This window comes from Nonomuraea sp. NPDC049141, assembly GCF_040648415.1.
In the GTDB taxonomy this organism is placed as follows: Bacteria; Actinomycetota; Actinomycetes; order Streptosporangiales; family Streptosporangiaceae; genus Nonomuraea.
The window spans coordinates 511,572-566,765 of sequence record NZ_JBEZDR010000002.1 but is presented as its reverse complement, the minus strand read 5'-3'; the positions used below and the strand labels follow the sequence as shown (position 1 = coordinate 566,765).

47 protein-coding genes and 1 pseudogene (1 of these 48 cut by a window edge) are annotated in these 55,194 nt (G+C 69.4%); 21 read left to right on the top strand and 27 right to left on the bottom strand.

Going from position 1 to position 55,194, the window contains the following annotated elements:
* From AB0B91_RS07430 to rpmE, 5 genes and pseudogenes are all read right to left on the bottom strand, one after another.
* Positions 1–1,652 (bottom strand): annotated as a pseudogene (locus AB0B91_RS07430) (hypothetical protein); the annotation flags it as partial.
* Positions 1,653–1,979: 327 nt separating this feature from the next.
* Positions 1,980–2,627: an L-threonylcarbamoyladenylate synthase gene (locus AB0B91_RS07425; RefSeq protein WP_358317092.1), complete on the bottom strand. Its 648-nt coding sequence runs from the start codon at positions 2,625–2,627 to the stop codon at positions 1,980–1,982.
* 94 nt (positions 2,628–2,721) lie between these two features.
* Positions 2,722–3,576, bottom strand: coding sequence for a peptide chain release factor N(5)-glutamine methyltransferase (prmC, locus tag AB0B91_RS07420; RefSeq protein WP_214641709.1), 855 nt, complete (start codon positions 3,574–3,576; stop codon positions 2,722–2,724).
* Entirely contained in the window at positions 3,573–4,625 is a 1,053-nt protein-coding gene (gene prfA / locus AB0B91_RS07415) for a peptide chain release factor 1 (RefSeq protein WP_358317090.1), read from the bottom strand. The genes prmC and prfA overlap by 4 nt, the downstream gene beginning before the upstream one ends.
* A gap of 89 nt (positions 4,626–4,714) precedes the next feature.
* The gene (gene rpmE, locus AB0B91_RS07410; RefSeq protein WP_358033467.1) at positions 4,715–4,936 is read right to left on the bottom strand and encodes a 50S ribosomal protein L31; all 222 of its coding nucleotides are present in this window, start codon (positions 4,934–4,936) and stop codon (positions 4,715–4,717) included.
* 215 nt (positions 4,937–5,151) lie between these two features.
* Between rpmE and AB0B91_RS07405 the strand changes: the two genes are divergently transcribed.
* Positions 5,152–6,189 (top strand): hypothetical protein, encoded by a 1,038-nt coding sequence (locus tag AB0B91_RS07405; protein ID WP_358317088.1) that lies wholly within the window; start codon positions 5,152–5,154, stop codon positions 6,187–6,189.
* A gap of 17 nt (positions 6,190–6,206) precedes the next feature.
* On the opposite strand, the gene AB0B91_RS07400 is transcribed toward AB0B91_RS07405, so the two are convergent.
* From AB0B91_RS07400 to thrC, 5 genes are all read right to left on the bottom strand, one after another.
* Complete coding sequence (locus tag AB0B91_RS07400) at positions 6,207–6,842, bottom strand: response regulator transcription factor (protein WP_358317086.1); 636 nt, start codon at positions 6,840–6,842, stop codon at positions 6,207–6,209.
* A gap of 9 nt (positions 6,843–6,851) precedes the next feature.
* Positions 6,852–8,093 carry a sensor domain-containing protein gene (locus tag AB0B91_RS07395; protein WP_358317084.1) on the bottom strand — a complete coding sequence of 414 codons (1,242 nt, stop codon included), beginning with the start codon at positions 8,091–8,093 and terminating at the stop codon, positions 6,852–6,854.
* 274 nt (positions 8,094–8,367) lie between these two features.
* Positions 8,368–10,485 (bottom strand): transcription termination factor Rho, encoded by a 2,118-nt coding sequence (gene rho / locus AB0B91_RS07390; RefSeq protein WP_358317082.1) that lies wholly within the window; start codon positions 10,483–10,485, stop codon positions 8,368–8,370.
* Positions 10,486–10,942: 457 nt separating this feature from the next.
* Positions 10,943–11,989, bottom strand: a complete 1,047-nt coding sequence (locus AB0B91_RS07385) for a homoserine kinase (RefSeq protein ID WP_358317081.1) — start codon at positions 11,987–11,989, stop codon at positions 10,943–10,945.
* A 495-nt stretch (positions 11,990–12,484) separates the two neighbouring features.
* Complete coding sequence (thrC, locus tag AB0B91_RS07380; RefSeq protein WP_358317079.1) at positions 12,485–13,543, bottom strand: threonine synthase; 1,059 nt, start codon at positions 13,541–13,543, stop codon at positions 12,485–12,487.
* A 147-nt stretch (positions 13,544–13,690) separates the two neighbouring features.
* Between thrC and AB0B91_RS07375 the strand changes: the two genes are divergently transcribed.
* Positions 13,691–15,208, top strand: a complete 1,518-nt coding sequence (locus AB0B91_RS07375) for a glycosyltransferase (RefSeq protein WP_358317077.1) — start codon at positions 13,691–13,693, stop codon at positions 15,206–15,208.
* On the opposite strand, the gene AB0B91_RS07370 is transcribed toward AB0B91_RS07375, so the two are convergent.
* Positions 15,205–16,827 carry a glycosyltransferase gene (locus tag AB0B91_RS07370; protein WP_358317075.1) on the bottom strand — a complete coding sequence of 541 codons (1,623 nt, stop codon included), beginning with the start codon at positions 16,825–16,827 and terminating at the stop codon, positions 15,205–15,207. The genes AB0B91_RS07375 and AB0B91_RS07370 overlap by 4 nt on opposite strands.
* Positions 16,824–17,933 carry a glycosyltransferase gene (locus tag AB0B91_RS07365; protein ID WP_358317074.1) on the bottom strand — a complete coding sequence of 370 codons (1,110 nt, stop codon included), beginning with the start codon at positions 17,931–17,933 and terminating at the stop codon, positions 16,824–16,826. The genes AB0B91_RS07370 and AB0B91_RS07365 overlap by 4 nt, the downstream gene beginning before the upstream one ends.
* 237 nt (positions 17,934–18,170) lie before the next feature.
* Here AB0B91_RS07365 and AB0B91_RS07360 point away from each other — a divergent pair, with 237 nt between their 5' ends.
* From AB0B91_RS07360 to AB0B91_RS07340, 5 genes are read left to right on the top strand one after another with little or no spacing between them, the layout of a single operon-like run.
* Positions 18,171–18,608 (top strand): hypothetical protein, encoded by a 438-nt coding sequence (locus AB0B91_RS07360; protein WP_358317071.1) that lies wholly within the window; start codon positions 18,171–18,173, stop codon positions 18,606–18,608.
* On the top strand, positions 18,605–20,098 hold the full coding sequence (locus AB0B91_RS07355; protein WP_358317069.1) for a glycosyltransferase family 2 protein: 1,494 nt from the start codon (positions 18,605–18,607) through the stop codon (positions 20,096–20,098). The genes AB0B91_RS07360 and AB0B91_RS07355 overlap by 4 nt, the downstream gene beginning before the upstream one ends.
* On the top strand, positions 20,095–22,005 hold the full coding sequence (locus tag AB0B91_RS07350; RefSeq protein WP_358317066.1) for a glycosyltransferase: 1,911 nt from the start codon (positions 20,095–20,097) through the stop codon (positions 22,003–22,005). Before AB0B91_RS07355 ends, AB0B91_RS07350 begins: the two co-directional genes overlap by 4 nt.
* Positions 22,002–23,678: a glycosyltransferase gene (locus tag AB0B91_RS07345; RefSeq protein ID WP_358317063.1), complete on the top strand. Its 1,677-nt coding sequence runs from the start codon at positions 22,002–22,004 to the stop codon at positions 23,676–23,678. The genes AB0B91_RS07350 and AB0B91_RS07345 overlap by 4 nt, the downstream gene beginning before the upstream one ends.
* 57 nt (positions 23,679–23,735) lie before the next feature.
* Positions 23,736–24,479 (top strand): hypothetical protein, encoded by a 744-nt coding sequence (locus AB0B91_RS07340; RefSeq protein WP_358317060.1) that lies wholly within the window; start codon positions 23,736–23,738, stop codon positions 24,477–24,479.
* On the opposite strand, the gene AB0B91_RS07335 is transcribed toward AB0B91_RS07340, so the two are convergent.
* Positions 24,454–24,912: a nitroreductase family deazaflavin-dependent oxidoreductase gene (locus AB0B91_RS07335; RefSeq protein WP_358317057.1), complete on the bottom strand. Its 459-nt coding sequence runs from the start codon at positions 24,910–24,912 to the stop codon at positions 24,454–24,456. The genes AB0B91_RS07340 and AB0B91_RS07335 overlap by 26 nt on opposite strands.
* Before the next feature lie 116 nt (positions 24,913–25,028).
* On the opposite strand from AB0B91_RS07335, the gene AB0B91_RS07330 reads away from it, so the two are divergent.
* Positions 25,029–28,370 carry a serine/threonine-protein kinase gene (locus tag AB0B91_RS07330; RefSeq protein WP_358317054.1) on the top strand — a complete coding sequence of 1,114 codons (3,342 nt, stop codon included), beginning with the start codon at positions 25,029–25,031 and terminating at the stop codon, positions 28,368–28,370.
* A gap of 7 nt (positions 28,371–28,377) precedes the next feature.
* Here the strand turns inward: AB0B91_RS07330 and AB0B91_RS07325 are convergent, their stop codons facing one another.
* Entirely contained in the window at positions 28,378–29,013 is a 636-nt protein-coding gene (locus tag AB0B91_RS07325; RefSeq protein WP_358317052.1) for a TetR family transcriptional regulator, read from the bottom strand.
* Positions 29,014–29,098: 85 nt separating this feature from the next.
* Here AB0B91_RS07325 and AB0B91_RS07320 point away from each other — a divergent pair, with 85 nt between their 5' ends.
* Positions 29,099–30,034, top strand: coding sequence for a zinc-binding dehydrogenase (locus tag AB0B91_RS07320; RefSeq protein ID WP_358317049.1), 936 nt, complete (start codon positions 29,099–29,101; stop codon positions 30,032–30,034).
* Here AB0B91_RS07320 and AB0B91_RS07315 read toward each other — a convergent pair.
* Both AB0B91_RS07315 and AB0B91_RS07310 read right to left on the bottom strand, forming a co-directional pair.
* Positions 30,031–30,243, bottom strand: coding sequence for a DUF397 domain-containing protein (locus AB0B91_RS07315; protein ID WP_214639044.1), 213 nt, complete (start codon positions 30,241–30,243; stop codon positions 30,031–30,033). The two genes, AB0B91_RS07320 and AB0B91_RS07315, sit on opposite strands and share 4 nt — an antisense overlap.
* Complete coding sequence (locus AB0B91_RS07310; protein WP_358317046.1) at positions 30,234–31,055, bottom strand: helix-turn-helix transcriptional regulator; 822 nt, start codon at positions 31,053–31,055, stop codon at positions 30,234–30,236. Before AB0B91_RS07310 ends, AB0B91_RS07315 begins: the two co-directional genes overlap by 10 nt.
* 232 nt (positions 31,056–31,287) lie before the next feature.
* Here AB0B91_RS07310 and AB0B91_RS07305 point away from each other — a divergent pair, with 232 nt between their 5' ends.
* Entirely contained in the window at positions 31,288–31,713 is a 426-nt protein-coding gene (locus AB0B91_RS07305) for an ATP-binding protein (protein ID WP_358317043.1), read from the top strand.
* Between the two features lie 8 nt (positions 31,714–31,721).
* Here AB0B91_RS07305 and AB0B91_RS07300 read toward each other — a convergent pair whose 3' ends face one another.
* Together AB0B91_RS07300 and AB0B91_RS07295 are read right to left on the bottom strand one after the other, a co-directional pair.
* Positions 31,722–32,039: a VOC family protein gene (locus AB0B91_RS07300; RefSeq protein ID WP_358317040.1), complete on the bottom strand. Its 318-nt coding sequence runs from the start codon at positions 32,037–32,039 to the stop codon at positions 31,722–31,724.
* Positions 32,040–32,128: 89 nt separating this feature from the next.
* A complete protein-coding gene (locus AB0B91_RS07295; RefSeq protein WP_358317509.1) occupies positions 32,129–32,989 on the bottom strand; it encodes an oxidoreductase in 861 nt (286 codons plus the stop codon).
* Between the two features lie 170 nt (positions 32,990–33,159).
* Between AB0B91_RS07295 and AB0B91_RS07290 the strand changes: the two genes are divergently transcribed.
* A complete protein-coding gene (locus AB0B91_RS07290; RefSeq protein WP_358317038.1) occupies positions 33,160–33,567 on the top strand; it encodes a plastocyanin/azurin family copper-binding protein in 408 nt (135 codons plus the stop codon).
* A 114-nt stretch (positions 33,568–33,681) separates the two neighbouring features.
* Here the strand turns inward: AB0B91_RS07290 and AB0B91_RS07285 are convergent, their stop codons facing one another.
* From AB0B91_RS07285 to AB0B91_RS07260, 6 genes are all read right to left on the bottom strand, one after another.
* Positions 33,682–33,963: a hypothetical protein gene (locus AB0B91_RS07285; protein ID WP_358317036.1), complete on the bottom strand. Its 282-nt coding sequence runs from the start codon at positions 33,961–33,963 to the stop codon at positions 33,682–33,684.
* A 179-nt stretch (positions 33,964–34,142) separates the two neighbouring features.
* On the bottom strand, positions 34,143–34,376 hold the full coding sequence (gene atpE, locus AB0B91_RS07280; RefSeq protein WP_358317033.1) for an ATP synthase F0 subunit C: 234 nt from the start codon (positions 34,374–34,376) through the stop codon (positions 34,143–34,145).
* 645 nt (positions 34,377–35,021) lie between these two features.
* Positions 35,022–36,311, bottom strand: coding sequence for a homoserine dehydrogenase (locus AB0B91_RS07275; protein WP_358317030.1), 1,290 nt, complete (start codon positions 36,309–36,311; stop codon positions 35,022–35,024).
* Positions 36,308–37,690, bottom strand: coding sequence for a diaminopimelate decarboxylase (gene lysA, locus AB0B91_RS07270; protein ID WP_358317028.1), 1,383 nt, complete (start codon positions 37,688–37,690; stop codon positions 36,308–36,310). Before lysA ends, AB0B91_RS07275 begins: the two co-directional genes overlap by 4 nt.
* A 121-nt stretch (positions 37,691–37,811) precedes the next feature.
* The gene (locus tag AB0B91_RS07265; protein ID WP_358317026.1) at positions 37,812–38,417 is read right to left on the bottom strand and encodes an anticodon-binding protein; all 606 of its coding nucleotides are present in this window, start codon (positions 38,415–38,417) and stop codon (positions 37,812–37,814) included.
* Between the two features lie 12 nt (positions 38,418–38,429).
* Positions 38,430–40,277, bottom strand: a complete 1,848-nt coding sequence (locus tag AB0B91_RS07260) for a hypothetical protein (RefSeq protein ID WP_358317025.1) — start codon at positions 40,275–40,277, stop codon at positions 38,430–38,432.
* A 70-nt stretch (positions 40,278–40,347) separates the two neighbouring features.
* Between AB0B91_RS07260 and AB0B91_RS07255 the strand changes: the two genes are divergently transcribed.
* On the top strand, positions 40,348–41,982 hold the full coding sequence (locus AB0B91_RS07255) for an asparagine synthetase B family protein (RefSeq protein ID WP_358317024.1): 1,635 nt from the start codon (positions 40,348–40,350) through the stop codon (positions 41,980–41,982).
* A 260-nt stretch (positions 41,983–42,242) separates the two neighbouring features.
* A complete protein-coding gene (gene treS, locus AB0B91_RS07250) occupies positions 42,243–43,943 on the top strand; it encodes a maltose alpha-D-glucosyltransferase (protein WP_358317022.1) in 1,701 nt (566 codons plus the stop codon).
* Here treS and AB0B91_RS07245 read toward each other — a convergent pair.
* The 3 genes from AB0B91_RS07245 to AB0B91_RS07235 are packed head-to-tail and all read right to left on the bottom strand — an operon-like array spanning position 43,935 to position 47,427.
* The gene (locus AB0B91_RS07245) at positions 43,935–46,202 is read right to left on the bottom strand and encodes an FtsX-like permease family protein (RefSeq protein ID WP_358317020.1); all 2,268 of its coding nucleotides are present in this window, start codon (positions 46,200–46,202) and stop codon (positions 43,935–43,937) included. The two genes, treS and AB0B91_RS07245, sit on opposite strands and share 9 nt — an antisense overlap.
* Positions 46,199–46,924 carry an ABC transporter ATP-binding protein gene (locus AB0B91_RS07240; protein ID WP_358317018.1) on the bottom strand — a complete coding sequence of 242 codons (726 nt, stop codon included), beginning with the start codon at positions 46,922–46,924 and terminating at the stop codon, positions 46,199–46,201. Before AB0B91_RS07240 ends, AB0B91_RS07245 begins: the two co-directional genes overlap by 4 nt.
* A complete protein-coding gene (locus tag AB0B91_RS07235; protein ID WP_358317016.1) occupies positions 46,921–47,427 on the bottom strand; it encodes a PadR family transcriptional regulator in 507 nt (168 codons plus the stop codon). The genes AB0B91_RS07240 and AB0B91_RS07235 overlap by 4 nt, the downstream gene beginning before the upstream one ends.
* A gap of 128 nt (positions 47,428–47,555) precedes the next feature.
* Between AB0B91_RS07235 and AB0B91_RS07230 the strand changes: the two genes are divergently transcribed.
* From AB0B91_RS07230 to AB0B91_RS07195, 8 genes are all read left to right on the top strand, one after another.
* Complete coding sequence (locus tag AB0B91_RS07230; protein ID WP_358317014.1) at positions 47,556–48,803, top strand: ABC transporter substrate-binding protein; 1,248 nt, start codon at positions 47,556–47,558, stop codon at positions 48,801–48,803.
* Between the two features lie 7 nt (positions 48,804–48,810).
* The gene (locus AB0B91_RS07225) at positions 48,811–50,133 is read left to right on the top strand and encodes an ABC transporter substrate-binding protein (RefSeq protein ID WP_358317012.1); all 1,323 of its coding nucleotides are present in this window, start codon (positions 48,811–48,813) and stop codon (positions 50,131–50,133) included.
* Positions 50,134–50,145: 12 nt separating this feature from the next.
* Positions 50,146–51,525, top strand: a complete 1,380-nt coding sequence (locus tag AB0B91_RS07220; RefSeq protein ID WP_358317010.1) for an ABC transporter permease subunit — start codon at positions 50,146–50,148, stop codon at positions 51,523–51,525.
* Positions 51,522–52,421: a carbohydrate ABC transporter permease gene (locus tag AB0B91_RS07215; protein ID WP_358317008.1), complete on the top strand. Its 900-nt coding sequence runs from the start codon at positions 51,522–51,524 to the stop codon at positions 52,419–52,421. Before AB0B91_RS07220 ends, AB0B91_RS07215 begins: the two co-directional genes overlap by 4 nt.
* Before the next feature lie 87 nt (positions 52,422–52,508).
* Positions 52,509–53,870, top strand: a complete 1,362-nt coding sequence (locus AB0B91_RS07210) for a M1 family metallopeptidase (protein WP_358317006.1) — start codon at positions 52,509–52,511, stop codon at positions 53,868–53,870.
* Between the two features lie 69 nt (positions 53,871–53,939).
* Positions 53,940–54,617: a uracil-DNA glycosylase gene (locus tag AB0B91_RS07205; RefSeq protein ID WP_358317004.1), complete on the top strand. Its 678-nt coding sequence runs from the start codon at positions 53,940–53,942 to the stop codon at positions 54,615–54,617.
* Between the two features lie 10 nt (positions 54,618–54,627).
* Positions 54,628–54,951, top strand: a complete 324-nt coding sequence (locus AB0B91_RS07200) for a hypothetical protein (protein WP_214639065.1) — start codon at positions 54,628–54,630, stop codon at positions 54,949–54,951.
* Positions 54,952–55,040: 89 nt separating this feature from the next.
* Positions 55,041–55,194, top strand: the 5' portion of a protein-coding gene (locus AB0B91_RS07195) for an MTH1187 family thiamine-binding protein (RefSeq protein WP_358317002.1). Its footprint extends 137 nt past the window's final position; the window shows 154 of its 291 coding nt (coding positions 1–154); its start codon is at positions 55,041–55,043; the stop codon falls past the right edge of the window.

The window sequence follows — 55,194 nt, the reverse complement described above, 5'->3', positions numbered from 1 at the left end:
TCCGTCGGCGCTACACGCCCCGTCCCATTGTCGGGGACCTGCTGCCCAGGCGGGTCTGTCGGCGCCACACGACCCGTCCCATCATCCGGAACCTGCTGTACCGGCGGATCCGTCGGCGCTACACGCCCCGTCCCATTGTCGGGGACCTGCTGCCCAGGCGGGTCTGTCGGCGCCACACGACCCGTCCCATCATCCGGAACCTGCTGCCCAGGCGGATCCGTCGGCTTGACCGCCGCCGCGTCGCCGGTTGAGCGCGTCCCTGTGTCCGTCGCCTGGCAATCCCCGGTTTCGGTCGTGCCCGACGGCGTGTCGGTCACGGTCGACGGCGTGTCCGCCGTCGCGACCGTGTCGGCTGTCGAGCCTGAGATGTCGTGTACGGACGGGGTGCCGGTCGCGGAGTCCCCGGTGGACGGGGTGTGGGCGGAGGAGACGCTGCCAGAGTCGATCGTTCCCGGCTGGCCGTCGGGACTGATGTGCATGGCCGCCCACTCGCCTTTGTCGTACTCGCCCGCCGGTACCTCCACGGTCGGCATGTCGATCGGCTTGATGTCGCGCGCATGGTCCACCACCGTCGACAGCGCGTCCGGGTTCAGCGGCTTGGCATCGACGGACACCACGTCGCTGCCGTCATTGGCCCAGGCGTTGACGTCCGTACCGTTCGTGGACGGGGCATCCGCACCGTTCGTGGACGCGGCGTCAGTCGGCGAGGGCATGTCGGCGGGCTGGACCTTGTCGAGGTTGTCGAGCAGGTCCCGCAACGCCTCGGCCGTGGGCGGATCGATGGGCACCTGGAGCACCTTGACGCCGTCAACCACGACGACCTGCGGTTTGTGCGGGTCGGAGTCGTCGGGGTGGTCCTTGGCCGGAGTGTCGATGATCCCACCGTCGGAGTCGGCCCCGCGATCGCGCCTACTGGCGATGTCGTCGTCCTTGGGCTCGTCGCCGCTGTCGGTGCCAGGCGTGATGTTCTCGACGTCCGGCTTGTCATCACCCGTCTTCGCGTCGGGCTTGTCTTCCCCGGTCTTCGCGTCCGGTTTGTCGTCGTCGCAGCTCTTGGCGTCCGGCTTGTCGTCGCCAGTCTTGGCATCGGGCTTGTCGTCGGTCTTCGCGTCCGGCTTGTCGTCACCCGTCTTCACATCGGGCTTGTCGTCGGTCTTCGCGTCCGGCTTGTCGTCACCCGTCTTCACATCGGGCTTGTCGTCGCCAGTCTTCGCGTCCGGCTTGTCGTCGGTCTTCGCGTCCGGTTTATCATCGCCCGTCTTGGCGTCCGGCTTGGAGTCGTCGGAAGGGGTGCCGTCGTCGGCCCGCGGGTTCTCGTACTTGGACCGCTCGTCCCCGCGGTCCTCCTTGGGCTGGTCGTCCTCCTTCGCGTCACCGCCCACCGTAGGCGCGGCGTCCTTGCTCTGATCCCCCACCCGCGGATGGTCGGCCTTCTTCTCCAGAAGTCCGAGCCGGGCCGTCACGTCGCGAACCATGACCTCAGCCGCATCGGCCACCTGGACCGGCCGGTGGGTGGTCTGGGTGGCCAGACCGGCCCCGCTCATGACCTGCCCGACACGCCCCTCAACCGACCGCATCTGCGTGACCGCGTGCTTCACCTCGGCCAGCAGGTCACGGACCAGCTTGGGATCCATCCCGTCGAACTTGCCCATGGGTCACTCCCGGACGTCGCGCCGCTCCGGACTTCACCGTAAGGGCCTGCCGGCGTCGCCGCAGCCGGGATAAGCAGACGGTATTGGTCATCCGTTCCACCCAGGCCGAACACACCGGACGTACGACCGGATGCACGGACCGTACGGGCGGACCGGGCAGGGGGCAGTTGACAGGCCAGCCGGACTGACCGGGCAGACAAGGCGAACCGGGCGGGAAGGCCCGACCGGACAAACCCGGCGGATGGCCGGCGCGAGTCAGACCAGCCACGCGAGCCAGTCGGCAGACCGACCAAACAGACGAACCGGGCGGACAGACAGGCCAGGCGGTCAGTCGTCCGTGGCGACGTAACCGATGATGCCGCGTAGTTTCTGCACCGGGATCGCCCCCCGCCTCAGCATCCGCGGCACGGCCGTGGTCAGGTCGAGGATCGTGGAGGGTGTGTTGTCGGTGGTCTTGCCGCCGTCGAGGTAGACCGCGACCGAGTCGCCGAGCTGCTCCTCGGCCTCCGCCGCCGTCATGGCGGCCGGCGCGCCCGAGCGGTTGGCGCTCGAGACGGCCATCGGCCCCGTCTCCTTCAGCAGGTCGAGCGCGACCGGGTGGAGCGGCATGCGGAGCGCGACCGTGCCCTTGGTGTCGCCCAGGTCCCAGGACAGCGCCCGGTTGGCCTTGCAGACCAGCGTGAGCGGCCCGGGCCAGAACGCGTCGATGAGGTCCTGACCGTACGGGCCCAGGTCGTCGACCAGGGCGTTGGCCGCTCGGACGGTGCCGACCAGGACCGGCGGCGGCATGTCACGGCCGCGGCCCTTGGCCTCGAGCAGGGCGGTGATCGCCGCGGGTGTGAAGGCGTCGGCGCCTATCCCGTACACCGTGTCGGTCGGCAGCACCACCAGCTCGCCGCGGCGTACGGCGGAGGCGGCCTCCGTCAGACCCTCGGCCCGCTGCTCCAGGTCCGTGCAGTCAAAGCGTCGTCCCACGGTCTTATCGCCTCACTCCGCTCGGTGGCGAGCGCCGCTCTCGAGGCCTCCCCCATGCTTCGGTCAGGAGAAGGCCGCGCCGCTCGCGTGCATCCTAGTCCTGGCCGAGTCTGGCCGTGACAAAGCGGTCCCTGCGCGTCAGATCCTGCCGCAGGCGTACGTCGCGCCAACCGTTGTCTTCGGGGAACGTCAGGTAGACGGCCCTGCCCTGCTCGTCGGCGTGTTCGACGGACACCCAGCCACCAGGGCGCAACAGGCGGCGCGCGGTACGTTCGACCGCGCGTACCTCGCCGAGCCCATCGTCTCCGGTGCCGTAGAGGGCCCGCGTGGGGTCGTAGTCGCGCACCTCGGGGTCGCGCGGGATCGCGCCGGGAGGGATGTAGGGCGGGTTGGAGATGACCAGGTCTACCTTGCCGTTGAGCTCGGGTAGGGCTTCGGCCAGGTCGTCGGGGTGCAGGTGGGTGCGGCCCTGACCGTGTTCGGAGATGTTGCGCTTGGCCCAGCCGTACGCGTCGGGGTCGACCTCGACCGCGTGCACCTCGGAGAGCGCGACCTCCTGGGCGATCGACAGCGCGATCGCGCCGGAACCGGTGCCGAGATCGACGACCAGGGGCGCGGTGACATCCATCGCGCGCAGCGTCTCGATGGCCCAGCCCGCCATGACCTCGGTCTCGGGGCGTGGCACGAACACGCCGGGCCCGACCGCGAGCTCCAGGTAGCGGAAGTAGGCGTGGCCGGTGATGTGCTGCAGCGGCTCGCGGGCCTCGCGCCTGGCGACGCCCTCCCAGAAGAGGGCGTCGAAGTCGGCGTCCTTGACCGTGTGCAGCTCGCTCCTGCGCACGGCGTGGACGAATGCCGCGATCTCCTCCGCGTCCGTACGAGGTGAGGGCACACCTGCCTCGGCCAGCCGTGCGGTGGCGAGGGCGATTTCGTCCAGCAGAAATGTCATGAGTGTTGTGCGAGCTTCTCCGCCATCTCGGCGTCAATGAGGGCCTGGGTGACGGCGGTGAGCTCGCCGTCGAGAACTTGGTCGAGGTTATACGCCTTGAAGCCTACGCGGTGATCCGAGATGCGGTTTTCCGGGAAGTTGTAGGTGCGGATCCGCTCGGAACGGTCGACGGTGCGGACCTGCGACTTGCGTTCGGCCTGCGCGGCGGCCTCGGCCTGCTCCTGGGCGATGGCCAGCAGCCGGGCGCGCAGGATGCGCAGCGCCGACTCCTTGTTCTGGAGCTGGCTCTTCTCGTTCTGGCAGGAGACCACGGTGCCCGTGGGCAGGTGGGTGATGCGGACCGCGGAGTCGGTGGTGTTGACGCTCTGGCCGCCGGGGCCGCTGGAGCGGTAGACGTCGATGCGCAGGTCGTTGGGGTCGATCTGGACCTCGACGTCCTCCGCCTCGGGGTAGATGAGCACGCCCGCGGCGCTGGTGTGGATGCGGCCCTGCGACTCGGTGACGGGCACCCGCTGCACACGGTGTACGCCACCCTCGAACTTGAGCCTGGACCACACGCCCTCGTCACCCTTGGCCTTGATCGCGACCGTGACGTCCTTGTAGCCGCCCAGGTCGGAGTGCTGGGTGTCGATGATCTCGGTCTTCCAGCCGATCCGCTCGGCGTACCGCAGGTACATGCGGAGCAGGTCGCCGGCGAACAGCGCGGACTCCTCGCCGCCCTCGCCCGCCTTGATCTCCATGATGATGTCTTTGTCATCGTTGGGATCACGCGGGATCAGCAGGTGCTGCAGCCGCTCTTCGAGGCGCGGGATGCGCTCCTCGATCTCGGCCGCCTCCGCGGCGAACGCCTCGTCCTCGCTCGCCAGCTCCTTGGCGGCGGACAGGTCGTCGCGAGCCGACACGAGCTCCCGGTAGGTGCCCACGATCGGGGTCAGCTGCCGGTAGCGCCTGCCGAGCGTACGGGCCTTGTTCTGGTCTGCGTGCACGGCGGGGTCGGCGAGCTGCAGCTCCAGCTCGGAATACTCCTTGAGCAACTCGTCGAGATTCACCGTGCGTCCTTCTTGTGGGGTGTAACGGTCTCTTCACCAAGAACGCCGACCCGGCGCACGTGCGTGCGTCCGAGTCGGCGTCGGTGAAGCTAGTTGTTGCCCGAGGACTTCTTGCCGAAGCGCTTCTCGAAGCGCGCGACCCGGCCGCCGGTGTCGAGGATCTTCTGCTTGCCCGTGTAGAACGGGTGGCAGGCCGAGCACACATCAGCGTGGATGCTGCCGTTCTTGGCAGTGCTCCGGGTGGTGAACGTGTTGCCACAGGTGCAGGTCACCTGGGTCACGTTGTACGCGGGGTGGATGTCGGGCTTCATTGCTGTCCTTTCGAGGTGCGGTCGCCGGGTCGCCAGAAGTCGCGATCAAACGCGGGCGGGAGCCGGAACCGCTGCGGGTCAGCTACCAGTGTGCCAGATGCTGTAACCGTCCCAGGCCACCAGGCATTCCCGGATCCTTATAGCGCCATCACTCAGGTCACATTAGGCTCCGGCGCACAAACCATTACTTTCATCACCATAAGGACTGCGATCAGATGAAGAAGAGGCTGCGGTCGCTACTCGCGACCGCCACGGGGGCCGCGCTTCTCCTCGGATGCGTGAACCTCTCGGCCGCGCATGCGGCCAGTGCCGGCAGCGATTTCAACGGGGCTGCCACGTCGGACGCGTTCATCCCGGTCGACAGGGACATCGACGTCAGCGTCACCCTCAGGCTGAAGGACCCGGCGGCCGTCACGGCGACCATCACCGGCAGCATCACGCCGCCCGGCAGGGCGGGACGTGACGTGTCCTTCGACTTCAGGCCGTCTTCGGCGAGCAAGGACACGGAGACCGTGATCACCGGCAGCTTCAGCATCGGCAAGGACGATCCCGCCGGCGACTGGCGGCTGAACGTCAGGGTCCCGCGCGCCGGCGGCACCGGGAGCAACGACTTCGTGCTCCCGGTCTCCGGCAAACAGGGCATCACCAGCGGCGGCGTCACGCCGAACCCGGTGCACCTGCTCAAGGGCAAGGACGTCAAGGTCTCGGTGAAGGCCTCGGTGAGCGACGCGGACTCGGTTTCCGCCAAGCTCGTCAGCGAGGAGTCCAACGAGTCCTTCGATCTGGGCGACCTGGACCGCGGCTCCGACGGCTACTACCGCGGCAGCACCTTCTTCAGCGACGACACGCCTCCCGGCGACTGGACGCTGGAGGTCTACGCCAACCGCGGCGGCCAGACGGTCAAGGGCGTCAGCTCCTTCACGGTCGTCGCCCCGGTCGGCGGCGCCTCGAAGAAGGCCAAGGTCAGGGTCACGATCAAGGCCCCGGCCAAGGTGCGGAAGGGCGCGTCCGTCAAGGTCTCCGGCAAGGTGTACAGAGGCTCCAAGGCCTATCCGAAGAAGAAGGTAGAGGTCTACTTCAAGGTCAAGGGCACCAGTACGTACAAGCTCCTGCGCTTCGCCAAGACGGACTCGACCGGCAAGTACGCCAAGTCCTTCACCATCAAGAAGGACGGCTACTTCCGCGTCAAGGCGCCCGGCACGAGCAAGACCCGCAGCGCCCTGTCGCCGCAGGAGTTCGTGGACGTCAGGTAGTCGTCGGTGTCAGGTAATCAACGTCCTAAATAGGTGAGCACGGCGAGCACCCGCCGATGGTCCTCGGGCGCCGGCCCGAGGGCCAGCTTGGCGAAGATGCCGGAGATGTGCTTTTCCACGGCCCCTTCGGTGACGACCAGCCGGGCGGCGATGGCGGTGTTGGAGCGGCCCTCGGCCATCAGCGCGAGCACCTCGCGCTCGCGGCGGGAGAGCGTGTCCAGCGGCGCGCCACGCCGCTGCCTGCTGAGGAGCTGCATCACCACCTCAGGGTCGATGACAGTGCCGCCCGCCGCCACCTGGCGCACGGCCTCCAGGAAATCCGCCACGTCGGCCACCCGTTCCTTCAGCAGGTAGCCGACGGCCGGGCCGATGAGCTCGCCCGCGTAGCGTTCCTCGACGTACTGCGACAGCACCAGGATCGGGAAGTCCGGCCGGGCCTTCCGGACCTTCAGCGCGGCGCGCAGGCCCTCATCGGTGTGGCTCGGCGGCATCCGGACATCGACGATCGCCAGGTCGGGGACGTGCTCCGTGACCGCGTCCACCAGGGAGGGCCCGTCGGAGACCGTCGCGACGGTCTCGATGCCTCCGTCGGCGAGCAGCCGGGCCAGCCCCTCGCGGAGCAGTACGGAATCCTCGGCGATGACGACACGCATGTGCAATGACTACCACTCGCAAGGCAACTCCGCGCGCACGAGCGTGGGACCGCCGACCGGGCTGTGCAGGATGAGCACCCCGTCTATCGTGGCCGCCCGGTCGGCCAGCCCGGACAGGCCGCCTCCCGCGTTGACGAGGGCGCCGCCTATGCCGTTGTCCCACACGTCGACGAGCACCCGCCGGTCCTCCCTGGCCACGCGTACCGACGCCTCGGTGGCGGCCGAGTGCTTGGCCATGTTGGCCAGGGCCTCGGCCACGATGAAGTAGGCGATGCTCTCCACCGCGGCGGGCGGCCGGGTGGCGCCGAGCTCCACCGACACGTCCACGTGCACCGGCGCCCTCGCGGCCAGCCCGGACAGCGCCGCGTCGAGCCCACGGTCGCTCAGGATCGCTGGATGGATGCCCCTGGCCAGGTCGCGCAGCTCGGCGATCGCGGCCTTCGTGCCGGAATGTGCCTGGGCGATCAGCATCCTGGCCTCTTCCGGGGCATGGTCGAGCTTGGCCTGCGCCCGCCCGAGGTCCACCGCGACGGACAGCAGCCGCTGCTGGGCGCCGTCGTGCAGGTCGCGCTCGATCCTGCGCCGCTCCGCCTCGGCCGCGTCGATGCCCCTGGCCCTGCTGGCCCGCAGCCGCTCCTCCTCGCTCCCACTGAGCAGCACCACGGCCAGCGTGCCGTGCAGCCAGGCCATCCCGCGCACGGCGTACGCGGTCACGGCCAGCATGCCGAAGCCGAAGATCGTGCCGAGCACGGCCCCCGGCCAACTGTCGATGACCAGGACACCGTCGAACTGCAGCACCTCACCCTGCGCGTACCAGAAGGATGAGGTGATCAGAATGAGAGTCGTCGCCCATGACACGACGGACACGACGAACTCCACCAGGCTCAACGGGAACAGCAATAACAGATAGCCCAGGTCCTTCCAGGTGGCCGGGTCCTTGAACAACCAGCCCATATGGGCTGCGATGCCTCGCTGAGGCCGCTCACGGTAGGGATCGGCGATCCGCACGCCAAGCGCGGCTCGCAGCACCCGCCGCTCCAGCATCGCCGCTCCACGCCACACGACCATGGTCAGCAGCACCAGCGGGATGCCCACCCAGAAGATCACCAGCATCAGGGAGAACGGCACCGCCACGACCAGCACGACGAACCAGCCCACCCCGAAGGCCAAACTGACCAGCATGTAGGGCACGGCCCGCCAGGTGGCCGGATCGGTGACAACGCCGACAGGCCCCCGGGGTCCCAACGGCACGCGCTCTCTCAACGGCACAGCAACCATGCCACCAGAGTGCCCTGTCCACCGGCCACGGAGAATGCGGTGGACTTCCGTCCTGGGGTGGGGTTATCCCCCGTAGCCGGTCTCACCGTCACGTCACGGCGGCCGGCCCCGTGCGGGCTCAGCGGCCGTGTCCCTGGAGGCCCTCAGCCCCGGTCGGCGTCTGGCGCCGGCCAGGCTGTGCCGTACAAGAGCCGGAAAACGAAAAGGGGCGGCAGGGAGAAACCCCCACCACCCCTCATCAAGGCGCCTAGTCGCGGTCGTTGCTCACTGTGGTCTTCTGGACCTGCAGGAGGAACTCGGCGTTGGACTTGGTCTCCTTCATCTTCTCCAGGAGGAGCTCGAGCGCCTGCTGCATGTCGAGCGCGTGGAGCACGCGACGCAGCTTCCAGACGATCTGGAGCTCGTCCTTGGCCATGAGGATCTCTTCCTTACGGGTGCTGGACGCGTCGACGTCCACCGCGGGGAAGATGCGCTTGTCGGCCAGAGAACGGCTGAGCTTGAGCTCCATGTTGCCGGTGCCCTTGAACTCCTCGAAGATGACCTCGTCCATCTTGGACCCGGTCTCGACCAGGGCCGTGGCGAGGATCGTCAGCGAGCCGCCGTTCTCGATGTTGCGGGCGGCGCCGAAGAAGCGCTTGGGCGGGTAGAGCGCGGTCGAGTCGACACCACCGGACAGGATGCGCCCGCTCGCGGGAGCCGCGAGGTTGTAGGCGCGCCCGAGCCGGGTGATCGAGTCGAGCAGGACGACCACGTCGTGGCCCAGCTCCACCAGGCGCTTGGCCCGCTCGATGGCGAGCTCGGCGACCGTGGTGTGGTCCTCGGCGGGACGGTCGAAGGTCGAGTGGATGACCTCGCCCTTGACCGACCGCTGCATGTCGGTGACCTCTTCAGGCCGCTCGTCCACGAGTACGACCATCAGGTGGCACTCGGTGTTGTTGCGGGTGATCGCGTTGGCGATCGCCTGGAGGACCATCGTCTTACCGGCCTTGGGCGGCGAGACGATGAGGCCACGCTGGCCCTTGCCGATCGGCGAGACGAGGTCGATGATCCTCGTGGTGAGGATGTTCGGCTCGGTCTCGAGGCGCAGGCGGTCCTGCGGGTAGAGCGGCGTGAGCTTGTTGAAGTCGGGCCGGTTGCGGGCCTGCTCCGGGTCCATGCCGTTGACGGTGTCGAGGCGGACCAGGGCGTTGAACTTCTCGCGGCGCTCGCCGTCGCGCGGCTGCCGGACGGCACCGGTGATGACGTCGCCCTTGCGCAGGCCGTTGCGGCGGATCTGGGCGAGCGAGACGTAGACGTCGTTGCTGCCCGGCAGGTAGCCGCTCGTCCTGACGAACGCGTAGTTGTCGAGGATGTCGAGGATGCCGGCGATCGGGATGAGCACGTCGTCGTCGCCGATCACGGGCTCGTTGCTCTCGAAGCGCTCACGGCCACGGCCGCGGTTGCGCTCGCGGAACCGGCCCCGCCTGCCACGACCGCCGCGGTCGTCGTCGTCGCTGCCGCCGCGCGGATCGTTGCGCGAGTCGCCCCGCTGATCGTTGCGGGGGTCATTGCGCTGGTCACCGCGCTGGTCGCTGCCGCCACGCGGGTCACCGCCACGGCCGCCGTCGGCGACACGCTCGCGCTGGTCGGCGCGGCCGCTGTCACGGCCGTTGTCGCGGTTGTCACGACCGTTGTCGCGGTTGTCGCGACCGTCACGGCTGTCACGGCTGTCACGAATGTCGCGGCTGCTCTCGCCACGACTGTCACGGACGTCACGGCTGCTCTCGCCACGGCTGTCGCGGCCATCACGGCTGCTCTCGCCGCGGTCGCTGCCGGAACGGTCACTGCCGCCACGGTCACCGCGGTCGCGGCGCTCGCCCCTGGTGCGCCGCTCACGGCGGCTCTCGCCACGGTCGGCACGCGAGTCGAGCTGGCCTTCGGCGGGCTGGGCCTGCTCCACGACCGGCTCGGCCGGGGCGACCACGGGCTCGGGGGCCACGGCCACCGGCTCGGGGGCCTGCGCGACGGGCTCTTCAACGGTCTTGGGGCGGGAACGTTCCCGGCGTGTCCTGGTGGGCCGCTCCGCGGCGGGCGCCACCTCGGCGGCGACCGGAGCCTCGGCTACGGCAGCGGGCGCGGCTTCTCCGGTGCCGCCACCCTGCTTCTCCTGGATGGCCGCGATGAGCTGGCTCTTCCGCATGCGCCCGGTGCCGCTGATGCCCAGCTCAGCGGCCATTTTCTGCAGCTCGGGCAGCACCTTGGCGGACAGGCCGGTGCCGGAGCGACGCGCACGGGGCTTGGCCGCGGCGCGGGTGGGGGTGTCGCCGGACGCGGGCTGCGCAGGTGAGCCTGGTGCGTCGGAGAGGAGTTCGGTGGTGTCGCTCAACTAAAGGTCCTTCCCAGGGGTCGGGCGCCGGTTTTTTGTTCTGCCGGGCGTCCCGGAGGTGCTTGCGATCCGGCGGGACAGACCGGGTCGGGGTGCACGTTGCGAACTTCGGCCGCCGCTGGGGACGGCCGCCACTCTTGAAAGAGGCGCGTCCAAGCGACCACAGGACAGTGACGCGTGGATGACACCCCTCAGATTGCTGTCGCCAGCCAGATGTCGAGGTGATTCGAACGCGCAGACCCCCGTCGTCGCCACCTCACGTTGGGCCAACCGGGTGTGGGCCAACCGGAGGCAACGGATTCCGGGGAGACAGCCGCGCTGCACACGCCTCGCGACGTGCAGCATGATGCAGCGATGTGTGGCTGACAAGCACGCACCCACCAAGGGGGCATCTGGTGCGGCTATCAGCCTAACATCACCAGCGCACACGGCTATTCCCTGAAGGTCTAAAGAGGCATCAGCGTGTCTCGGGGAACTGAACGTTCGCACCAACTGGGTCGACGTCCATAAGCTGGATGTGCCAGTCATTACCCACTTCTGGCGCGATCAAATCCTGCGAATCCGGTGTAGAAAACGCAAGAACTGTGGGACCCGCTCCCGAAACGACCGCGGGCACGCCCACTGCACGGAGACGTTCTACCAGATCCGCACTGGCCCGCATCGCAGGCGCACGGTAATCCTGGTGAAGACGGTCTTCGGTGGCGGCGAACAGCAACCCGCGCTCCGGCCGCTGGGTCAGCGCCGCGATCAGCAACGCAGCCCTGCCGGCGTTGAAAGAGGCGTCCTTGTGGGGCACGTCTTTCGGCAGCAACCCCCGTGCGGTCTCCGTGGCCAACCGTGTCGCCGGAACGAACACGACAGGCCGGATGCGCACATCCGGGAGCAGTTTCACCATACGCGGTGATCCGGAGTGGTCAGTCCAGGCAATCGTCAGCCCTCCGGCCAGGCACGGCGCCACGTTGTCCGGATGCCCCTCCATCTCGGTGGCCAGCGCGAACACCTCGTCGTCAGAAAGTCCTACGCCGTCGGCGAATCCGCCCGCGTGCGGTCCGCCGTCGCTCGATTTCGCGCGTGCTCCGAAGGTGCCTGGTATGGATTCCGGACGCGAGTCAGTTTTCGTTCGCGATTCGGTATGTGTTTCGGTACCTGACCCGGCACCCGCCAGGGCGCGGGCGGCGAGAATGCCCGCGCATACGGCGGCCGAGGACGAGCCGAGGCCGCGGGCGTGCGGGATGCGGTTGCGGCAGTGCAGCCGGATGCCTTCGGGCTGAGGGACCCCCATGCGGTCGAACGTCCTGCGCATGGCCTTGATGATCAGGTGTCCTTCGCCGAGATCGAGCTCGCCCTGGCCCGCGCCCTCTCCTTCGACGGTGACGTGGACGCCCCGCTCGCCGGTCAGCGTGGCCCGGACCTCGTCGTACAGGTCCAGCGCCAGGCCCAGGGAGTCGAAGCCGGGGCCCAGGTTCGCCGAGGTGGCCGGCACGCGGATGTCAACGGTGCTCATTCGCCTGTCTCTCTCCCGCCGTCAGTGCCGGCGAGGCTGTTCTTCTCGTGACCGCAAGGCTGTCTTCTCGTACGGCGGGGCCGGCCGGATCGTGTGCCGCTTGGCCGCCTGCCGTGGCCCAGTTCGGGCTCCGTGCGCATGGCGCCGCTCCGCGGCTCACCACATCCCGCCGACCCGGCGCCGGGTTCCAAGAGAGCGCCGAACCATCCCGACCGCACGCACCGGCCGTTCCGGCACCACCTGGCGCGCACCGCAGGACCTGGCACGCACCGGGCCGTCCAGCGCGCCGGACTGCCCAGCGAGGCCAAGCCCGTGAGGCCAGGTCCGTGAGACCGGGTCCGTGAGACCGGGTCCGTGAGACCGGATCTGCGGTCCCGGCCACAAGGTCCCGCACGCACCACACGGTCCGCGAGGCTCGGTCCGCGAGACAGGGTCCGCGGGGCCGGGTCTGTGGCGAATCCCACTCTCCCGCTCATACGGGCGCGGGTGGCGTTCCTAGGCCAGGTTGAGGGCGGCGGCGGCTGCGTGGACGTCGATGGGGATGGTGACCGGAGCCGGGGCGCCGGCGATCGCCCAGTCGGGGTCCTTGAGGCCGTTGCCCGTGACCGTGCAGACGATGCGCTGCCCGGGTGCGATGAGCCCCTGCGCGTGTGCCTGCAGCAGGCCGGCGACGCTGGCCGCCGAGGCGAGCTCGACGAAGACGCCCTCCTCCTGGGCCAGCAGCTTGTACGCGGTCGCGATCTGCCGGTCCGTGACCGACTCGATGGCGCCACCGGACTCGTCGCGGGCCGCCGTGGCCAGTTGCCAGGAGGCGGGGTTGCCGATGCGGATGGCGGTGGCGATCGTGTGCGGGTGGGCGACGGGCGCGCCGTTGACGATCGGTGCCGCGCCGCTGGCCTGGAAGCCGAACATGCGCGGCGCCTTGGTGGCGATCTTGTCCGCGGCGTATTCCTGGTAGCCCATCCAGTAGGCCGAGATGTTGCCCGCGTTGCCCACCGGGATGCAGTGGATGTCGGGCGCGTCGCCCAGCGTGTCGACGATCTCGAAGGCGGCCGTCTTCTGGCCCTGCAGCCGGAACGGGTTGACCGAGTTGACCAGCGCGATCGGGTAGCTGGACGACAGCTTGCGGGTCATCTCCAGGCAGTCGTCGAACGAGCCCTCGACCTGGAGCAGCGTGGCGCCGTGGACGAGCGCCTGGGCCAGCTTGCCCATCGCGATCTTGCCGCGCGGCACCAGCACGGCGCAGGTGAGCCCGGCCCGTACGGCGTAGGCGGCGGCCGAGGCCGAGGTGTTGCCGGTCGAGGCGCAGATGACCGCCTTGGCCCCCTCTTCGACGGCCTTGCTGATGGCCATCGTCATGCCGCGGTCCTTGAAGCTGCCCGTCGGGTTGGCGCCTTCCACCTTGAGGTAGACGTCACACCCGGTCAGCGCGGAGACACGGTGCGCGGGCACCAGCGGCGTGCCGCCCTCCAGCAGTGTGATGACGGGCGTCTTCGTGGTGACCGGAAGGCGCTCTCGGTACTCCTCGATGAGGCCACGCCACGACCTGCTCATATTGACTCCCTACCTGCGGTCTTGGCCACCGAGTGTACCGGGGTCCTGGCAGTGTGCGCCGAGCCGAGTCCCGGTGGCCGCAACAACCAACAATTCGGGAAATTCTCAGCATCTCCCGGTATGGTCCCCGGCAGGGGGGTCATCACCATGAACGCGCGTCCTGCCATGACGCAGAACGACTATTCTCCGCTGACGCCGCCGAAGCTCGGCGCCTGGTCACCGGCCCTGTCCGTGAGCGTGGTGATACCCGCGCACGGTGGGCCGCACCTGGAGCTGACGCTGGCCGCGCTGGCCGCTCAGACGTACCCGGACCACCTCATGGAGGTCCTGGTCGTGGACGACGGCAGCGAGCCGCCGATCCGGCTGCCGGAGATCCGGCCGGTCAACACCCGGATCGTCCCGGTGAAGACCGGCTGGGGCATCTCGAACGCCGTCAACACCGGCGCCAAGGCCGCCGACGGCGAGATCATCCAGCGGCTCGACGCCGACATGGTGGCCTGCCGCGAGCACATAGAGGCCCTGGCCCGCTGGCACCACGAGACCGACTATCTGGTCACGATCGGGATGAAGAAGTTCGTCGAGGTGCCGGCGCTCACCGCCGAGCAGGTCTTCCGGGCGGGACACCTGGGAGACGTGTTCGACCTGGCGTCGGGTGTGTCGAGTTCCACCGAGGCGACGATCGCCAAGACCGACGGGCTGCGCAAGAGCCGCAATCCCTATCACGTGTGCACAGGACCGACCTTCGCCCTTCCCCGGGAGGTCTTCCACGCCGTGGGCGGTCTCGACCCGAACGTCGTGCGCGGCGAGGACACCGAGTTCGCCTACCGGCTGGCCATGCACGGTGTCGTGTTCATCCCGGACCTGGAAGCGCAGGCGGTGCACCTCGGGCTGCCCGCGCAGCACCGTGACCGGGAACGCGCCGTGCGGGCCGTCGAACCGTACCTCGCGCACCGCATCCCGCTCCGCCGCGACCTGCGCAAGGACCAGGGGCGCCGCTGGCTCGTACCGTATGTCGAGATCGTGCTGGACGTCACGGACACCTCCGAAGCGGTCGTACGGCAGGCGGTGGCGGCGGCGCTCGACGGCAAGCTGCAGGACGTCGTGGTGACGCTGGTGGGACCGTGGGCGCGGCTGCACGACGGGCGGCGGGCCGTGCTCAGCGACCCGAGCTTCGAGATGCGGCTGATGCGCGACCTGTTCGCGCACGACGACCGGATCCGGCTGATCGACGAGGCGGCCCCGACGCCGGCGCCCACGCCGTTCCGCTATCGGGGACCGGTGGACGTGCCGCTGCACAAGGCGACGCTGGAGCGGATGATCGAGACGGTGCAGAAGGACCTGACGGGCGTGCTCGTCGTGGACCTGCCCGACGGCCGCACGGCCCGCCTCGAACGCACCTCCGCCATGGGCCGGGCCCTGCTGCTCAGCGCCCCGGGCGATGATCTCGACAAGATCATCGAGACCACGCACGGCGTACGCCACGAGGCCCCGGACCGCTACTGGCCCCCGGCCACACCGCCGAAGCCCGCGGTCCAGAAGCCCGCAGTCCAAAAGCCGCTGGACGGCCCCGCCGCGCCGAAGCAGCCGATCGTCACGATTCCCACCTCGGCCGCCGAGGAACGGACCCTGCTGGGCCGCCTGAAGTCAGCCCTCCGCCCCAACTAGCCGCGCAGCCGCTTGCCCAGGGCGCGCTTGACCGTGGTGGCCAGCAGCACGCGCATGCTCTGCTGGGCGCGGTTGGCGGCGGCCAGCTGGCGGCGCAGCGTGCTGACGTCGCGCCGCAGCTCCACGGCGCTCTTGCGCCAGCGCCCGGCCTCGTCGCGCCACTTGGTCACCTGCGCGCGCAGGCGTTCGGCCTCCTTGGTCAGCCGTGCCGCGTCCGCCTCCGCCTTGAGCCTGGCCCGGTAGGCGCTGCGGCGGCCGAGCAGCTCCGCCGCCTCCGTCGCGAACCCGTACGTCTCGCCCTCCACCCACGAGACGCCGGACACGTCGTCCACCGCGTCGTCGAGGTCCTCGCCGGGGCGTACCACGATCCTCGCCCGGCCGAAGGCGGAGGCGCGCTCCAGCCGCGCGGCCACGACGCCGTCCGGCGACTCGCGGAGCAGCACGTTCACCAGCCCGAGCCCTTCGCCGCGGGCCAGGTCGAGCAGCCTGGCCAGGCTGTCCTCCCCCGGCACCCAGCCGGCGGGCAGCCGCAGGACGTACGGCGCGGCCGGGTCGACCTCGCCGGAGACCGCCAGCCGTACCCGGCCTTCGTGCAGGTAGTGGCCGTGGACCAGCACCAGGTCGAGGGCGGGGTCCTTCAGCGGGGCCCGGCGCTCGCGCTCCAGGGTGTCCCAGGGGCCGACCACGACGATGGACAGGTCCAGCATGGTGCCCGCCAGCAGGGCGTCGACCGTGGCGCGAACCTGCTCGTAACCGGCGGTGCCGTCGACGACGACCGCGACGTACGGGACCTTCCACTGGCGAGAGGGATGCGAGCGGAGCCACCGATAGGCGGGGATGCGGTCGGCGACGAACGCGTAACTCACGCGGTCGATGGGCTGCTGGTCGCGCATCCGCATGGTCGGCCCGAGATGGTAGGCGCGGGCCCTGGGCTCCGGTACGAACACCGCCCCGGCCTGGTAGAGCCGGTAACCCATCTCCGTGTCCTGGCCGAGTATCAGGTCGTCGTCCATCGTCCCGGCGGCGGCGATCAGCCGGGCGTTGACCGAGGTCGCGCCGCCGACGTGCAGGCTGAAGGGGCGCTGGGTGTTGTCGGTGAGGCCGTTCGTCCGCTCGATCAGGTCGACGATCCAGGCGTGCGGCTCGGCGGGTTCGAAGGCCTTCTCCAGGTCGTCGGGCAGCTCAGCGGGCACCGGCGACTCGGTGAACCTGATGTAGCTGGTCACGGCCAGGTAGGGGGCGGCGTGATGCCAGCGCATGTGCGCCTCGATCGAGCCGGGGGTGAGCAAGACGTCGGAGTCGAGCCAGTGGATCACGTCGCCGGTGGCCGCGGCGAGCCCGGCGTTGCGGGCGCCGGCCCGGCCCGGCTCCGGGCAGACGATCAGCCGGGTGCCTTCCGGGCGTTCCGCCGGCAGCCGCAGCGGCGGAGAGCTGCCGTTGTCGACGACGATGACCTCGATCAACCCTGCGGGGTAGGTCTGCCGGGCGAGCGCGGCCAGCACCAGGTCGAGCTTGTCCTGGCCGCCGTACGCGGGCACGACCACACTGACCCGCAACGTCGGCTGGTACGTCTCCGGCGGTTCGAGCATCCGGTAGTCGTTGCCGCGGATCCTGCTCATGCCGATTCCAGAAGCAGGCTCGGGCGGAAGCCGCGCCACTGGTTGGTGGCGACCTTGAGGAAGTGGGCGAGCGGAAGCTGCCAGGTGTGCTGGTCGCTCAGCGTGCGCCGGAGCACGTACCCGAGGCCGTGGGTGCGGTAGATGCTCGCCCCGGCCTCGTGGGCGGCCTTGAGGAAGTCCCGGTCCACCGCCCGCGGCTGAGCAGGAAATCCCCCCACGTCCTGAAATATCGTTTTTGTGGCGAGAATCGTGCCGCCCGCTACGTGATCGCTGGAGACCTCGCTCGGATAGGCGGCGCCACTGGCGAATGTCGTGCGCCTGATCGTGGCGTGCAACGGCTCAAGGTAAAAGAATTCGGCCGTGGTGCCCACGATGTCGGCCCCCGAATAGGACGCCGCCATGACCAGGTCGGCCAGGTGGTCGGGGCCGTACCAGTCGTCGTCGTCCCACTTGGCCACGTAGTCGCCGGACGCCAGGGCCGCGGCCTCGTTCAGCACCTCGCCGAACACCGTCTCGGCCCGGGCCTCGACCCAGGTCACGGGCAGAGGGCAGCTCTCGACCGCCTGCCGTACCTCCTCGAAGGGGACGCCGTGCAGGCCGAGCAGCACCTCGATGTCGGTGTCGCGCTGGCGGGCCATCTGGGCGAGCGCGCCGGCCACCATCGCCGGGCGCCTGGTGGACATGACCACGCTGATCCGCGGCGTACGCGAAGGCGGCAGGCGGTGGGTCAGGCGGCGCAGCCGCACACTGTGCTCCTCGCGGCGCAGGTCGGCCAGCGACCGGGGGCCGGTCCCGGTGTGGCCGAGCCAGTCGCGGTCGGTGAGCAGCGCCGCCAGCTCGGCGGGAACCCAGGCGGGGGCGTCGTGCGCGGTCAGCGGCACGCCCGCCGCCGCGAGCCGGACCAGCCCGGCCAACGGCACCTCGCGCTCGGGCCACTCGATCTCCAGGCCGCGCAGCGGGCGCAGCGCGGACACGTCGGGCTCATGGCCGTCGACCGCCCACCCGGAGAAGGCGCCGGGCAGCTCGGCGGGGCGGCCATCGCTCCAGTGCAGGCGGGCGAGCCCCTTCTCCGGCGTACGCGCGAAGCCACAGGGGGTGACGGGCATGGTGCTCCTCGACCGACGGGGACTCAGTCAGGCGCCCACCTTACGCCGGTCTGACACCCCTTGAGACGTTGAGTTCACCTTGGGGTGGATGGCCACTGTGGAGGTAACGTAGGCCGAACCAGCAGGATTCTCCCAGTTTTTGTCCAGGAACCTGTGGCACGGTAGTGGCGCATGTTTATTAAGGTGTCAATACCCCATTGACGCCTGAAATGTCATGACTACGAAAGGTATGCGCGGATGTTCTCGCCCCGCCGACTGGCAGCGACCGCCGCAATCCTCGGAGTTCTGGCCGTAGCCGTGCTCGTGGTGCTCGTCCTCGCCGGTCTGCTCACGCTCGGCGCCGCCGCCGCTTCGGGGGCGTTCGCCCTCACGCTGGCCGGGCTCGCCGTTCTCGTGCTGACCGTACGGCGCATCGACGGCAAGGCCCAGCGCATCGACCTGCGAGCCAAGAAGCACGAGGCCGAGCTGGCCAAGACCGCCACCGCGCTCAAGCGCATCGAGTCGCGGCTGGACCGCCTGACCGAGGCCGTCGAGCGGTCGGCCGCGCGGCGCGAGGATGATCTCAGCGCGATCCTGGCCTCGCTGGGCGAGGACCGGGTCAACGCGATGACGCGGGCGCGAGAGGTGGAGGAGCTGCGCGAGGAGATCCGCGCGCTGGCCAAGGACCCGGCATGACGCGGGTCAGGCACAACGACTGGGGAACGCTCAAGCCGCCGGCCATCGGCGCCTGGCAGCCCGCGCTGACCGTTTCCGTGGTGATTCCCGCCTACAACTGCGCACCGGCGCTCGCCCGGACCGTGGCCGCGCTGGCGGAGCAGACCTATCCCGCCGCGCTGGTCGAGGTCGTCGTCGCCGACGACGGCAGCGAACCGCCCATCGACCTGCCCGGCGTCCGGGTGGTCCGGGTACGCGAGGGCTGGGGACGCGGCGCGGCCAGGGAGACCGGCCGGCTCGCCGCGACCGGCGACGTGATCCATTGGCTCGACTCGGACATGGTCCTGGCCCCGGATCACCTGGAAGCGCACATGCGCTGGCACCACCTCATCGACCACGCCGTCGTGATCAGCGACACCCGGTTCGTGGCGGCCCTGGGCGAGGAGGGCACCCGGACCGAGTACACGCGCATGACCCTGGAGTCCACCAGGATGCTCAAGGACGCGGGTTCGAGCGCGTACCTGCTGCATACCGGTGCCTCCACCTCGCTGCGCGCCGACCTGCTGCGCGAGGCGGGCGGCGTCGACACCAGCCTGAACATGGCCGAGGACACCGAGCTCGGCTACCGGCTGGCGCAGGCCGGGGCGGTGTTCATCCCCGACGAGCAGGCTCGCGCCTGGCATGTCGGTGAGTCCACCGTCATGCGCCGCGAGAAGGACGTGCACCGGCACAACTGGTCCTTCCTCGGCGATCTGCTCCCCGAGCTGCGCTGGCTGCGCGGCCATCCGCGACGCCGCTGGCTGGTGCCGTACGTCCAGGTTGTCGTGGAGGCGACCGGCTACGAGCGGACGCGCGCCAGTGCCGACTCCGCGCTCGCCGGGACGATCACCGACACGGCCGTGGCGATCGTCGGCCCCTGGGACAAGCTGACGGACGAGCGCCGCGACAGCCTCGACGACCCGCTGCTCGACCTGCGCCTCATCCACAACCTCTACCGGAACGAACCGCGCGTCACGTTCGTGACGTCCGCGCCCGACTCCGCGGCCCCCGCCCCGTTCCTGCTCACGCTCCCGTCCGGCTGGGTGCTGGGCGCCGACACGCTCTCCCGGCTCGTACGACTGGCCGACCAGGACACGCTGGGACTCGTCTGCGCCGTGCTCGACGAGGGCGAGGCCGGAGTCGTGGCCGCCAGGCTGGAGCGCACCGCGGCCTTCTCCCGCGCGGCCCTGTTCCACGGCGGGACCGACGACCTGGTGGACGAGATGTTCGGATCGCTCTGGGTGAGCGGGGCCGAGTACGGCTTCGCCCCGGAGGACCAGGCCGAGCCGCTGGCCGGAGACCCGGCCAAGTGGCGGGCGCTGGCGGGCAAGCGGCAGGACGAGGTGAAGGAGCTGAAGGCGGAGATCGCGCGGCTGACGGCCGAGGTGGACCGGCTGTCCGCCGATCCCGTCCCCGACGCCGCGGCCGGGCCGCTGACCTCGCTCATCAGGCACCTGCGGAGCGCCGGATGATCCGCGAACTGCTGGCCGAGCTGCCCAAGGCCCGCATCTTCCTGGCCGGGGTCGAGCACGACGTCGAGGCCGTGGACCTGGACCGGGACCTGCTGGAACCGTTCACGGAGCCGGAAAAGGTGCACGAGGTGCTCATCCTCGCCCGTACCCCTGCCGACCTGCGCCGGGCCGCCACGCTGCACAAGCTGCTGCCGGACGCCCGGCGGGTGGTCGTGGCCGTGCTCGACACGCCCGCCTCCCATCCGGCGCCCGTGCCCACCCCGACGCCCGCGCACCGCTGGCGCTCGCTCACGGATCTGCGGGTCTACCAGCCGAAGGACCGGGTGTGGGTGGTGGACGCGCGGTTCTCGGCGCCCACCCCGGCCGGCCGTACGGTGACCGCCACGGCTCGGGCGTTCGCCGGGCACCGGCTCGACGTGATCACGGCGCCCGCGGCGGCGATCGCCGGCGTCGGCGCGGCGGCCTGGCGTCCAGGCGACCCGAACGCGACGCCCGCCGAGGTGACCGGTCCGGTGCCGGAACGGGTCGGCGCCCCGGGCAGCGACGTCGTGCTCCGCACGCTCGACGCCGCTGAAAGTGGCCGCGAGGAGGGCGTTGACGACCCGGCCGACTGGTCCGGGTCGCAGACGCCGATCGAGCGGCCCACCTCGCGGTCCGCGAGCTGGGAGCGGCTCGGCCGGCCCGGCGGCGCCGGGCTGTCGCTGGTCGATCCCGACGTGCTCGGCGAGCCGTCGATGATCCCGCCGGTCGACGAGCGGCTGGTCAACCCGCAGGGCTTCGTCACCACCCCGTCACGCGGCCTGGCGTCCCTGGTGGAGCGCGACGGCCGCTGGTCGGTCGTACTCGACGGGAAGGCGGTGACGGCGTTCGCCGAGTCGGGCGGCGTGACGGACGCCGACGTGGGCCGGCTCCGGCAGATCCGCGGCGTGGAGATCGACTGGCACCACGCCCACAGCGGCCCGCTCGCCGCCGTCCGCGTGCTGACGGGCCTGGCCGCGGCCGGCGTACCGCTGACCGCGCACACGGTGCCGCGCTGGGCCGGCGCCCTCGGCCACGAGCTCGCCGGCCTGCTGCTCCGCGATCCTGACCTCTCCGACGAGCTCCGCCGCGAGGAGCACAGCATCCGGCTACGCCGCGAGGCGCTCCGCACCCATGGCGTCGCCGCCCGCTGGGAGCAGCTCGGCGCCCCCGCCCCCGCTCCCCCGCTGACCTCGGTCCTGCTGGCGACGCGGCGGGCCGACATGGTCGGGTTCGCGCTCGACCAGGTCGGCCGGCAGCGCGGTGTCCAGCTCGAAGTGATCCTCGCCCTGCACGGCGTACCCCCGGGCCATCCGGACGTGGCCGCGGCCATCGCCGCCTTCGACGGCCCGCTGACCGTTCTGGAGGCCGACCACCGGGCGGTGTTCGGTGAGGTGCTCAACGAGGCGGCGACGCGGGCCTCGGGGTCGTTCCTGCTGAAGATGGACGACGACGACTGGTACGGCCCCGACTTCCTGGCCGACCTGCTGCTCGCGCATTCCTATTCGGGGGCCCAGGTGGTGGGCACCGTGCCGGAGTTCGTCTACCTGTCGTCGATCGACGTCACCGTGCACCGCAAGCAGATCACCGAGCAGATCACCAGCTTCGTCGCGGGCGGCACGATCCTCGTGGAGCGCTCGGCGTTCCAGGCGGTGGGCGGTTTCCGGCCGCTGCGCCGGTCGGTCGACACCCAGTTCCAGGAGGCGCTGCAGGCGGCCGGCGGGCAGATCTACCGTACGCACGGCCTCGGGTACATCCTGCGCCGCGGCCCCGCCGCCAACCACACCTGGCAGGAGCCGATCGGCACGTTCCTGCAGCGCAACAGGAACCAGTGGCGCGGCTTCCGCCCCAGTTTCCTCATGGAGCTCGAAGGGAGCGCGCAGCCGTGACCTCTCGTATCCGCCGCAACGACTACGGCGTGCTCACCCCGCCCCTCCTCGGCCAGTGGACGCCCGAGCTGACCGTCACCGTCGTCGTCCCGGCCCACGACCGCCAGGAGACGCTGGACCTCACGCTGGCCGCCCTGTCCGCGCAGAGCTACCCGGCCGAGCTGCTCGACGTGATCGTCGTGGACGACGGCAGCGCGGTGCCGGTACGCCTGCCCGAACTCACCCCGGCCCGTACCCGCCTCATCACCAGCCCGCCCGGCGGCTGGGGCCGTGCCTGGGCCGTACAGGCCGGCATCGACGCCGCCACCGGTGAGATCATCTTCGTGCTGGACGCGGACATGGTCCCCCATCACCGCCACGTCGAGGCCCAGCTCCGCTGGCACCACCTGGCTCCATACCTGGTCGTGCTGGGCTGGATCGACTTCACCGCCGGCGAGGTGCTGCCCACCCCCCGTGAGGTGCGCCAGGCGCTTAAGGACGGCCACGAGGACAAGCTGTTCCCCCTCTCCCCGCACCGCCACGACTGGGCCGAGAAGATCATCCTCGACCACGAGGGCCTGCGTACCGCCCCGAACTCCCTGGCCACCCGCATCCACGTGGGCGCCACCGCCTCCTACCCCGCCTCGCTGCTGCGCTCGATCGGCGGCCTCGACACCTCCCTGGTGCTGGCGGAGGACACCGAACTCGGCTACCGGCTCACCCAGGCGGGCGCCGTGTACGTACCGGACCCCGACGCGCGCGCGTGGCACATCGGGCTGCCGACCGCCATGCGCGACTTTCTCTCGTTGAAGCGGTACAACGACCCTTACGTGGCGGACCGCGTGCCGTACCGGCGCTACCTGCGCACGGACCCGGGCCGGCAGTGGCTCGTCCCGTACGTGGACGCGACCGTCCCCGCGGCGGGCTACGAGGACGTCCGCGCGACGGTCGACGGCCTGCTGGCGAGCTCGCTGCCGGACGTCGCGATCACCATCACCGGCCCCTGGTCCGCGCTGGGGAACAGCCGCCGCTCCCCGCTCCGCGACCCCGACCTGGACCTCCGCCTCATCCACGCCACCTTCGAACACGATCCCCGGGTACGGCTGGCCGACACCTCGGGATCCCCCGGGGTCGTGCCGCCGTTCCGTCTCCTCGTGCCTCCTGGCTGGGTTCCCGCGCGCGACACCCTGCAACGCCTCGTCAACCACCTGGAGGAGCACGACGGCGGCGCCCTGTGCGTCGCCCTCGACGAGACCGACCAGGGCGTCACCGTGGCCAGACTCGAACGCACCGCCGCCCTGTCCCGCGCGGCCCTGGTGTCCCGCCCCGGCGAGCACCTGGACACCGTCCTGGACGAGGTCTTCGGCCTGGAATGGCTGGACGGCGACACCTGGGGCTTCACCCGCCGCCCCCCGATCTACCCGCCTCGCCGCCGCCCGGTCCCCGAGCTGGACCGGATCACCGCCCAGTACGAGAAGGAGGTCACCCGTCTCCGCAAGCGCACCGCCCTGATGCAGGCCGAACTCGCCCAGCTGCGCAGGGAGGCGGGCAAGGGCCGCAGGGACTCGGAACGGTGGCGCGAGAAGGCCGAGTCGTGGCGCCGCGAGGCCGTCCGCCTGTCCCGCGACCAGGACCGCACGGTACTCAAACGCGCCGTCCGCCGCGTCCGCAACCTGGCCTTCCCGGACACCTGACCCGCCAGCCGCTCGCGGCGCCGAACCAAACTCCGCGCAGTCCATCGCATCGCGACAATGGATCAAGCTCGCCGGGACGTCGGGCGAGCTCAACGAGCAGCGGGAAGCGGTCCGTCTGGCCTCGTACTCCCTCATCTTCGACGCCGGCCAGGGCTACTACGGCTACCTGCGCACGGGCGACACCTTCGGCAAGACGCCCTACCAGGAGGCGCTGGTCGCCTGACCATCATCGGCTTCATCACCCTGAACGTCACCGACCGCGTTCCCCACCTGGTCAGAACGGGACCCCGCCATCGCGTCACCGACTGGGCCATCGGGCGCGCCTTCCGCTTCTACTTCGCCGGCCGGGCCGACGGGGTGCTGGCCACGCACGAGGCGGCCGAGCCCCCATCGGCCAAGAGCCGCATCGCCGTCTATGGGCTGGACGGAAAGCGGCGCAGGTTCTACACGGGCGTCGGCGTCTTCGATGAATGGAGCGCCGGGACGGTCTCCTCACCTTCGGGACGCTTCTTCGCCACCTTGGTGCGTAAGGACGACAACGCGCGTGACATCGGCATCGTCGAGGCGTCGACCGGGAAGATCCTTCACCGGGTCGGCGGCCGGGACATCCAGGCCTTCGCCGGGTGGTACGACGACGAGCACGTCATCTTGAAGCGGGTGCGCGGCAAGACCGTTACTTTCCAGCGCGTCGGCTTCTCCGGCGTCGCCGACCTCGATCTGATCAAGGAGAAGCTCGTCGCCGGTCCCGCCGACTACGAGCCGCACCTGGCGCGGGTCAACTTCGTCCCTGCTCAGCAGTGACACGCTCCAGAATCACCAACGGAATCTGCCGCTCGGCTTTGCGCTGGTACTCGTCGTAGAGAGGAAAGACCGACGCCATGTTCCGCCACAGCGGCTCTCTCTCCGCATCGGTGGCGGTACGGGCTCGCGCGCTGAACACGTCCGCCAGAACCTGCACCGTCACCTCCGGATGCTCGACGAGGTTGAGGTACCAGGCCGGATGGCTGTCGGCCCCGCCGTTGGACGCCACCAGAAGGTACCGGTCACCGTCCTGGCCGTAGATCAAGGCCGTGCGGCGCAGCTTGCCGGACTTCCGGCCGCGCGTGCTGAGCAGCAACGTCGGCCATTCCTGGTAGAGGTGGCCGTCCTGGCCGTCCGTCTCCACGTATCGGCGGATGTGGTCGGCCACCCAGTCCGTCGGGCTGTCCAGCACTTCTTCGCTGTGTTCTGTCATCGTTCCTCCGTTGGGGACGCGAACAGGCTCGTACATGAACAGGGGTTTAAGTCAAGCGGGCGAGATACGGAGTAACGCCACGCAACCATCTGGTCGCGCCGATAGTCCAATCCGTCATGCGCAGCACACTCATCGACGGCGACCCGCAGCGGCTCGGGGAATACTGGCTGGCCGGCCGGATCGGGGCGGGCGGGCAAGGCGTCGTGTACGAGGCCTACGACCCGGCGGGCGCCAGGGTCGCGGTCAAGGTGCTCCGCGGCGACCCGGTCAGCCGGCCCGAGCTGCGCGATCGCCTGGCCAAGGAGGCGGTCGCGGCGCAGCGGGTGGCCTCGTTCTGTACGGCCAGAGTGCTCGGCGTCCATCTGGAGGGGTCCAGGCCGTACATCGTCAGCGAGTACGTCGAAGGCCCGAGCCTGCGCGCGGCTGGGCGGGTGTTCCGCGGCGACGACCTGCACCGGCTGGCCACGGCGATCGCCACGGCGCTGACCGCCATCCATGACGCGGGCGTCGTGCACCGTGACCTCAAGCCCGACAACGTGCTGCTCGGCCCCGACGGGCCCCGGGTGATCGACTTCGGCGTGGCCCGCACGCTGGAGATGTCGCTCACCGCCACAGGAGAGGTGGCGGGCACGCCCAGTTACATGGCGCCGGAGGTGTTCTCGGGCGAGCGGGCCGGGCCGCCCGCGGACGTGTTCGCCTGGGGCGCGATCATCCTGTACGCCGCCACCGGCGAGGATCCGTTCACCGCGGAGGCGCTCGGCGCGGTCATGCACCGCGTGCTCTCCCACGAACCCGACCTGGCCGCGCTGCCCGACCCGCTGCGCCGCCTGGTGCGCGCGGCGCTGGCCAAGGAACCAGCACGCCGCCCGACCGCGCGCGAGCTGCTGCTCGGGCTGGTCAACAGCGACGGAAGGCTCGACACCGCGCGGCTGCTCGAGCAGGGCGCCGGCGACGGCGAGCGGATCGGGATCACCGCCGACGACCCCTCGCTCGGCGTCATCGCCGAGGACGCCTACTCCGCTCTCGGCCCCGCCGAGAAGGAGCTGGTCCCCGAGCTGTTCCTGCGGCTGCTCACGGTGAACGCCGAGGACGAGCTGGCGCTGCGCGAACTCCGCAGGTCCGAGCTCCCCGACGGTATCGAGCGAGTGCTGGACGCGTTCACGTACCTGGTCTCCAAGGGAGATCCGGTACGGCTGCTGCGCCCCGCCCTACCGCTGGCCTGGCCCCGGCTGCGCGCCTGGATCGCCGCGAACCGGGACGGATTGGTCGTGCACCGGCAGATCTGGACGGCGGCGGAGCGCTGGGAGGAGCACGGGCGGAAGGACGCCGACCTGTTCCACGGCAGTTCGCTGGACGACGCGCTGAGCTGGGCCGCGGCCGACCGCAGGAACATCACACTCACCCCCGGCGAGCGGGACTTCCTGTCCGCGGCCGCCGCGCTCAACAGGCGCCGATCCCGCAGGACCAGGCTCCTGTCCGTCGGGCTCGCCGTGCTCCTGGTGCTGGCCCTGGTCGCGGGAGGTCTGGCCGTACGGCAGAGCATCATGCTCGCCGACCAACGCGACGTGGCCGAGTCCGCCCGGCTGGCCGGGGTGGCCGACACGGTGAGAGGCAAGGACCCCGTCCTGGGCATGCTGCTCAGCACGGCGGCCGCGCGGCTGTCCCCCACGGCCGAGGCCAGGTCGAGCCTGTTGGCCTCGGTCGTCGACCAGGGCGGCGCGGCCTTTCACGACCCCGACACCGGGCCCGACGTGGTGCGCGCGCTCAGCGCCGACGGCCGCTCGCTGATCAGCGTCAGTCCCGACGAGGTCAGGGTATGGGACCTGACGACCGGCAGGCGGACGGGCGGCTTCACCGGGCTCGGCCTGACCGGCAGGCGCCTGCGCCAGGCCGCGGTCAGCGAGGACGGGCGGCTGCTGGCCGTCGCCGACAGCGAGGGTGTCGGCCTCTGGGAACTGGCCACCGGCAAGCGGACGGGCCGGCGCCTGCCCGCCACCGAGATGCTCGACCTGAACATCGGCTTCAGCGGCGGCCTGCTCATCGTCGACATCGGACAGGGCAAAAGCGCCTACAACCCGCGTACCGGAAAGACGACCGCGCTGCCCACGCTCGTCAAGGCCGCGATCCATCCGGGCGGCGACTACGCCGTGGCCGGACGCGAGCGCTGGGCGCTGCCGTCGGGCAAGGCACAACGCGGTTTTCCCGGCATCTGCGGCGACTGCAGCCCGGTCTCGGCGTTCAGCCGCGACGGGCGGCTCCTGGCCATCTCCGACAACGGCGGCCTGGTCGTCTTCGACGCCCGTACCCGCAAGGAGATCACCACGATCGCGGACTGGGAACCCATGGCGACGCCGGTGTTCAGTCCGGACGGCAAGGTCCTCGCGGGGATCGGCTCGACGATCAGGCTCTACCGGCTGAACGCCGACGAACCGCTGATGCTCGAACGCGCCATAGCGGACCCGGTATCCGCGGTCGCCTTCGGCCCGACCGGACTGCGCTACCTGAGCGAGGACACGGTCATCACGCTCCAGCCGTACGTCGCCGCGGACGAGACCGTGGACGAGATGGAGTTCAGCGCCGACGGCCGGCTGCTCGCCACGCACGCCCTGGGCTCAACCAAGATCACGCTGAACGGCAAGGCGTTCGAGGCGGGGACGCTCCAGGACTACGACAGCGAGCTCTCCTTCAGCCGGGACGGCAGGCGGCTGGCGATCAGACGGAGCGACGACGTCACCGTCCGGGACACCGCCACCTGGCACGAACTGGCCAAGGTCCCGGCCACTCCCGACTCGGACGGCGCGCTTCCGGCCCCGGCCGGACTCTGGACGACCGACCAGAAGACCTTCACGCTCTGGCAGGTCCCCGGCGGCAAGCGGCTCAAGCAGGTGACCAGGCCGCGCCTGCTCGGCTGGACGGTCGCCGCGGACGGGCGCCTCATCGGCCTGGACGCGAGCCTGCTACGCCTGGTGGACCTCGAGACCGGGCGCCGGTTCGGACCGCGGCTGCCGTTCTCCGGCAACGCGGAGGAGGTCTGGTTCAGCGCCGATCTGAAGCTGGTCGCGGCGAACTTCGCCGGCAAGGTGGGCATCTGGGACACCAGCACGGGCGCGCAGGTCGGCGACTGGCTGCGGGTGGGCGGGGTGTCGTGGACCGCCGCCTTCTCGGCCGACGACCGGCTGTTCGCGTTCGCGTCCCAGGAGAAGTCGCTGATCGTCTGGGACGTACGGCAAGGCCGGCCGGCCGGACCCACGATCCGTCTTTGGGACAGCGCGCGGTCGATCGCCTTCTCCGCCGACTCCGCCGAGCTGCTGGCCATGGGGAGGATGGGGCGGCTGACCAGGGTTCCCCTGGCGATCGAACCGCTGGTGAAGGCGGCGTGCGCGCGGGCCGGCCGGGCACTGACCGAGGCCGAATGGACCCGGTATCTGCCAGGCCAGCCGTTCCGGAAAGGGTGTTAGGACTTGTTCAGGAGAGCGTCATCGTGACACTGCCCGGGATCGCGGCGAACGCATCGCGAAGGCGAGCGGAGAGGTCGTCACGGCTCGCGGGTCCGGACTGAAACGTCCACTCCTCCAGCGCACAGTGGAAAGCCGAGATCATCATGTCGAGGGCCAGCCGGAGCCGCAGGTCGTGCGGGTCGGCCGGACCGAAGCGCTCCCGCAGGATCGTGATCGCGGTACGGGTGGTGCGGTCGCAGAACTGCAGCCCGTGCGCGTTCATCGACGGCGTCTCGGCGGCCAGCCGGCGGGAGAGCTGAACACGCTCCGCCCAGCCCTCGGCGGGCATCCGGTCCAGCGCCGTAAGCAACGTGTCCCGCAGCAGCACCAGGAGCGTGCCGTCGGTCGGCTGCCGGGTCTGGAGATCGTCCAGAAAGGCGGCCCACAGATCCTGAGTGGGCGCCATCGCGACGTCTTCTTTGCTGTCGAAGTAGCGGAAGAAGGTGCGCTTGGACACCTCGACGGCGGTGCAGAGCTCATCGAGCGTCGTGCCGTCGAAACCCCGCTCGGTGAACTGCTCCAGCGCGGTGTCGATCAGCGCCAGGCGGGTGCGGAGCTTCTTGCGCTCGCGTAGCGGCAGTCCGCTGAGGATCTCGGTGCTCATCACCCCTAGCGTATCTCGTGCGCGAACGCCTCCTATAGTCTTGTGCCACTCAGTGGCATAAACCTCTCAGTGAAGGTGAGAACCCATGCGCGCTCTGCTCGTCGACCGTTCCGCGCCCGGCGGCCTGAGGCTCGGTGAAGCGCCCGATCCCGTACCCGCCCAGAACCAGGCGCTGGTACGGGTGACGGCGGCCTCCCTCAACTACGGCGAGGTCGCGTTCGGCATCCAGAACGCCCCAGAGGGGACCGTTCTCGGCTGGGACGCGGCGGGGATCGTGGAACGCGCCGCCGCCGACGGATCCGGCCCGGCCGCCGGCACGCGGGTGGTCACGCTCGCCGGCGACGGCGCCTGGGCCGAGCTTCGCGCCGTCGACACGGACCTCATCGGCACCGTGCCACAGGATGCCGACCTCGGCGCGATCAGCACCGTCCCGGTCGCGGGCGCCAGCGCGCTCCGTGCACTCCACCGGATCGGCCCGATCCTCGGCAGGCGCGTGCTGGTCACGGGCGCCACCGGCGGGGTCGGGCGGTACGCCGTACAGCTGGCTTACCTCGGCGGGGCCCAGGTGGTGGCCTCCACCGGCGACCCGGCCGCGCACGACGAAAGCCTGCGAGCGCTCGGCGCGGACGAGGTGGTGTCCGGGCCGCACGAGATCACCAAGCCCGTGGACGGTGTGGTGGACCTGGTGGGCGGTGACCAACTGGTGTCCGCATACGACCGGCTGGCCGAGGGCGGCACCCTGGTCGCCGTCGGTCACTCGGCGAACAACGGCGAGAACTTCCCCTTCGGCGCCTTCTTCGGCGACCAGGGACGGCACGATCGCTCGATCGTCACGTTCTTCCTGCTCGGCTGCCAGGGATTGGCGCCTGACCTGACCTGGCTGGCCGGCCGCCTCGCCGCCGGTCGGTTGGACCCGCAGATCTCGTGGCGGGGTTCCTGGCAGGAGGCCGCCCAGGCGACCGCGGCCCTCCTTGGCCGCCGCCTGCACGGCAAGGCGGTACTCGAGATCGAAGCCCGCTAGAAGTCGAATTCGCCGTTTCGCCAGCCCTTGCCGAACGCGGCCCAGACCGAACCACTGACCACCCACGGCTCCATCTCGGGACGCTCGGTGTCCCGCATCGCGACCCGCCCACCGCTCAACGGGGCGACCTCGATGCAGTCTCCGCCGTTATCGCCCGAGAACGACGACTTACGCCATGCCGCCGTCCTCAGTTCCTCACTCAATTCCATGCCGCCATCAACCTCTCTTTGATCAGCTTCAGCGATACGTGCTGGGGAAGGGCCTCCGCACGTATCGCCTCGTATCTAACACTCAGGTCGGCAACCTCATCCGGCGCATCCCGCACCTGGCCTTGCCCCGCCGACTCCAGATAGGCAGCGTCCGGCATTCCGTTGGCTTGTGCCAGGACGAATCCGCCGAGGAGGCCGGTAGTGGAGAGGGCTGAGTAGGACAGCACCTGGATGGTGATTCGAGTGCTTTCGGCCAACGCGATAAGATGTTCGAATTGATGACGAGTCACGGCCTCGCCTCCAATCGGACGGTACAGGATTCCTTCATCCAAAACAGCCCAGAACATCGGCGGGTTCGAGCGGGCGAAGATGGCCTGCCTCTCCATCCGAGCCGTCAGCGCCTCCTCCGCCTGCTCCTTTGTCGTACCTGGCTTGCCGTTGAAAATCGCGCGAGCATAGTCGGAGGTTTGAAGCAGTCCCGGGACGATGAGCGGTTGCCACGTCCGCAAGACCGTGGCGCTCTGCTCGATCTCCAGCCAGGGCCGAAACCACTTCGGACTGCGCTCCCGGCTGATGCTCGGCCACCGGGCGAGAAGCTCGCCGGATAGGCCCAGCGCCTCCTCGCAACGTTCGGTGAAGTCCTTGCTCGGGTTTCTGGCGGCCCGCTCGACGCTGCCGACGAGGCTCGGACTGAAACCGACTCTGTCCGCGAGCTGTTCGAGGGTGAGCCCTTTGTCGATACGGAGTTTCCGCAACTCGCATCCGAAACGAGCCAGTGGTCCAGCGTCCGGGTCCAAATCCTTGACGCTCATTCAGCACCTCCGCCGTTCTGTCGCCACGGAACCACACACGCCGACACACACAACACGTGCCTAATCTGTGCGGCGATTGTCCTGCGGACCTCTCACTTAACGTAGTCGTTCGCTGGCACTGTGAGAGGTGACTTCCGAGAGACATCTGCGTGAGAGGTCAGTTCTTACACCGGACACACAATCTTGTGTGCAGGCGACAAGCAAAGCGACCGGACAAAGTCGGTGATTCCCCATGCTCATGCGAACAGAGGATGTAACGCTCATCGGAGCGACCAGACTGCGCCGCAGCGACAAAGCACCGAAGCAGGCGCGAGCAGCCGTCGCGTGGTGGCTCGCGACCGGTCCTCCCGCGCTGCCGGACGCGCAACAGGTCGTCAGCGAGCTGGTCACGAACGCCTGCACACACGTGGAGGGCGGCGCGGATCGCGAGTGGGTCGCGGTAAGCCTCAGCCTCGGCCCCGACTTCATTCGCATTGAAGTCACCGATCCCGGAGCTTTCGCCTCCGAACCTCACATTCCCGATTATCCGCCACTGGAAGTTGAATCGGGGCGAGGCATTCGGATTGTCATGGAGCTGTCCGAGAACAGCTGGGGAACGTTCATCAAATCATCGGGCCATCGCGTCGTATGGGCCGATCTGAAAATTCCGAGCCCATGAAGACGCGGTCAGACGGGCTGCCAGAGCTCGATCCGATTGCCTTCAGGATCGGTGACCCAGCCGAATCGACCGACACCCTCCATGTCGTGCGTTTCTTCGGCCACGTCCGCGCCCTTGGCGCGCAGTTGCGCGACCATCGCATCCAGGTCGCGGACCCGGAAGTTGAGCATGGTCTGCTGGGCGCGGGAGAAGTAGTCGGCCTCGGACTCGAACGCCGCGAACACCGTCGGCCCGGCTTCCTGACTCCACAGGCCGTGCTCATCGGTGTCCAGGCCTAGGCAATCGCGATACCACGCGCTCAGGGCCGCCGGGTCGGCGGCGCGCATGAAGTATCCACCGATTCCAAGCACTCGTTCCATGCGGCTATCTTGCCAGGATTGCGATCGAGCGGGCTGACCCGGCACCATCGCCCGGCTTACCCGGCGAGCTCGGCGACGTCTTCCGTGCTCAACCTCAGCGCGCCGGCGGCGATGTTCTCCTCCAGGTGAGCCAGTGAGCCGGTGCCGGGGATGAGCAGGATGTTCGGTGAGCGGGCCAGCAGCCAGGCCAGGGCCACCTGCGGCGCGGTCGCGCCGTGGCGAGCGGCGACGGCGTCCAGCCGCTCGGCCGTGAGCGGCTGGAAACCGCCGACCGGGAAGAAGGGGACGTAGGCGATTCCGGCCGCCGCGCAGGCGTCGACGAGCGGGTCGTCATCGCGCCGGGACAGGTTGTAGAGGTTCTGGACGCAGGCGATCGGCGCGACCTTGCAGGCCTCGGCGAACTCCTCGGCAGTGACGTTGGAGATGCCTATGTGGTGGATCAGGCCCTCCTCGCGCAGCGCGAGCAAGGTCTCCAAGGGTGCGGTCAGTGGTGTCTGGCTGCGGTCGCGGTCGCCCATCCGCAGGTTCACCACATCCAGGCGGTCCACGCCGAGAGAGCGCAGGTTCGCCTCGACGCCACGGCGCAGGCCATCGGGCGTGAGGCCGTACATCTTTGCTGCTGGTAGGGCGATGTCGGAGCCCTCGACCAGCGCCCCCACCTTGGTCACGATCACCAGGTCGTCCGGGTAGGGATGCAGCGCCTCCCGGATCAGCTCGTTGGCCGCCACCCCGTCACGCGAGTAGTAGTGCGAGGTGTCGATGTGGTTCACGCCGAGCTCCACGGCCCGGCGCAGGATGGCCAGGGCCGTCTCCCGGCTGGGCGGCTCGTCGCCTCTCGGCCAACCGGTCAGCTTCATCGCGCCGTACCCGACCCGCGCGACGCTCAGGTCGCCACCCAATGCCCATCGTTCCGTCATCACGGTCACTCACCCTAGACGTCCCAAAGCAGCCTAGGTCCACGCAACCGTAAAGCCGTTGTGGCGAACAGTCGGCACGGTGCTGAAGATCTCGCGGGTCTAGCGTTACACGCGCCCGGGAATACGGAGAGGGCATCTGCCATGGCTGACATCGATGCCGCGATGAAGGGATGGCGATCATGTCCGCTGCGATTCGTTTCATAGGCACGCCCCGTCTGGCGATAGGGCTCATCGCCGCCGCGCTGACACTGGCGGTCGGCGGGGGCACGACTGCCGCGGCAATGCCCCGGGCCTGGGCAACCGATACGCCTGTCACGGTGACCGAGCGGGAGTTCTCTCTCACGCTCTCGACGAAGACCTTCAGCCCAGGGACCTACATATTCACGATCAACAATGCGGGGACCGCCTCGCATGGCCTGTCGATCAAGGGGCCCGGCGTCAACTCCACCTCCAGCATCATTGCAGGCGGAAAGACGACGAAGCTCACTGTCGCGCTGAAGAAGGGAACGTACGAGCTGTGGTGCCCGGTGGATAATCACCGCTCGATGGGGATGATGACGACGATCAGCGTGAAATAGCGACCCAGCGGTGCGCTTTCTCGCCACCCACGCCTCTTCCAGGCCTGTGAAGGGGAGTGCGCCGATGTTCCGCCGGGCCGCGCCCAGAGCACTCTCCGGGGTGCCGTGCGGTGGTTACCACCAATAGTCGAAGGAGTAGCCGCTGACGGGAGAGTAGATGATGGGACCGACCGTGTATCCGCTGTCAGCCATGGCGTTCCGTACGTCGATGCAATCCTGCTTGTAAAATCCGCAACGGTATGTATCCCCGCCGGCGATCGCGCCATTGCTCGGAAGTTTTACGGTGTCCGCCTTCACCGACGCACTCGCGGCCACCGCGCCCATGCCGACGGTCAAGGGAGCTGCGAGCAGCGCGGAGAGGACGATTTTGGCCGCGAGTTTCGACTGCATGCGCATAGTTCCTCCTAGAGAGGATGTCACCGAGGATCGATTTCTCTAGGAGCGTGACATAACACGCAGTCGTCACGGTGTCGTCAGCCTGTCGGAGCCGACCTCGCACTGCGGTCGCTCGCCATTCAGCGATGATCCGATGCCATAGAAAGACATTCTCATCGCTCATCACAGAACCGCGCGATTTACTGGATGACCTTAAAGATGAACGGCGCGACCAGGCCGAGCAGAGCGAGGGCCTCGGTGAGGACGAAGCCGAGGAGCATGTTCTGGCGGATCAGGCCGTACGCTTCCGGCTGGCGCGCGATGGCCTGCACGCCCTGACCGAAGATGATGCCGACGCCGACGCCAGGGCCGATGGCGGCGAGACCGTAACCGATCGCGGTGACGTTGCCAGAGACCTGAGCGAGAACATCCATTGCGATTCCCTTTCCGAGCGTCCGGTGAAGCGCAGTATCACGGTTACCACCATTAGTTCACGTGGACAGCGGCGAAAAGAATATTCAGTCACACCAAGTTGTACGGAATCACTCGTCAATAAACGCGCTGGACAAACCGGTTTGAGCGTTTTACGTCCAGACCAGGCCGGAAGGACCCCGGCCAGGTCTGGACGTGCTCGGGTCAAGGATCCATCGCCCACTCAGGTAAAGGGTCCGCCTGCGTTCAGGAGGGCGAAGTCCCCCTGCGGAAGAACGCCCGAGCACGGCAAGGCCCATGCATGTAAGAGCGTGTCAGAGTCGCCTTCAACCCGCATCACGCGATTTACAGCGCGTCGAAACAGCGACGCGTGTTGCCGGGAGCCTGTGAGCACAAGCTACTTCGGCATGAATTCCGATGCCCGAGGATTACGATCCTTCCGGCCATCGCTGCCCCGGCCTGCCAGTGGACGCGGTCAGGCCAAGGGTCCGCCTGCGTTCAGGAGGGCGGAGCCCTCCTGTGGAAGGACGCCCGAGCGTAGCGAGGACCATGCCCTTGTGGGGGTGTGGGGGGCGCCGAGCCCCCCACAAAACACTGCCCGAGCCCTCAAAGCGCGAAGCGCCAAAACCGGCGAAGGACCTTGCTTGTCAGAGGTCGCCTTCGACCCGCATCACGCTGGCCACGGCTCGTACGATGTCGAGGTCCCGGAGTTCCTCCATGGTCGCCGAAAGTGCCGCGTCGGTGGCCCGGTGCGTCACGATGACGAGTTGGGCGTCGTCACCGTGCCCCTCCTGCCGCACCGTCTGGATCGACACGTCATGCTTGGCGAACAGGTCGGCCACCCGGGCCAGCACGCCCGGCTTGTCCGCCACGTCCAGCGCCACATGGCACCGCGTCACGGTCTCCCCCATGGGATGCACGGGCAGGTCGGCGTACGTCGACTCCGCCGGGGCGCGGGTGCCCGCCAGGCGGTTGCGGGCCACGGCCACCAGGTCGCCGAGCACCGCCGAGGCCGTGGGGGCGCCGCCGGCGCCCTTGCCGTAGAACATGAGCTGCCCGGCCGACGCCGCCTCCACGAAGACCGCGTTGTACGCCTCGCGTACCCCGGCCAGCGGGTGTGTCCGGGGGATCATCGCCGGGTACACCCGGACCCCGATCGAGCGGCCGTCGTCGGAGCGGGCGCAGATGGCCAGCAGTTTGATGACGTAGCCCATGGCCTTGGCCGAGGCGACGTCGGTGGCGGTGATCTCGGTGATGCCCTCGCGGTGCACCTCCGCCGCCGTCACCCGGCTGTGGAAGGCCAGGCCGGCCAGGATCGCGGCCTTGGCGGCGGCGTCGAAGCCCTCGATGTCGGCGGTGGGGTCGGCCTCGGCGTAGCCGAGCGTCTGGGCCTCCTCAAGAGCGTCGGTGAAGGAGGCGCCCGTGGAGTCCATCTTGTCGAGGATGTAGTTGGTGGTGCCGTTCACGATGCCGAGGACCTGTTTGACGTGGTCGCCGGCGAGTGACTCGCGCAGCGGGCGCAGCAGCGGGATGGCGCCGGCCACGCTGGCCTCGAAGTAGAGGTCGGCGCCGCCCGTGCGGGCGGCCTCGTGCAGGGTCGCGCCGTCCTCGGCGAGCAGGGCCTTGTTGGCGGTGACCACCGACTTGCCGCCGGACAGGGCGGCGACGATCAGCGATCGGGCGGGCTCGATGCCGCCGATGACCTCGATCACGATGTCGACGTCGTCGCGGGTGACCAGTGACTCGGCGTCGGTGGTCAGCAGCTCGGGAGCCACGTCGACGTCGCGTTTGCGGCCCATCCGGCGTACGGCCACACCGGCCAGTTCCAGCGGTGCCCCGATGCGGGCGGCCAGGTCGTCGCCCTGCTCGTGCATCAGCCGGATGACCTGCGAGCCCACCACCCCGCAGCCCAGCAGGGCCACTTTCAGCGGTTTCACAGCTGCCCCCTCAACAGGTCGTCCTCGGTCTCGCCCCGCACGATGACGCGCGCCTCGCCGTTGGTGACGGACACCACGGCGGGCTTGGGCAGGTAGTTGTAGTTGCTGGCCAGCGACCGGCAGTAGGCCCCGGTGGCCGCGACGGCGAGCAGGTCGCCCGGCGCGAGGTCGGCGGGCAGGAAGCAGTCGCGCACGATGATGTCGCCGCTCTCGCAGTGCTTGCCGACGATGCGGCTGAGCATGGGCTCGGCGAAACTCTCGCGGCTGGCCAGCACGGCGGTGTATTCGGCGCCGTAGAGCGCGGTGCGGACGTTGTCGCTCATGCCGCCGTCGACGCTGACGTACGTACGCAGCCCCTCGACGTCCTTGACGGTCCCGACCTCGTAGAGCGTGATCCCGCCGGGCCCGACGATCGTGCGGCCGGGCTCCACGGTCAGCTTCGGCACCGGCAGCCCGGCGTCGGTGCAGACCTTGGTGACGATCCCGCGCAGGCCGTCGGCGATCTCCTTGATGTCGGGGGCCTCGTCGCCCTCGACATAGGCGATGCCGTAGCCGCCGCCCAGGTCGAGCTCGGGCAGCACCACGTCGTGCTCGTCCTTGATCTGCACGAGCAGCGTGGCCAGGCGGCGCGCCGCCACCTCGAACCCGGCCGTGTCGACGATCTGCGAGCCGATGTGCGAGTGGAGCCCGACGAGCTCCAGCGCGGGCAGCGCGAGGATGCGGCGGACGGCCTCGGCGGCGGCCCCGCTGTTGAGCGACAGCCCGAACTTCTGGTCGTCGTGCGCGGTGGCGATGAACTCGTGTGTGTGCGCCTCGACCCCGGTCGTCACCCGGATCATGACCTTGGGCCGCACACCGTACTTCTCGGCGAGGAACCCGAGCCGGGCGATCTCCTCATAGGAGTCGACGACGATGTGCCCGACGCCCGCCTCCAGCGCCCTGGACAGCTCGGCGGCCGACTTGTTGTTGCCGTGCAGTGTGATGCGCGAGGCCGGGAAGCCGACGCTGAGCGCGACCGCCAGCTCGCCGCCGCTGGCCACGTCAAGACCGAGGTCCTCGTCCTGGAGCCAGCGGACGATCTCCTTGCACAGGAACGCCTTGCCGGCGTAGTGGACCTCGGAGCCCGCGAAGGCCGTGGCGTAGTCGCGCATGCGCGAGCGCACGTCGTCCTCGTCGAGCACGTAGAGGGGCGTGCCGTGGTCGCCGGCCAGATCGCGGACGTCCACGCCGCCGATCGTGAGCGCGCCATCGGTCCGGCTCGACGTTCGCGGCCAGATCGAGGGGTTGATCCGGTTGAGGTCGGCAGGCGCCAGCGGAGGGCGCTCATGGGGCAGCATCTCAGCGTGCCGGTCCCCGGCGGGATGGACGAATCGACTCACCCGATCGAGGCTATCGGACCCGTCGAACCCCCCGGACCCGCTGCCCACGTATCGAGACGCGATCAAGCTCCAGAAGGGATATTTTTACGATTTTTCGCCCTTTAGCCGGATATTTTGCCAATCACAGCCGCTCCGGTCCCGGCAGCACCTTGAGCACCGCCGCCGCCAGCCGCACGCGCGCCGTGTGCAGCGGTGCGGGCGGATCGTCTCCCACGGGTACGGCGGGCGCCAGCTCATGGGCGTCGTGGTAGGCCGTCGCCAGCCGTACCAGATAGGTCTCCCACCCCGGAGCCCTGCTCAGTCGCCGCCCCGGCAGCTCGGCCAGCACCCGCAGCACGGCGCGGTCGCGTGGATCGGCGAGCAGCTCCGGCTGGAAGGGCCCGGCAGGGACGCCCAGGTCATGGGCCCACCGCTGGACGGCCGCCGCACGCACGTGCCCGTAGCGGACGACGAAGCCCGGGTTCGCCCACGTACGAGGGAAATCCGGCCAGAGGTCCGGAACGTCGACCGGCTCCACCGAGTCCACCAGCACCCCCGGCACCTCCACGACGATCCGCAGAAACCCGTTGTCCAGCACCTGCGCGGCACCACGCAGCCGCGCCGCCAGCGAGGCGGGCGGGAGGCCGCGACGGAGCGCGGCGGCCGAGACGTAGACCGCCTCCCGCTCCCAGGTGCCCTCCGGCACCGGCGGCTCCCCCAGCACCTCAGCGAGCTGCTCCGGCGTCATGGAACAGAACAGCTAGATGAGCGCGTGCGGCTCGGCCGAGCCGTACTCGACCAGTTGCGCGGCCCCCAGCAGCCACCGGTCCTCCTCGCGCACCCGCACGTAGCCGAACCGGTCGGCCGAGAAGACCTTGATCCCGTCGGCCCGGCACTGCCGCATCAGCACCTCGTCCCAGCCGTCGGTGAGGTCGGCGAATCCGAGCTCCCGCAGCGTGTTGCGGCGCGCCAGCAGCGTGGCCCCGGCGATCTCCGGCAGGTAGGAGTATTCGGCGTCCGGCTGCTTGAGCAGCGTCGCCTGCGGCTTGCGGAGGTGGGCGTAGAAGGCGGCCTTGCCGACGATGTCGGCCGTGCTGAACAGGAACGCCCTGCGCAGGTCGGCCAGGTAGTGGGCGCCGTAGATGTCGCGCGGGTCCATCACCGCGACCAGGTCGCCCTCGCACAGGTCGAGGCCGTGGTCGAGCATGGCGCCCGTGCTCGCGGCCGGGTCGAGGTCGCGGAAGACCACGTCGACGCCGGTCAGGACCTCGCGGACGCGCTGCTCGGCGCCGCGCCAGGCGAACACCACCACCTGGGTGACCCCCGACTGCCGGGCCACCTGGGCCAGCGCGTGCTCCAGCAGCGCCGAGTCGGGCACGGGCAGCAGCACCGAGGTGTTGAGGGTCGCGCGTACGGCGGGCAGGCCGATGGCCTCCAGCAGCTCGTCGGTCCGCTCGGACATCGTGCCGGTGGCGTGCGCGCGGCGCAGCGCGACGTGGGCCCGGCGATCGTCGGGCTCGGTGCCGATCGAGGTGTTGCACGCCGCGAGCTCGGCCAGCACCCACTGCGGCGCGCCGGGCGGGCAGGTGACGGCGGCGGGCCAGCGGTAGGAGGTCAGCACGTCGGGGTAGGTCAGGTGCTCGGGCAGGAGCTGGTCGAGCGTGAGCACCCGGTCGATCCGGCCGCCCGCGAGCGGGATCGGGTTGTGCACCCGCGGCTGCACCCCGAAGTGCAGGCGCGGCCAGCCCACGGTGAGATCGTTGGTGAAACGGTGCTCGAACAGCTCCGCGGCGGCCGCGTAGGGGGCGGCGTCGCCCTGCGTGTGCCAGAACACCGTGCGGATCCCCCGCTCGGCGCACCAGGCCAGCAGGGCCTTGAGCCCCTCGCCCGGCTCGCCGGTGATCTCCTCGGCCCACGGCCCCCGCGTGACCGACTCGACCACGAGCAGGTGCGGCACCTCCTGCGGCAGCACCCTGGCGAAGTCGCGCGGCGTGAAGCCGGTCGTCTGCCGCCACTCGTAGCGCAGCAGCGCCTCGGTGTGCGGGTCGGCGATCACCGCGGCGGTGAGGTGCGGGCGGGTGTTGGGGCCGGTGGGCACGCGGAACGGCTTGAGCCTGAAGGAGGCGCCGTTGAGTGTGCGGACGGAGGTGGTGGCCTGATAGGCCGCGCCGGGCCGCTCGTCCTTGTCCTTGCCCGTGACGGCGACGGGCTTGCGCTTGGGGGCGACGGGCCGTTTGACCGGCTTGGCGGCGCCCTTGAGACCTCTGGCCAGGCGGACCGGGTTGCTCTTGCCGGTCCTGATCGCGTCGCCCAGCCTGTTCCAGCGGGCCACCTTGATCGAGGAGAGCTTCCAGTTGGCCACCTCGGCCTGGAAACGCTGCTCGGCGAGCTCCTTGCGGAGCTTCTCCGCGGCGGCGCGCTCGCTCTCCAGCCGCTCCTCCGCGTCGGTGAGCCGCTCGGTGAGCGCCTTGGCCTCAGCGGCGTGGTGCTCGGCCTCCACGAGCCGCGCCTGGGCCGCGTCCAGCAGCCTGGCCAGCTCGGCCGCGTGCTCGGCCTGGGCGATCGCATCACGTAGCGCTCGCCTAGTGCTCTCCAGCTCAGTGCTCACCGAGACCTCCGATTCCTAGCCCGGCAAAGGATACTCTTTTGCGGGAAGCGGCTTGAAGGGATGAGATCCGGTGCAGTTCAACGTGCGGCCCTATGTCTGCGGCGGCCTCGGCCGGATCGACACCGTCGTGCTCGGCAAGCTCGCCGCCGCGGGGCCGCGGGTCAGGCCCGCGCTCCAGACGGCCGAGGCGGCGCTGTTCAGCTCGGCGCCTCTGCCGCCCTATCACCGCGCCGGGGGCTCGTTCGCGTTCTCCTGGGGCGAGCGCCGGCCTTCTGCTCTCGACGGCTGGATGACGGTCGCCGAGACGTACGAGACGCCGGGGCTGATCGGCGACGGCTCGCGGGTCACGCTGCACGCGGGGGCGCTCGGGCTGGTCGACGTCTATTACGTACGGCATGGCGATGCGATCTACTTCTCGTCCCTGATCCAGCCGTTGCTGTCGCTGGTCCCGATCGAGCTCGACTGGTCGGCCTGGGCCTCGATCCTCCAGGTGACGTTCCCGCTCGGCGAGGCCACGCCCTACCAGCGGGTCAAGCGGCTGCCGGGGTCGAGCGCGCTGGTGTTCGACGGCGAGCGGCTGGCCACGGAGCGGGGGCTGCCACGCTGGCTGCGCAGTGAGCCGTACGAGACGTGGACGAGCGCCCACGAGATCGTGGAGCTCCTGCACGAGGTCTACAAGGACTATGACGGGCGCAAGCTGCTCGTGCCGGTCAGCGGCGGCTACGACTCGCGGCTGCTGGCGAGCGTGGCGCGGGCGCGGGGCTTCGACGTGGAGTCCTGGACGACCAGCCCCGACGACGGCACCGACACCGACATCGCCTTCGCCCGCTCGATCACCCGCGAGCTGGGCATCTCCCACCGGGTGATCACCCAGTCCGCCGACGACTACCCGGGCGACGCGGCTGAGGTGGCCCGCCGGCTCGAATACCTGACGCCGCATCACGCCTGGTACGCGCCTTTCGCCAACGAGGTGCACCGGTCGGGCCGGGTGCTGGTCGACGGCCTGGCCGGCGGGCCGCTGCTGAAGAACTTCATGGTGAGCGGGGCGGCTCTGGAGGCCACCTCACAGGCCGAGCGGTCGGCCGCGGTGCTGAAGTCGCTCAGCCTCGGCGCCCCGTCGCAGCCGTTCCTGTCGGAGGCGGCCGGTGCCTGGATGGACGAGGCCGTGCGCGAGCAGTTCGCCGCCGCGACCTCCATGCTGCACGGGCACCGGGCCGAGCTGCCGCTGTCGGTGCTGCACACCCGCACCGTGCGGGGCATCGCCCGCTCGGCGGTCAACCTGGTCGGGCCCGAGGCGTCGTTCGCGGCGCCGTTCATCCACCCCGACTTCTTCGACGCGGCGCTGTCGGTGGGGGTGGCGCGCAAGGACAAGGGCCGCTTCTATCGCGAGGTGCTGCACGCCGCCAACCCGCGGGTGGCGGCGCTGCCGTCCACGAACGTGGTCAAGCAGCCCCTGCTGCGGGTTCCGCTGCGGTCCACGGCCGCGCCCGCGCGGGCGTACGCGCACCGCATGCTGGAGACGGTGGCCGCGCGGGTGCCCGGCCTGCTGTCGGACGAGCTGCACATGGTGATCGCGGGCGGCCCCGACGCGCTGACCCGGTTCAGCGGGTGGAACGACCGGTTCTGGATCCGCGGGCTGGTGCTTTTCGGACTCTGGCTGAGCGACTTCGAGAACGACCTAAGTGATGTGTCATCCCCTTTCTGATGAACTCTCGGTAACATCACGGTTACGTAGCGATCTCGCGGGTATTACGACGAGCACAGCACAAGCGGGTTCCGGAAAGCCAACGGGCTGGTAGTGTTCGGCCCGTAAGCGCCGCACAAGCGGGCACCGGGTCACAAATCCGGTCCGTTCAGGGCATGAGGTTCGCAGGGATGACGACCTCAGGCGGCGCGGTCACCAGCTAGTAACGCCGGGGAAACCGGTGACTCCGTCCTGCCCACATCTCCTTCTGTGAGCGACATATGATCAACGCATCCCCAACACCGGAGCCGATATCCGAGGCTTTCATCTCGGAGGATCCCTCTTGGTACAAGCGGGCGGTGTTCTACGAAGTTCTTGTCCGAGGGTTCAAGGACTCCAACGGCGACGGCACGGGAGACCTGCGTGGTCTCACGGAGAAGCTCGACTATCTGGAATGGCTGGGCGTCGACTGCCTCTGGCTGCTCCCGTTGTACGAGTCGCCGCTGCGCGATGGCGGGTATGACATTTCCGACTACATGAAGATCCTTCCGGACTTCGGGGACCTCGGGGATTTTGTACATCTGATCGAGTCGGCGCACGAGCGCGGCCTGCGGATCATCACCGACCTGGTGATGAACCACACGAGTGACCGTCATCCCTGGTTCCAGGCGTCGCGGCACGACCCGGAAGGGCCGTACGGCGACTTCTACGTGTGGTCCGACGAGCCGACCGGCTTTCCCGACGCCCCGATCATCTTCATCGGTGCCGAGGAGTCCAACTGGACCTACGACCCGGTGCGCAAGCAGTACTACTGGCACCGCTTCTTCCACCACCAGCCGGACCTGAACTATGACAACCCGGCCGTGCAGGAGGCCATGCTGGAGGTGCTGCGGTTCTGGCTGGACCTGGGCATCGACGGCTTCCGGCTGGACGCGGTGCCCTACCTGTTCGAGCGGGAGGGCACGTCGTGCTCGGGGCTGCCCGAGACGCACGCGTACCTGAAGAAGGTCCGCGCCGAGGTCGACCGGCTCTACCCTGACCGGGTGCTGCTGGCCGAGGCCAACGGCTGGCCCGAGGACGTCGTCGAGTACTTCGGCGACCCCACCGTGGGCGGCGACGAGTGCCACATGGCCTTCCACTTCCCCCTCATGCCGCGCATCTACATGGCGGTCAAGAAGGAGACGCGCGAGCCGATCTCGGAGATCATGTCGCGCACCCCCAAGCTGCCCGACACCGCCCAGTGGGGCATCTTCCTCCGCAACCACGACGAGCTCACGCTCGAGACGGTGACCGAGGAAGAGCGCGACTACATGCACAACGAGTACGCCAAGGACCCGCGTATGCGGGCCTACCTGGGCATCCGCCGCCGGCTCGCGCCGCTGCTGGACAACGACAGGGACCGGATCGAGCTGTTCACGGCCCTGCTGCTGAGCCTGCCGGGCTCGCCGGTCATGTACTACGGCGACGAGATCGGCATGGGCGACAACATCTGGCTGGAGGACCGCGACGCGGTGCGCACGCCGATGCAGTGGAGCCCCGACCGCAACGCCGGATTCTCCTCCGCCGACCCAGGGCGTCTCTACCTGCCCGCGGTCATGGACCCGATCTACGGGTTCCAGGCGGTCAACGTCGAGGCGCAACAGCGCCACGAGGGTTCGCTGCTGCACTTCACCCGCCGGATGCTGGAGATCCGCCGCAAGCACCCGGTCTTCGGCACCGGCGCCTACACCGAGATGTGGTCGTCCAACATCAGCGTGCTCACCTACGTCCGCGAGGACGGCGACGACATCATGCTGTGCGTGAACAACCTGTCGAAGTACCCGCAGCCGGTGGAGCTCGACCTGCGGCGCTTCACGGGCATGACGCCGGTGGAGGCACGGGGCGGGGTGCACTTCCCGCTGATCGGTGACCTGCCTTACCTGCTCACGCTGCCCAGCCACGGGTTCTACTGGTTCGCGCTCAAGAACATCCCGTCAGCGTGAGGTGACGGGCACCTGGGCGCGGGCCGCGCGGCGGGCCGGAATGAGCGCGACCGCGAGCGCCGCGCCCACGGCGACCAGCACGGCGATGACAAGAGTGAGGGGCGAGGGCGGGCGGCCGATGCCCGCCCCGACCCCGCTGGTGTAGCCCTGAAGGTCGATCAGCCCGGTCACGACCGAGGCCCCGGCCGCCGTGCCGGCCACGATGCCGAGCACGACCAGCAGCCCGGTGCCCGTCACCAGCGTGGCCATCACCTGCCGCGGTGTCAGGCCCATCGCCTTGAGCACGGCCAGATCGAACGCGTGGTCGCGTAGCCCGAGGGCACTGGCCGTGAGCAGGTTCGCCAGGCCGATCAGCGCCAGCACCACGATCAGCCACACGATCACCACCCGGATGACCGACAGCCGGTCGGCCGGGTTGACCACCCGCTGCACGTCCAGGCCCTCCGCCGACGCCGCCAGCAGCCTGCCGCGCACCTCTCCCGGGTCCGTGCCCTGACGCAGCGCGAGGGCGTAGAACTCGGGCGGCACGGAGTCCTTGGCCGCCAGGCTGTCGAGCCCCACGGAGAGCACCTCGCCGTCGAGATCCGGCTCCACGGTGCGGCCGACGATCCGCACGATCAGCGGCGAGCCGCCGACGGTCAGCCGGATCCGGTCGCCGATCCTGGCGCCCAGCAGATCGAGCAGCCCCTGCCCGGCGACAGCCTCGCCGGGCTGGCCGTACATACGGCCTTCCACGACCGGGAACGGGTACGGGTCGGCCGAACTGCCGAGGGCCCGCACCCTGACCGAGCGGGCCTCTCCGGGCGCCAGGGCGTTGACGTCGGTGCCCGGGTAAACGGTCTGGACGTCCTTGTCGGACTCCGCGATGCGCTGGGCCTCGGCCGCGTCGAGCTTGCCCGGCCTGACGTACAGGCTGGCGTGCTGGCCGACCTGCTCGGGGTGGCTGAGGAAGTTGTCCAGCGTGGACCAGACGCCGAGCCCGATCGTGATCATCATCATCGGCACGGCCAGGCCGAACGCGGTCAGGAACGCGGGCAGCCGCCTGGTGAAGGCGTCCCGGGTGCCGAGGATCAGCGCGGGTGGCAGCCGTACGAGCAGGGCCAGCCGGGCCAGACGCGACAGGTGGCCGCGCGGCGGGGCGGCAGGGGCGCCGGGGATGGGCGGCGTGCGCCCGCCGCGCCAGGCGGGCACTCCGACCGCGGCCAGCACGGTCAGCGCGGTGCCGCCCACGATGGCCAGCACGGGTACGGGCGCCACGGAGGTGGTGCCGAGCACCGCCACCGTCACCGCCCACCCGGCGAGCGTGCCGACGCAGACGCCCAGCAGGCCGAGCGCGCCGTGCTCGACCAGGAGCAGCAGGGCGACCTGGCCTCGGGTGAAGCCCATCGACTTGAGCGTGGCCAGGTCGCGCAGCTGACCGAGCACCCGGCCGCCGGCCGCGTTGGCCAGCGCCAGGGCGGCGGCCACCAGCCCGACCACGCCGAACAGCGCCAGCAGCGTGCCGAGCAGCCGGTTGTCGAGCTCCATCGCGGCCCGCACCTCGCGCCAGTTGTAGACGCGCTGCAGCTGGCCCTCCAGCATGACGACGACGCGCTGGGAGACGACCTGGGTGGCGTCGGGGTCGGCCAGGCGCAGCCCGGTCACCCACTCGCTGCGGCCGAGCATGGGCTCGATCCGGTCGAGCGTCTCCGGCAGCACCCAGGCCAGGCCGGGCGTCCACTCGGGGTAGAAGCCCTGCTCGGCGGAGTCGGCGATGCCGCGTACGTACAGGGTGTGGCGCTCGCCGCTCAGCGCGATGATCGAGAAGGCGTCGCCGAGCTTCAACCGCAGTGCCTTGGCGAAGGAGTGCTCGACCACCACGCCGTCGGACTGGGCGGGGTCCAGCCAGCGGCCCTCGGCCACGACCGGATGCGCGACTCGCGGCGGCGTGGCGGGCATCGCGTGCAGCGACGCGGGCTCCTTCTTGCCGTTCTGCACCACGGTGACGGGCGCGGACCGGTAGGGCCCGGCGATCTGGGTGACGCCGTCGATGCCGCCCAGCGCCACCTGGGGGCTGTCCTTGGTGTAGAACCACACGTGGGCACCGTCGGTCTGGGCGAACAGGCTGCGCCACGGGTTGGTGCTGTCTTCGAGCAGGGTGACGGCGGTGATCAGCGCGGCCACGATCCCGGCCACGGCCAGGACGGTGAGCAGCGCCTGGCCCCGCCTTGCTCGCAGGTCGGCCTTGACCCACCGGCCGCCCGCTCTGGCCGTGCTCATCTGAGGTCGATCACCTCGCCCGCCGTCCCCGTACGCCTGCGGGCGATCCGGCCGTCGTCGACGATCGCGCCGTCGAACAGGGACACCAGGCGGTCCGCGAGCGCGGCCACGCGGGCGTCGTGGGTGACCATGATGATGGTCTGGCCGTCCTTGTGCACCTCGGTGAGCAGGCGGAGCACGTCGCGCGTGTTGCGGCTGTCGAGGTTGCCGGTCGGCTCGTCGGCCAGCAGCACGCTCGGCTGGTTGGCCAGCGCGCGGGCCAGCGCGACCCGCTGCTGCTCACCGCCGGACAGCTGGCCGGGCGCGGCGTCGGCGCGTTCGGTGAGGTTGAGGGCGCCGAGCAGGTGCTGCCGGCGTTCGCGGGCCTCGCGGGGCGAGGCTCCGGCGAGCAGCGCGGGCAGCTCCACGTTGTCGGACACGGTCATGTTGGCGACCAGGTTGAAGAACTGGAAGACGAAGCCGACCTTCTTGCGCCGCAGCAGCGCCCACGCGCTCTCCGACAGCGTGTCGACCCGCTTCTCGTCGAGCCAGATCTCGCCGCTGGTGCGGGAGTCGAGCCCGCCGAGCATGTGCACCAGCGTCGACTTGCCCGACCCCGACGGCCCCATGATCGCGACGAACTCGCCCGGCTCCACCTGCAGATCCACACCGCGCACGGCAGGTACGGGCACCGCGCCGCCGGAGTAGATCTTCACCAGGTTGACGGCCTTGATCACGCTCATGCCAGGTCCTCCTGACAGCGTTCCAGCCACTCGAGGTCGGCCTGCAGATGCAGCATGGCGCCCTCGATGAGCAAGAGCGCCACGCGGTCGGCCGCCGGCGTGCGGGCGAGGAGGTCGTTGAGATCGCTCATGAGCGAAAGATAGTGCCGCCGCTGCCGGTTGATGAGCGCCATCCGGTCGGCGATGCCGGTGAGCGGCGCCAGGACGAGCTTCATGAAGAACTCGTCACGCACCCGCGGGCCCTCGGTCGGCTCGTCCACCCAGGTGGTGAGCACCTCGCGACCCTTGGCGGTCAGGTAGTAAACCTTCTTGTTCGGACGGTTAGACTGCTCCACATCCACGGCCCTGACCAGGCCGTCCTTCTCCAGCCTGCCGAGCGTCACATAGATCTGGCCGATGTTGGGCGAGGGATAGGCGCTGCCGAAGGTCTGCTCGAGAGCCTGTTTGAGCTCGTAACCATGGGCAGGCTCCTTGGCTAGGAGCGCCAGCAGGTGTGGCCGCACACCCCACCTCCCCCTTGCGTTACGTATGCGTTACGCGGCTATCCGTTGACCGCCACATTACATGTGTGCATAACATGAATGCATCTACCTAACACGAATGTAATCATTCTGAACAGGGAGGTAACAGGGTGCTTCGCTCGTTGCCGATCGTGCTGACCGTCTTTCTGGCGGCCGCCTGCGCGGCGACGGGCGATGAGGGCGGCGGCGACACCGGTACGGGCGGAACAGGCCCGATCACCTTCGCCACCGGACGCGACACCACGGCGTACCTGCAACCCCTGCTGGATCGCTGGAACCAGGCCCACCCGGCCGAGAAGGTGACGCTCCTCGAACTACCCGAGGCCGCCGACGAGCAACGCGCTCAGATGGCGGCCAACCTCCAAGCCCGGAGCAACCGCTACGACGTGCTCGGGCTGGATGTGGTGTGGACTGCCGAGTTCGCGGAGAACGGCTGGATCATCCCCCTGGAGCGCGGGTTCTTCCCGCTCGACAGGCTCCTGCCGCCCGTAGTGGACACGGCGGTCTACAAGAACAAGCTGTGGGCGGTGCCGTACACGAGTAATGCCGGCCTGCTCTACTACCGAACAGACCTGATCAAGAAACCGCCCCGCACCTGGGCGGACCTTCGCCAGCAAGCCCTAGAAGTAACGAAAAAACACGATATTGGGGGTTATGCCGGGCAGTTCCTCGCATACGAGGGGCTGACCGTGAACTTCTCCGAGGCCGTGCAGTCGGCAGGCGGGCAGATACTCAGCCCCGACGGCACGGAGGTGACCCTCGACCCGGCCAAAGCCACGATCGCGCTGGACTTCCTTCTCCAGGGCCTGCGCGAGGGCTGGATCCCCAAGGAGTCGCTGAGTTACAAGGAGGAGGAGTCCCGCCTGGCCTTCCAGGAGGGGCGCCTCGCCTTCGCCCGCAACTGGCCCCACGCGTACGGGCCGGCGACGGCCAAGCTCGGCAAGAAGTTCGCGGTGACCAGGCTGCCCGGCCTGGACGGCCCGGGATCGAGCACGCTCGGCGGCGTCAATCTCGCCGTCAGCGCCTACTCCGAGCACCAGCGCACGGCACAGGAGTTCATCCGCTACTTCACCGGTCTGGAGAACGAGCGGCGGGTGCTCACCGACGGTTCGTTCCCGCCGGTGTGGACCGAGCTCTACGACGACCCGGACCTGATCAAGCGGTTCCCCTACCTGCCCGTGCTCAAGGAGAGCATCCTCGCCGCCAAACCGCGGCCGGTGAGCGCGAACTACAACCAGATCAGCCTGGTGATCGCGAGCACGGTCGCCAAGGCGCTCAGCCCGCCATACAACGAGTCCGCCGACGACGTCGCGGCCTCAATGAAGTCCGAACTGCAAGAGATCATCAGAACACAGTGAGGCAGCCATGCAAAAAGCCAGAGCAGCAGCGATTCTGGCGGGGCTCGCGGTAGCGGTCGCCGCGTGCGGAAACGCACCGACGACCACGCAGCCCACGGCGTCGAGTTCGGCGTCGGCAACCGAGGCGGGCAAGACGCTCCAGGGCGTCAAGCTCGAGGTCGCCGCCAAGTGGACCGGCGACGAGCAGAAGAACTTCCAGAAGGTACTCAAGGCCTTCTCGGACAAGACCGGCGCCACGGTGACCTACGCCTCCACCGGTGAAGACACGGGCGCCTACCTCGGCCCGCGCATCCAGGGCGGCAGCCCGCCCGACGTGGCGATCCTGCCGCAGCCGGGCCTGGTGCAGCAGTACGCCAAGCAGAACGCGCTGAAGCCGCTCACCCCCGAGGTGACCAAGGAGATCGACACCAACTACACGCCGTACTGGAAGGAGCTGGGCTCCGCCGACGGCAAAACGTACGGTGTGCTGATCAAGGCCGCGCACAAGTCGCTGATCTGGTACCGCTCGCAGGCCTTCGACGACGCGGGCGTGCAGGTGCCGACGAACTGGGACGAGCTGGTCAAGGCCTCTCAGACGATCGCCGACTCCGGCACCGCCCCGTTCTCCTTCTGCGGCGCCTCCGGCTGGACGCTGACCGACCTGTTCGAGAACGTCTACCTGTCCAGCGCGGGCCCGGAGAACTACGACAAGCTGGCCAAGCACGAGATCCCGTGGACGGACCCCAGCGTGGCCACCGCCCTGGAGAAGATCGCGCAGATCGTGGGCAAGAAGGAGTTCGTCCTCGACGGCAACTCCGGCGCGCTGCAGACCGACTTCCCGACCTGTGTGACCAAGGTGTTCGGCCAGAAGAAGGCGGCCATGGTCATCGAGGCCGACTTCGTGGCCACCCAGGCCACGGCGGACGGTGCCAAGGTGGGCGAGGAAGCGAAGTACTTCCCGTTCCCCAAGGCCGGTGACACCGCTCCCGTCGTGCTCGGCGGCGACGTCGCGGTCGCGATGAAGGACTCCCCCGGCGCCATGGCGCTGCTGCAGTTCCTGGCCTCCAAGGAGGGTGGCGAGATCTGGGCCAAGCTGCCCGGCTACCTCTCGCCCAACAAGAACGTCTCCCCCGACAACTACCCGGACCCGCTGACCAAGGCGCTCGGGCAGACGATCATCTCGGCCGGCGACGCGGTCCGCTATGACATGTCCGACCTGTCGCCCAGCGCCTTCGGCGGGACCGACGGCAAGGGCGAATGGAAGGTGCTGCAGGACTTCCTGCGTACGCCGACCGACATCAAGGGCGCCCAGACCAAGCTCGAGGACGAGGCCAAAAAGGCCTGGAAGTAAAGAGGTAAGGCCGTGACCGAACGGTTGGACGGCCCGCAGGCCCCGCTCGAGGATGAAACCTCGGGCGGGTCCGCCTCCGGACCTGATGAAACCCCCCGAAAGCAACGCCTCATCGGCCCCTCGCCGACGGTCGCTCTCGCCTTCCTCCTCCCGGCGGCCGTGCTGCTGGGGATCTGGGTGGTCTACCCGATCGTCTACTCGATCTTCCGCAGTCTCTTCGACGCCACCGGCAGCGGGTTCGTCGGCCTGGGCAACTACACGACGATCTTCACCGATCCGGGCATGCTCACCACGATCAGGAACAACCTGATCTGGGTGGTCGTCGCCCCGATCATCGTGACCACGCTGGGCCTGATCTTCGCGGTGCTCACCGAGCGCATCAAGTGGGCGACCGCGTTCAAGCTGATCGTGTTCATGCCCATGGCGGTCTCGCTCATGGCCGCGGGCGTGATCTTCCGGCTCGTGTACGACGAGGACCCGGACAAGGGCGTGGCCAACGCCGTACTCACCACGATTCACGACACCTTCTCCTCCTCGCAGGGCTACCCCGAGGCGCGCCCGCGCGAAGGCGACCAGTCGGCGGTCGCGGCGGACAAGGGCGCGGTCGTCACCAAGCAGCCCGCCCAGGCGGGCCAGCCGGTGCTGATCCCGATCGTCGGCATCAAGCCGCAGATGATCCCGAGCGACGCGCAGCCCGCCAAGGCCGCGCCACCGGGCACCGACCTGTCCGGGACCGTGTGGTTCGACTTCACGGCGGGCGGCGGCGGCAAGAACGGCGCGGTCGACGCCACCGAGAAGGGCCTGCCCGGCATGACCGTGGAAGCGGTCAAGGACGGCAAGGTGGCCGGCACCGCCACGACGGCCGACGACGGCACCTTCCGCTTCGACGGGCTGCCCGCGGGCTCCTATGTCGTACGGCTGCCGCAGTCGAACTTCCAGGCCGCCTACCACGGCCTGACCTGGCTCGGCCCGACGCTCATCACACCCGCGATCATCGGCGCCTTCATCTGGGTGTGGGCCGGGTTCGCCATGGTGCTGATCGCCGCCGGGTTGGCGGCCATCCCGCGTGACTCGCTGGAGGCGGCCCGCATCGACGGCGCCACGGAGTGGCAGGTGTTCCGCCGGATCACCGTGCCGCTGCTGTCGCCGGTGCTGCTCGTCGTCTTCGTGACGATGATCATCAACACGCTGAAGGTGTTCGACCTGGTCTTCATCATCGCGCCACCATCGGTCCAGCCACAGTCGAACGTGGTCGCGCTGGAGATGTGGCGGGTCTCGTTCGGCGGCGGGAACAACCAGGGACTGGGCAGCGCGCTCGCGATCTTCCTGCTCATCCTGGTCCTTCCCTTCATGATCATGAATATCCGCCGGTTCAGGAGGGAAGACACGTGACGACGGCAACCGCCGCGGCACCCGCAGAGGTGCATGCGGGCGCTCCCCGCAGAACCGTGATCACGCGGATCGTCGACCGCCTCGGCGGCGGCGCCGTCCAGGTCGTGATGGTGCTGCTCGGCCTGTTCTGGCTGGTCCCGACGCTCGGCCTGATGGTCGTCTCGCTGCGCTCGGTGAAGGTCAACAGCGCCGAGGGCTGGTGGACCATCTTCACCAAGCCCGCCGAGCTGACCATCCAGAACTACAGCAACCTGCTGGCGAGCGGCTTCACCGCGTCGTTCTGGAACACCGTGTTCATCACGGTGCCCACCACGATCCTGGTGATCGGGATCGCCGCGATGGCCGCCTACGCGTTCGCGTGGATGGACTTCCCGGGCCGCGACCTGGGGTTCCTGATCGTGGTCGGGCTGCTCATCGTGCCGATCCAGATCGCGCTGATCCCGGTCGCCAGCTTCTACGGCGGCATCGGCATCTTCGGCACGATCCCCGGCGTGGTGCTTTTCCACGTGGCGTTCGGACTGCCGTTCGCGATCTTCCTGCTCCGGAACTTCTTCGTCGGCATCCCGTCGTCTCTGCTGGAGGCGGCTCGGATGGACGGGGCGTCGGAGGTGACGATCTTCATTCGAGTGGTGTTCCCGCTGGGCAAGCCGGCGATCGCGTCGCTCGGTATTTTCCAGTTCCTCTGGGTATGGAATGACATGCTCATCGCGCTGGTCTTCGCCAACCCGGAGAACCAGCCGATGACCAAGGCACTCCAGTCTCAGATGCGGCAGTTCGGGTCGAACGTGGACATCCTCTCCTCGGGCGCCTTCCTGTCGCTGATCATCCCATTGGTCCTCTTCTTCGCCTTCCAGCGCTACTTCGTGCAGGGCATGATGGCCGGTTCGGTGAAATAGACGACGCGGAAGCCCACCGGACGCGGGGGCAGGGGCGTCCGCCTGCCGAGGGAGGCAGGCGGGCGCCCGTAACGCTCCCTTTCACGGATGCGAAAATCAGCCATGAAGCTCCTCGCGCTGGCAGTCGCCACTTCCCTCGCCTTCGGCGCCGCTCCCGGCGCGCCGGGAGCGGGGGATCCGTACTTCCCGCAGCAGGGCAACGGCGGCTATGACGCCGGGCACTACGACCTCGCGCTGGGCTACGACCCGGGCCCCAACCGGCTGAGCGGCGTGGCGACGATCACCGCCCGGGCCACGCAGGAGCTGAGCCGCTTCGACCTGGACCTGGTCGACACCCTGGCCGTGCGGTCCGTCATGGTGAACGGCGCGGCGGCCGCGTTCAAGCGCAGCGGCCCCGAGCTCGTCGTCACCCCGCCCGGCACGCTGGCCTCGGGGCGCCCCTTCTCCGTCGTGGTCCGCTACGACGGCAAGCCGGCATCCGTCGTCGACCCGGACGGCTCGCGCGACGGCTGGATCCGTACGGACGACGGCGTGTTCAACGCCAACGAGCCGCAGGGCGCGATGTCCTGGTACCCCGGTAACCACCACATGACGGACAAAGCCACCTACCGCTTCACGGTGACCGTGCCGAGCACGCGGGTGGCGGTGGCCAACGGCGACCTGGTGTCGAGGACGTCCCAAGGCGGTCGTACGACGTACGTGTGGAACTCCAGGGAGCCGATGGCCAGCTACCTCGCCACCGTCACCATCGGAAAATTCCAGCTTTCCGACACCAAGATCGGAAATTTCCGTGTAATCACTGCTGTGGACCCACGGGACGCTGCGAAAGCCGGAGACTTCGCCAAGCGCCACAAACCCATCCTTGACTACTTCGGCTCGCTCTTCGGCCCCTACCCGTTCTCCTCGACCGGCGGCATCATCGACCACGCGCCGGACGTCGGCTACTCCCTGGAGACCCAGACCCGCCCGATCTACCCCAAAGTGCCGAGCGAGTCGCTGCTCTCCCACGAGCTCGCCCACCAGTGGTTCGGCGACGCCGTGACGCCGACGCGGTGGAAGGACATCTGGCTCAACGAAGGCTTCGCCACCTACGCCGAATGGCTCTGGCAGGACAAGCTGGGCACCAAGAAGCTCCAGGACTCCTTCGACGAGGCCTACAGCCGTACCCCGGAAGACGAGTTCTGGCAGACGCCCACCGCGGACCCGGGCGGCCCGGCCAAGCTCTTCGACGACCCCGTCTACGACCGCGGCGCGATGACACTGCACGTCCTGCGGAGCACGGTCGGCGACGCGGCGTTCTTCACCATCCTCAGGACCTGGGTGAACGACCACAAGTACGGCAACGCCGACACGGCCGGCTTCATCTCCCTGACTCAGCGCGTCTCGGGCAAGGATCTCGGCACGCTCTTCGACCTCTGGCTGTTCCAGCGGGGCAAGCCCACGCTGTGATCATTCTGGTACGGCGGTCGTCCGGATTCGGGCCGCAAGCCGTACCAGACCTGACTAAGCTCAACGGCCATGGCCAGTCGTCCCTTGAACGAAGTCGTCGAAGCCGGATGGGCCAGTGCGCTCGAACCGGTCGCCGAGCGTGTCTCCCAGATGGGTGAGTTCCTCCGCAACGAGATCGCCGAAGGCCGGCAGTATCTCCCTGCGGGCGCCAACGTACTGCGCGCCTTCAATCAGCCCTTCGACGACGTCAAGGTGCTGATCGTGGGCCAGGACCCCTACCCCACACCGGGTCACCCCATCGGGCTGTCGTTCTCCGTCGCCCCCGATGTGCGGCCGCTGCCCGGCAGCCTGCTCAACATCTACAAGGAGATGGAGACCGACCTCGGACTGCCGCGCCCGGCCAACGGCGACCTGACTCCCTGGGCCGACCAGGGCGTGCTGCTGCTCAACAGGGTCCTCACCGTGATGCCCGGCAAGCCCGCCTCCCACCGGGGCAAGGGCTGGGAAGAGGTCACCGAGCAGGCCATCCGCGCGCTGGTGGCCCGCGACAAGCCGATGGTCGCGATCCTGTGGGGCCGTGACGCGCGCAACCTGGCACCGATGCTCGGCAGCGTCCCGCGCATCGAGTCCGCGCACCCGTCGCCGCTGTCGGCACGCAACGGATTCTTCGGCTCCAGGCCCTTCAGCCGCGCCAACGAGCTCCTCGTCCAGCAAGGCGCCGGTCCGGTCGAGTGGAAGCTGCCCTAGCATCTTCGCCATGAGTGATAACGAGAAATTCCTGCGCCTGACGGTCGAGCTGACCGTCGAGGTGCTCGACGTGGATGCGCTACAGGCCGCCGCGCTGGCCGAGATCCGGCACCCCGACGCCGAGCTCACCGACGACGAGCGCGTCGAGCAGGCCGAGCTCGTCAAGTCGGACGACACCGGCGCCTCGGCCCTGCAGTGGCTGATCGAGCCCGACCACGTCCTGCAGCTCGTCGACCACATCGACGAGATCGAGCCCCGCGAGGCCGTCCTGGGCGTCGAGCCGTCCGACGGCCCCAGCGAGGAAGAGGAAGAGGACGACCACGAGCACGCTTGAGTCCAGTGCGGGCCGCGGCGCTTCTTGTCCGGCACCGTGGCCCGCGCTGTGAGTTCTGAGCGTTCCAAGAGTTCTGAGGGGGCACTCACTTGATCGTCGCATTCTCGATCACGCCGCTGGGCGTCGGCGAGGGGGTCGCCGAGCCAGTCGCGCGCGCCGTCAAGGTGGTGCGGGAGAGCGGGCTGCCCAACCAGACGGACTCCATGTTCACCACCATTGAGGGTGAGTGGGACGAGGTCATGT

Excerpts from the sequence above, each read along its gene's own strand:
- AB0B91_RS07290 (WP_358317038.1), top strand. The coding sequence starts at position 33,160 with ATGGCGATCATGTCCGCTGCGATTCGTTTCATAGGCACGCCCCGTCTG.
- AB0B91_RS07315 (WP_214639044.1), bottom strand. The coding sequence starts at position 30,243 with ATGGAATTGAGTGAGGAACTGAGGACGGCGGCATGGCGTAAGTCGTCG.
- AB0B91_RS07210 (WP_358317006.1), top strand. The coding sequence starts at position 52,509 with ATGCGAAAATCAGCCATGAAGCTCCTCGCGCTGGCAGTCGCCACTTCC.
- AB0B91_RS07200 (WP_214639065.1), top strand. The coding sequence starts at position 54,628 with ATGAGTGATAACGAGAAATTCCTGCGCCTGACGGTCGAGCTGACCGTC.
- AB0B91_RS07295 (WP_358317509.1), bottom strand. The coding sequence starts at position 32,989 with ATGACGGAACGATGGGCATTGGGTGGCGACCTGAGCGTCGCGCGGGTC.
- AB0B91_RS07300 (WP_358317040.1), bottom strand. The coding sequence starts at position 32,039 with ATGCGCGCCGCCGACCCGGCGGCCCTGAGCGCGTGGTATCGCGATTGC.
- AB0B91_RS07400 (WP_358317086.1), bottom strand. The coding sequence starts at position 6,842 with ATGCGTGTCGTCATCGCCGAGGATTCCGTACTGCTCCGCGAGGGGCTG.
- AB0B91_RS07225 (WP_358317012.1), top strand. The coding sequence starts at position 48,811 with ATGCAAAAAGCCAGAGCAGCAGCGATTCTGGCGGGGCTCGCGGTAGCG.
- AB0B91_RS07375 (WP_358317077.1), top strand. The coding sequence starts at position 13,691 with ATGAACGCGCGTCCTGCCATGACGCAGAACGACTATTCTCCGCTGACG.
- AB0B91_RS07320 (WP_358317049.1), top strand. The coding sequence starts at position 29,099 with ATGCGCGCTCTGCTCGTCGACCGTTCCGCGCCCGGCGGCCTGAGGCTC.
- AB0B91_RS07330 (WP_358317054.1), top strand. The coding sequence starts at position 25,029 with ATGCGCAGCACACTCATCGACGGCGACCCGCAGCGGCTCGGGGAATAC.
- thrC (WP_358317079.1), bottom strand. The coding sequence starts at position 13,543 with ATGAGCAGGTCGTGGCGTGGCCTCATCGAGGAGTACCGAGAGCGCCTT.
- AB0B91_RS07265 (WP_358317026.1), bottom strand. The coding sequence starts at position 38,417 with ATGACGCCGGAGCAGCTCGCTGAGGTGCTGGGGGAGCCGCCGGTGCCG.
- AB0B91_RS07360 (WP_358317071.1), top strand. The coding sequence starts at position 18,171 with ATGTTCTCGCCCCGCCGACTGGCAGCGACCGCCGCAATCCTCGGAGTT.
- AB0B91_RS07385 (WP_358317081.1), bottom strand. The coding sequence starts at position 11,989 with ATGAGCACCGTTGACATCCGCGTGCCGGCCACCTCGGCGAACCTGGGC.
- AB0B91_RS07405 (WP_358317088.1), top strand. The coding sequence starts at position 5,152 with ATGAAGAAGAGGCTGCGGTCGCTACTCGCGACCGCCACGGGGGCCGCG.
- AB0B91_RS07245 (WP_358317020.1), bottom strand. The coding sequence starts at position 46,202 with ATGAGCACGGCCAGAGCGGGCGGCCGGTGGGTCAAGGCCGACCTGCGA.
- AB0B91_RS07285 (WP_358317036.1), bottom strand. The coding sequence starts at position 33,963 with ATGCGCATGCAGTCGAAACTCGCGGCCAAAATCGTCCTCTCCGCGCTG.
- AB0B91_RS07305 (WP_358317043.1), top strand. The coding sequence starts at position 31,288 with ATGCTCATGCGAACAGAGGATGTAACGCTCATCGGAGCGACCAGACTG.
- AB0B91_RS07240 (WP_358317018.1), bottom strand. The coding sequence starts at position 46,924 with ATGAGCGTGATCAAGGCCGTCAACCTGGTGAAGATCTACTCCGGCGGC.
- prmC (WP_214641709.1), bottom strand. The coding sequence starts at position 3,576 with ATGACATTTCTGCTGGACGAAATCGCCCTCGCCACCGCACGGCTGGCC.
- AB0B91_RS07370 (WP_358317075.1), bottom strand. The coding sequence starts at position 16,827 with ATGAGCAGGATCCGCGGCAACGACTACCGGATGCTCGAACCGCCGGAG.
- AB0B91_RS07325 (WP_358317052.1), bottom strand. The coding sequence starts at position 29,013 with ATGAGCACCGAGATCCTCAGCGGACTGCCGCTACGCGAGCGCAAGAAG.
- atpE (WP_358317033.1), bottom strand. The coding sequence starts at position 34,376 with ATGGATGTTCTCGCTCAGGTCTCTGGCAACGTCACCGCGATCGGTTAC.
- AB0B91_RS07340 (WP_358317060.1), top strand. The coding sequence starts at position 23,736 with ATGGATCAAGCTCGCCGGGACGTCGGGCGAGCTCAACGAGCAGCGGGA.
- AB0B91_RS07350 (WP_358317066.1), top strand. The coding sequence starts at position 20,095 with ATGATCCGCGAACTGCTGGCCGAGCTGCCCAAGGCCCGCATCTTCCTG.
- AB0B91_RS07335 (WP_358317057.1), bottom strand. The coding sequence starts at position 24,912 with ATGACAGAACACAGCGAAGAAGTGCTGGACAGCCCGACGGACTGGGTG.
- treS (WP_358317022.1), top strand. The coding sequence starts at position 42,243 with ATGATCAACGCATCCCCAACACCGGAGCCGATATCCGAGGCTTTCATC.
- AB0B91_RS07365 (WP_358317074.1), bottom strand. The coding sequence starts at position 17,933 with ATGCCCGTCACCCCCTGTGGCTTCGCGCGTACGCCGGAGAAGGGGCTC.
- AB0B91_RS07205 (WP_358317004.1), top strand. The coding sequence starts at position 53,940 with ATGGCCAGTCGTCCCTTGAACGAAGTCGTCGAAGCCGGATGGGCCAGT.
- AB0B91_RS07310 (WP_358317046.1), bottom strand. The coding sequence starts at position 31,055 with ATGAGCGTCAAGGATTTGGACCCGGACGCTGGACCACTGGCTCGTTTC.
- rpmE (WP_358033467.1), bottom strand. The coding sequence starts at position 4,936 with ATGAAGCCCGACATCCACCCCGCGTACAACGTGACCCAGGTGACCTGC.
- AB0B91_RS07355 (WP_358317069.1), top strand. The coding sequence starts at position 18,605 with ATGACGCGGGTCAGGCACAACGACTGGGGAACGCTCAAGCCGCCGGCC.